Raw genomic sequence first — 54,411 nt, forward strand, 5'->3', positions numbered from 1 at the left:
CTGCCCCAGCACCGACGTGGCCCGCAAGTCCACGGGGCTGGACGTACCAGCCGCCATCGCCGAAGCCGAGAAGCTGCTGGCGGACTGGCCGGCAGCGCCCACGGCCGCGCAGCGCAGGCACGTCGCCTCGCGCCTGCTGGCGGCCAACGACCGCGCTTCGGCCTACGCCCAGTGGTTGCAGCTGCCCGAGGCCGAACGCAAGGCCGGCGACGGCCTGGACACGGCACTGGTGGGGTTGCTGACGACGATCGCCACGCGCCGCAACGAGAACTACATGATTGCCTCGCGCCTGGCCGCACAGCTGGGCCTGCCACGCGTCTACGCCACCGACAACCACACCGGCGACAACGTCAGGGTCAAGGACGAAGAAGCCTTCGGCCGCGAAGTGCAGGCCGCCTGGAACGCCGGGCGCGCCGGGCTGGACGAGATCGAGAAGCAGACGGCCGTGCTCAAGCAGGCTGCCGACCTGCTGCCGCTGTACCGCCAGGTGAACGCCCCCGGCTACCAGCAGGTCATGGCGGACGTGAACGTCAAGACGACGCTGCGTGCCAAGTCCAAGGACGGCTATCCGCAGATGTGGGTGGCGGGCTGGGAGATCCGCAACCTGCGCATGGTGGCCAACATCCGCGAGACCTTTCGCGAACGCCCCGGTGTTCGCGTGCTGAGCATCGTGGGCGCTTCGCACAAGCCCTGGTTCGACCACTGGCTGGGCCAGATGCAGGGTGTGGACATCGTCGACGCGGTTGCGGCGCTGAAATGAAAGGCCCGTGCTAGCGGCAGCAGACGTACAAGGCCTGCACCAGCACCGCCGCATTCGGCCCGCCGACGACGCCGGGCGCCATGCGATTCATCATGTAGGCCAGGCACAGGCGCCGCTGCACGTCCACCAGCACCAGCGAGCCACCCCAGCCGCCCCAGAAGCAGATGCGCTGTTCGGGGATGAAGGGCAGCGTGGCCGGCTCCGGCAGGCCATAGCCCAGGCCCATGCACAGCGGCACGCCCAGCACGAGGTCGATGCCGCGCGCCTGCACATCAAAGATGCGCGCCACCGTGTCGGGCCACAGCCAGCGCCGGCCGGCCAGCTGCCCTTCGCAGGCAATGATGGACTGCAGCCGCGCCACCGAGCGCGCATTGCCGTGGCCGTTGGCGGCGCCGATGTCGGCCCGGCACCAGTCGTCGCGGTGGCTGTAGGTCGCGTCGGGCGCGGGGTTGGCCAGCGTGCGCAGCATGGGGCTGTCGGGCGGGATGGCGGAGAAGTCGACCGGTGCCGGCGGCGGCGGCACCACACGGGCGACGCGCGCGCGCGCCTCGCCCGGCAGGCCGATGTGGAAGTCGGCGCCCAACGGGCCAGCCAGCTCCTCGGCGAGGAAGGCGCCCGTCTTCAGCCCCGTGATGCGCCGGATCACCTCGCCGACCAGGTGGCCGTAGTTCAGCGCGTGATACCCCGAGGCGCTGCCCGGTGCCCACCAGGGCGACTGAGCGGCCAGCAGCGCGGTGCTGCGCTCCCAGTCGCACAGGTCACCCATCGCCATCGGCTGCTCCCAGCCGCTGACGCCGGACGTGTGGCCCAGCAGGTGGCGTACCAGGATCTCGCCCTTGCCGTTGGCCGCGAACTCGGGCCAGTAGCGCGAGACGGGCGCGTCGAGCTCCAGCTCGCCGCGGTCGGCCAACAGCAGCGCGCACAGCGAGGTCATCGTCTTCGTCGTCGACCAGACATGGGTCAGCGTGTCGCGCTCCCAGGGTTGGGTGCGCGCCTCGTCGCGGTGGCCGCCCCAGACGTCGACGACGCACTCGCCCTCGACGGTCAACGCCAGCGACGCGCCGAGGTCGTTGCCGCTGACGAACAGCGCGTCAAAGGCCTGGACGAGCGGCTCCCAGCCGGGCTGGTGGATGCCCTGCACATGCTTCATGGGGTTCTCCTGCGGTTCAGAAGTCGTGGCTCGCACCGACGGCGAACTGCCGCGGCGGCGTGTAGGTGACCTGGCGGGCGGCGCCGAGCACGGGCGAGGCGATGCTCATGCTGGTGAAGGCCGCCCTGTCGCCGACGTTGCGGACATGGGCCCAGAGCTTCCAGCGGCCCTCGGCGGGTCGCAGCGTGGCGCTCAGGTTCACGAGGCCGTAGGCGCCCTGCATCGCATCCGGCGTGTTGAACTCGGTGAAGTAGCAGCGGCCGCGCCAGTTGTAGTCGGCTCGCAGCGTGGCGCGCAGGTCGGCCACGCGGCCGGCCCATTCGGCGCCGAGGGTGACTTGCTGCTTGGACGCCTGTGCCAGCTGGCGGCCGCGGACATTGACCGCCACCGTCGGCGCGTTGCGCAGGTCGACGTTTGTGAAGTCCGTGTACTTGGGGTCCATCAGGCCCAGGCCGGCGGACAGCGTCAGCGCCGGCAGCGGGCGCAGCGCGGCCTCGATCTCCAGGCCGGTGATGCGCGCGGCCGACGCGTTGGCGAGCAGCGTCGTCGCCTGGCCGACCTGGGACACCTGCATGTCCTTGTAGCGGCTGCTGAAGACGGCGGCGCTGAGCACGCCGCGGCGCGCCAGGAACTCGGTCTTCACGCCCAGCTCGACGCTGCTGACCTTCTCCGGCTTGACGAGCGTGGGCTGTAGCGCGCCGAGGTTGACCGCGCCGGACTTGAAGCCGTGCGAGAGCCGCGCATAGGCCAGCGTGCCGGCGGCGGGCTTGTACTCGACGCCCAAGCTGCCGGGCGTGCTGGTCCAGCCATCGCTGGGGCTGCTGGTGCCGGCCAGGCCGAAGGCGGCGATGTTCTGGTACTCGTCGGCGCGCTTGCTGTCGTGGTTGACGCGCAGGCCAGCCAGCAGCGACCACTGCGGGTTCAGCGCATAGCGCAGGTCGGCATACGCGGCGCTGGAGCGCGTGTGCACCACGCCGCCCAGCAGGAAGCCGACGCCGCCCGGGAAGGGCACGGTCACCGGCTGGCCCGGCACGATGAAACCCAGCGGCACCTGGGCGCTGATGGCGATGTCCTGGCGCTGGTCGAAGTCCAGCGCGGTGACGCCCAGCAGCCACTGCAGCGCGCCGGCCTCGTCGGAGGCCAGGTGCACGTCCAGGCTCTTGTCGGTGCTGCCGGTCGAGAAGCCCGATGTCGCGACCGGCGCCCCGGTCGCGTCGCTGTCCCACAGCCGGTCGACCCTGCTGCGCCGCCAGCTGAGGGACGCGCTCAGCGTGTTCGGGCCCAAGGGCATCTCCAGCAACGCCTGTGCCGTGTTGACCTCGACGCGGTTGCTGGACCCCTGGCTCTTGACGACGCGCGGGTCGCTGCTTTGCGTGGCACCGTACAGCAGCTGGGGGATGGAGACCGGGTCGGCCAGCACCGGCACGCTCATGCCGGCGTCGCGTTCGCGGTAGTGACCGGCAACGAAGCGCAGCGTGCCGTTGCCGCCCAGCGCCGTCTGCAGCTGGGCGCGCAGCGCGCGGCTGGACTGGTCATCCAGGCGCCGCGGGCCTTCGGGCAGCGGGTTGCGCGTGTAGCCGTCGGCTGCCTTGACCTGGTAGGACAGCCGCCCCTGCACGCCGCCATCGGCGCCCAGCGGGCCGGAGATGAAGCCCTCGCTCTCGCGCCGGTTGTCGCTGCCCAGCAGCAAGCCCACGCGCGCCTGGAAGCTGGGCGTCGGCAGCGCCGAGATGATGTTGACCGCGCCGCCGGTGGCGTTGCGGCCGTACAGCGCGCCCTGCGGCCCGCGCAGGATCTCGACGCGCTGGGTATCGAACAGCGCCGTGTTGGAGCTGGTCTGGTCGGAGACGTAGGCGCCGTCGGCGTACAGCGCCACGCCGGGGTCACCGCCGGCCAGGATGAAGACATTGCCGATGCCGCGCACGAACAGCTGCGTGGCACCCTGGCCGTTCGTGAACGAGGTGTTGGGGCTGAGCATGACCAGGTCGGCCAGGCCCGTGTCGCCACGCTCGGCCAGCCGCGCGCCGTTCAGCGCGGTGATGGCGGCGGGCGTCGTGTCCAGCACCGTCACGCGGCGCTCGGCGGTGATGACGACGCGCTCGATCTGCGCGGTCTCCGTGGCCTGGGCCTGGGCCAATGCAGGCGCGAGCGCGAGCGCGGCGGCCAGCGCGGTGGGCTTGAGTTTCATGGGCTGTCTCCGGGTCACCGCGTCTGGGTGGCGGCGTGGAGACATGCTCGCGAGCCAGCGGCGGGCCGGCTATGGCGCATCGGCAGCGCGATGTGCCGAATCGGAACTTCTCAGGTCTTCAAGGTCTGGCTGGGCGACTCGCCGAAGCGCTCCCGGTAGCGCGCCGCGAAGCTGCCGAGCTGCCAGAAGCCCCACTGCGCGGCGACCGAGGTCACCGTGGTGCCTGTGGCGGCACTGCGCAGCTGCTCACGCGCGCGGTCGAGCCGGTACTGCTGCAGATAGCGCTGCGGCGACACGCCGAAGTGGCGCTCGAAGCCGCGCGCCAGCGCCCGCACGCCCACGCCGGCGGCGTGCGCGATGTCGGCCACCGAGGGCACGTCGGCCGCATGGGCGTGGATGTAGTCGCGCGCCCGCCGCGTCGACGGCGGCATCGCCACCGGCGCGCCAAGGCTGCGCGTGTAGCTGTTGGGCCAGGCCAGCAGCAGCTCGAACAAGGCCGCGTCGCGCAGGCTGGCCTCCAGGCGCTGCGCCGCCGCATGCGGATAGGCCGGCGTGGCGGCCAGGTAGCCCAGCACGCGCAGCAGCGCGGCCACCGGCGCACCGCCCGCGCCGCAGTGGTCGTCGAAACGCAGCGAGTGGGCCAGGTCAGAGCCCAGCAGCGAGCGGCAGGCGCTGCCCATGTCGGCTTCGGCCACGCGCAGGTTCAGCAACTCCATGTCGCCCGACATCTCCAGGCCTTGCACCTCGTCGGGCGCGATGACGCCGGCATCGCCGGCGCTGTAGAGCGCGTGGTCGCCGCTGCGCCACACCTCGCCCTGGCGCAGATAGGAGAACACCCAGTGGCCATGGGCACGCGGCATGGCCATGCGCGCCGCCGCGCCGTAGCGCACCTCGCCCAGGTGCAGGTGCGCGAACTCGGCGCTGCGCAGCTTCAGCGCCAGGCCCTGCTCGCTCACGCGCAGTGCATGCGGCCCGTAGACGCCGCAGAGCACGGCCTGGGCTTCGTCGGGGTTGCTGGTCTCGCAGATGGAGACGAGGCGGGAGTTGCTCAGCGCGGCCTGAACCTCGGCGCCCTGCAGGGCGTGTTCGGCATGGACGGCAGCGGAAGGCGGCATGGCCCCGTTGTAGGCCAAATCGCGGGGTGCCGCCATCCGTGAGCGTGCGGGGATGCGACAGTCGCCGAAGGGACAGCGTCACCGCGGGATACCCACAGGAAAACCGAAGCGACGATCAGCCTGGGGCTGTCGACGGTGCGCCGGTGGCTCGCGACAATGCCCGGCTCACCACGGATCGCCCGCCATGCTCGAACTGCTCTCCGACCCGCAGACCTGGATCGCCCTCGCGACGCTGACCGCGCTGGAGCTGGTGCTGGGCATAGACAACATCATCTTCATCAGCATCCTGGTGGACAAGCTGCCCAAGGCGCAGCAGGAGAAGGCGCGCCGACTGGGCCTGTTCATGGCCATGTTCATGCGCATCGGCCTGCTGATGATGCTGGCCTGGATCGTCGGCATGGTGGAGCCCTTGTTCACGCTGCCCGTGTTCGACAAACCCATCTCGGGCCGGGACCTCATCCTCATCGGCGGCGGTCTGTTCCTGATCTGGAAGAGCACCGGCGAAATCCACGGTTCGCTGGAAGGCGAAGACGAGAGCCACGGCGCCGGCGGTGCGGCCAAGGCCGCGTTCACCTCGGTCATCCTGCAGATCATGGTCATTGACCTGGTCTTCTCGCTGGACTCCATCATCACCGCCGTCGGCATGGTCGACGACGTCCGGGTCATGATCGCCGCCGTGGTCTGCTCGGTCGGCCTGATGATGCTGTTCGCCGGGCCCATCGGCCGCTTCGTGTCCGACCACCCGACCATCAAGATGCTGGCGCTGAGCTTCCTCGTCGTCGTCGGCGTGGTGCTGGTGGCCGAAGGCTTCGGCCACCACGTGCCCAAGGGCTACATCTACTTCGCGATGGCCTTCTCGCTGGGCGTCGAGATGATGAACATCAAGATGCGCAAGAAGTCCGCGACCAAGGTCAAGCTGCGCCAGCAGATCCCCGGCAGCGAGGGCGACTGACGCGGCCTCCCCTGCCCGCACGCGGGCAGGGGCCTCGGCGATGATTCGCGGCCATGGAAAAGCTGATGCGTTTCCCCACCGCGGTCCCGCGCGACGCCGCCATCCAGGCCTGGCTGCAGGCCCATGCGGGCCCTCTGGGCGACATCGCGCAGCGCTGGTTCGGTGTCATGCGCGGCTGCGGCGATGACGTGCGCGAGCTGCTGCACGACGGCCACCCCACCGCCTGCGTGGGCGACGCCGCGTTCGGCTACGTGAACGCCTTCACGTCCCACGTCAACGTCGGCTTCTTCTAGGGCGCGGCGCTGGCCGACCCGGCCGGCTTGCTGCAAGGCACGGGCAAGGCCATGCGCCATGTGAAGCTCAGGCCCGGCGAGCCGGTGGACGAAGCGGCGCTGCAAGCGCTGATCGCGCAGGCCTGCGCCGACATGCGCCGGCGGGCATAGACAGCGCTCAGCGCTTGCCTGCCCCCACCAGCACGAGCACGCCACCGATGATGCCGGCGACGCCCAGCCAGACGGGGATGTTGACGGACTTGCGCTCCTTGACATTCAGCTCCAGCGGGCCGATCTTGGCCGCGGTCTCTTCCTTCGTGTACGAGAACCCGCCGTATGCGAGCGCAAGCACGCCGCCGACGATCAGAGCCAATGCAATTGCACGCAAGCCGTTCATACAAACCTCCAGAGATTTTTGGGTTACGGGCGGTCCCTGCCACCCTGGCTGGAGTACATCGCCTGCGCCACCGGCCGTTTGTAGGACGCTGTGCAGCGCCCACGTCGGCGCGCGTCGCTTGATGCTCAGGTCGCCCAGATGCGCGGGTCGCTGCTGGGCAGCGCCCACAACCGCTCGCGCCACAGCGCCCTCACCCGCCGCAGCGCCAGCGTGACATCCTCGACTTCGTCGCCAATAACGCGGGCCAGCAGCAGCGCACCGCGTGGGCCGGCCAGATGCGTGATGCCCGAGCGCGGCACGTCGACGAGCAGCGCGCGACTGTCGGTCAGCAGCGCCTCGGCGTCGGCCAGCGCGCCGGTCTGCGCATAGACCAGTGTGCCCAGCACGCGCTGGCCCGCCAGGCCGCAGGGGCCGTCAAGCAGCGCCTTGTCGGCGGCATCCAGCCAGCCACGGTCCAGCCATTGGCCAGTGATCTCCAGGTGCTGCAGCAGCCGGCCGGTGTCGAACGCCTGGCCGGCCGCGGGCAGGCCCAGCCCCAGCACCTCGGTGGCGAACAGGCTGGCGCCGGGCGCGAGGCTGAGCTTCACCTCGTTGCGCGCGATGCAGGCGGGATAGGCCAGCGTCTCCTGCGGCAGCCACTCCAACCGCCCGCCCTGGGCCACGGTGGCCTGCACGACCTGCGCGGCCTCGCCGGCGTTGGAGCGGTAGAAGCGCGTCGCGGCCGGCGTCGTCACCAGCAGGTGGGCGCCGGCCTGTACCTCCAGCGTGACGTCCAGCCGGTCACCGCCCACCAGACCGCCGGGAGGATGCACCAGCACCGCGTGCGCGATGCCGGCACCCTCCGGGTACAGCGTCTTCAGCAGCCGCAGCGGGCCGTCGTGGCGGGCATGCACGCGGGTCGCGTTGGCGCCATCGCGGGCGGCCGTCAGCGTCAAGCGCGCCGGCCAGCGGATGGCGTCAGACGACAAGCAGGCCCTTCTTCTCAATGAAGGCAACGACGTCGGCCAGCCCGTCGCGCGTCTTGAGGTTGGTCATGACCCAGGGCTTCACCGGCCGCATGCGCGCGGTGTCGCTGCGCATCACGCCAAGGTCCGCGCCCACGTGCGGCGCGAGATCGGTCTTGTTGATGACGAAGAGGTCGCTCTTCGTGATGCCGGGGCCGCCCTTGCGCGGGATCTTCTCGCCGGCGGCCACGTCGATGACGTAGATGGTCAGGTCGGAGAGTTCCGGGCTGAACGTGGCCGCCAGGTTGTCGCCGCCGCTCTCGACGAAGACGATGTCGGCGTCCGGGAACTTGTCCAGCATGCGGTCCACCGCCTCGAGATTGATGGAGCAGTCCTCGCGGATGGCCGTGTGCGGGCAGCCGCCGGTCTCCACACCCATGATGCGTTCGGGCGCCAGCGCGCCGGCCACGGTCAGCAGGCGCTGGTCTTCCTTGGTGTAGATGTCGTTGGTGACGACCACCAGGTCCCAGCGGTCGCGCATGGTCTTGCAGAGCATCTCGACCAGCGTCGTCTTGCCCGAGCCGACGGGGCCGCCGACGCCCACGCGCAGCGGCGGCAGCTTCTTCGTGCGGTTGGGGATGGCGTGCAGTGGTGCATGGGTCATGAGCGGAACAGTCTCGAATATTGCGTTTCGTGGCGGGCGCCGTGGATGCCCAGCAGCGGCGCGAAGGCCATGGGCTCGGGCGCTGCCATCGCGGTCTGCACGGCTTGCGGAATGGCTTGCACGAGGCGTGCCAACAGGCGCTGGCCCGAGGTCTGGCCCAGCGGCACGCAGCGCACGGCGGCCTGCATCAGGTTCTCGGCCCAGCCGAAGGCGATGGCCTGCAGCGCGGGGGCCAGCGCCGCGCCGCGCGAAGCCGCAACGGCGCCCATGACGACGGGCCAGGTCGGCGCAGGCTTGAGCTTTTGCAGCAACGGCAGCACCGGGGCATCGAGCACCAGGCCTTGCATCCACACCAGCAGGCTGCGGCCCATCTGCTGGGCCTGCTGCAGGCTCTCGCTGGTCTCGCGCGTCTGCAGCACCCAGGCATTGAGTTCGGCCAGACGCGCGCCGTCCAGGGCGAGCGTGGCGGCATGCGCGGCAGCAGCCACCGGCAGCTCGGCGCGGGCCTGCACAAGCTCCAGCTGGTTCAGCAGCCAGTCGCCGGCGCTGGTCTCGTCATGGACGATGCCGGCATCGACGGCAGCCTCCAGCCCCTCGGAATAGCTGAAGCCCCCGACCGGCAGCGCGGGGCTGGCCAGCCAGAGCAGGTGCAGCAGCGAGGAGGCGGCGTCGGCGGAGTGAGGGGGTTCCAGTGCCATGCGGCGATTCTCACCGCGCGGCGCCGGTCCTCGACCGCAGCGTTGCCATCAGAAGTTGAAGGCGATGCAGGCGCCGGGCGTACGCACGGTGACGGTCTGCTTGGCGCCGCCGGCCGTTTCGCGCAAGTCGGCGCGCGTCCAGTTGGCGTTGATGCCGGTGCTCCAGTGGCGCGCGAACTGGCACGAGAGCCCTAAACCCGCGTAATGCTTCACCGACGAGGTCGAGATGGTGCCGGGGTTCTTTCCCTAGCAGGCCAACCGCCGGTTGCAGCTTCGAAGCGCGCGCATGCCAACGGCGCAACGAGGTGCCTTCAGGGAGAAGCGGCCCTGCGGTGGGGGTGAGGATTCCCCGCCGCTTCAAGGACCGAACACGTCGATCAATGCTTGTGATCGTGGCCGCAGCCGGGTCCATGCACATGGCCAGCCTCGCCATGCGCGGCGCCGTGGTCATGCGAGTGGTCGTGGTTGCAGTCCGGGCCATGCACATGGCCAGCGTCATGCGCCTTCACGGGAATGGCCAGCGGCTTGCGCGCCGACGCGGGTGCGGCGGCATGCTCATGCGCATGGCCGTGATCGTGGCCATGGTCGTGGTGGTCATGCCCGCCGTGATGGTGATGGCCATGACCTGCCCCCTCGCCGTAGGCGCCACCCTCCGGCTCGAACGCGGCCTGCGCCTCGTTCACGATGAGATGCTGGCGGCGCAGCATGTCGGCCAGCACGGGGTCGGGCTCGAACTGCAGCAGGTCGGGCTGCAGCTCCAGCGGCACATGGCGGTTGCCCAGGTGGTAGGCGGCGCGCAGCAGGTCGAAGGGGCTGCCGTGCTCGGTGCAGTGACGCACTTGCAGCACGGGTTGGGCGGCAGCGATGACGCGCACCATCGAGCCGTCCTCGGCGATCAGCACATCGCCGCCGCGCAGCGTGGTGCCGCGCGGCAGCAACACGCCGATCTCGCGGCCGGTGGAGTCGGCGGCGGAAAACCGGCTCTTGCTGCGCGTATCCCAGTCGAGTTCGAGCGTGGCTGCGCGCTTGAGGAGCACAGCGGCGAGGCCGGCACCGCCGGCAATGCGTTTGGTGGCGTGGATCATGGGTGCAAGTATCGGCGCTGGCTCGATGGCGACAGCGCCCATGTGGGTTTGCGGGGCATCATGGAGACTTCGATCCAGCGGCCAAGCCTCCCCATGCAACTCGAAACCCTCACGCTCTCCATCCAGGACCACATCGCCACCGTCCGCCTGAACCGCCCCGACAAGGCCAACGCGATGAACGCGGTGATGTGGCAGGACATCCGCCGCGCGTTCGACTGGATCGATGCGCAGCCCGAGGCGCGGGTGGCCGTGCTGGAGGGCGAAGGCAAGCACTTCACCGCAGGCATCGACCTGCAGATGATGTTGGGCATCGCCCCGCAGATCCAAGACCCCTGCGACGGCCGCACGCGTGAGAGCCTGCGCCGCGTCATCCTCGACATGCAGGACACGCTGACCAGCCTGGAGCGCTGCCGCAAGCCCGTGCTCGCGGCCATCCACGGCGCCTGCGTGGGCGGCGGCATCGACCTGATCTGCAGCGCCGACATGCGCTACTGCAGCGCCGACGCCTACTTCTCCATCAAGGAGATCGACATCGGCATGGTGGCCGACGTCGGCACGCTGCAGCGCCTGCCCAAGCTGATCGGTGGCCAGGGCCTGGTGCGCGAGCTGGCCTACACGGGCCGGCGCGTGGAGGCCACCGAGGCGCGCGAGATCGGCCTCGTCAACCGCGTGTTCGACAGCCGCGAGGCGCTGCAGGCCGGCGTGCGTGACATCGCCGCGACGATCGCATCCAAGTCGCCGCTGTCCATCCGTGGCACCAAGGAGCAGCTGAACTACGCGCGCGACCACTCGGTGGCCGACGGTCTCAACTACATCGCCACGTGGAACGCCGCGATGCTGATGAGCGAAGACCTGACGAAGGCCATGATGGCCGGCAAAGGCACGCCGAGCTTCAGGGATTGATGCCGGCCTTGCCATGAACCGCCGGGAGCTCTGCCGCCTGGGCCTGCTGCCACTCATGGCTGGCGCCGGCGCGTGCGGGGCGGCCGACGCAACAGGCTCACCGCTGCGCATGGGCGGCGGCGAGATCGTGCTGGTGCTCTCGGGCGACTTCCCCGCCGCCACGCGCAAGGAGATCCAGGCCTGGATCACGCGCGGCGCCGACGCGCTGGTGCGCTATTTCGGCCGCCTGCCGGCACCGCGATTCGAGCTGCGCCTGACGGCCGTGCCGGGCCATGGCGTCAGAGGCGGCGTGACCGATCGTGACCCCGCCCTCTTCGTGGGTGCGCGCGTCGGCCGCGAGACCAGCGCGGCTGAGTTTCTGGACGACTGGGTGCTGGTGCACGAGATGGTCCACGTCGCCGTGCCGAGGCTGCCGCGCGCACAGAACTGGCTGCACGAAGGCCTGGCCACCTACGTCGAAACAGTGGCGCGCGCCCGAGCCGGCATCACCTCGGCCGGGCAGCTCTGGGGCGAACTCGCGCACGGCATGCCCCAGGGCCTGCCCCAGCCTGGCGACCGCGGCCTGGACCGCACGCCCACCTGGGGCCGCACCTACTGGGGCGGCGCGATCTTCTGCCTGCTCGCCGACCTCAGGATCCGCCGCGCCAGCAGCGGCCAACTGGGGCTGCAACAAGCGCTGCAAGGCGTGCTCGCCGCGGGCGGCCACTACGGCGAGGACTGGAGCACCGCCAGGTTCCTCGGCGTGGCCGATGCCGCCGTGGGCCAGGCCAGCCTGAGCGACCTGTACAACGAGATGAAGGACCGGCCGATGCCCGTCGACCTGGATGCGCTGTGGCGAGAGCTGGGCGTGCTGCGGCGGCCGGGCGGCGGGGCTGCGCAGTTCGATGACACCGCGCCGGGGGCGTGGCTGAGGCGGAGGATTGAGGGCTGAGGCCGGTTCAGACCAACGGCCGCGAAACCAGGAACCGCGCCGCGAATCCGCTACGCGCCGCAACGGCCCCCGGGCCCGAGGGGCTTGCTGGCACCACCGGCGCGCCGGGCCGCCGTCGCTCAGAATGCCGAGCCATGAAGACCCTCCTGGCCTGCCTGCTCTGCCTGCCGCTGGCCCCGGCCTGGTCGTTCGAGCTGCGCGATGGCGACGTCGTGATCTACCGCCATGCGCTGGCGCCCGGCGGCGGCGACCCGCCGGGATTGAAGCTGGGCGACTGCAGCACGCAGCGCAACCTCAGCGACGCCGGGCGGGAGCAGGCCCGCCGCATCGGTGCGGTGCTGCGCGACCGTCTCGGCACGGTGCGCGTGACCGCGCTCTGGGCCTCGCCCTGGTGCCGCACGCTGGAAACCGCGCAGCTGGAGTATCCCGGCCTGCCGGTTCAGCAGCAGCCCGCCTTCGGCTCCTTCTTCGGACAGCCGGCACGCGAAGCACAGATGCTGGACGAGGCCAGGACGCTGTTGGCCGGCTGGCGCGGGCCGGGGGTGCTGGTGGTGGTCACGCACCAGGTGACGATCACGGGCTTGAGCGACGTCTACCCCGCTTCCGGGGAAGGCGTGGCGATGCGCTGGACGGCGGGGCGCGGGGCCGTGCTGGGGCGGCTGGACGCCCCGCCGCCATGACCGCGCGCGCCTCGGGCGCCCTCAGAACTGCAGGAAGCTGAACCCCGCGCCGACGCTCGTCTGGCGGAAGTTGTAGTCCGTCAAGGTCTCGCCGTAGCCGCGGAATAGCTGCACATACCAGCGCAGGCCGTTGGGCTGCTGGCTGAACACCGGATAGGTCCACTCGAACTGCAGCGCGCCGTACTTCGCGTCCCGCAGCGTCGTGCGGTAGAGCAGCTGCGCCGTGTGCTTCTCGTGCGCCCAATTCAGCTGGAACTCGCCGCGCCCGCGGTAGCCGACCAGGTCGGGGTTGTTGTCCGTTGCCGAACTTTCATTGAGGCGTTTCAGGAAGCGAGCCACCACCGACCAGTCGCCCCGCTCGAAACCCGCCACCAGATTGACGCGGTTCCAGCTGCGCGACAGCGGGTCGGACTGGCCGTTGGACTGGTGCGCCAGGCCCAGTTGCGTGTAGCGCCACTTCCAGTCGAACGGCAGGTCACGCCAGCGCTCGGGCGTCGGCACCACGTAGATCAGCTCAGGCTCGTAGTCGCTGTTGCGAAAGGGCTTGGAGTCCTTGCCGTTCCAGATCTGCCACATCGCCTGCTGCGTGAACGCTGCCCACAGGTCACCGCCGGGCAGCAGCACATCCTGCGCGAGCTTGGTGCGCAGCGACAGCTGGAACTTGGCCTCCTCGCGCTTGTAGTTCGGCTGCTCCACGGGGGGCTGGTTGGGCGATTGCGGCGCGCGGTTGATGCGGCTGGTGCGGTGCAAAGGCAGCACGTAGTTGGCCCGGTAGCCCACGAAGTTGAAGACGCCGCGCTTGTCCTTGGGCTCCAGCTCCCAGAACCTGGACATCAGGCTGGACGCCTCCAGGCCATCGGCGGCCACCGTCGCGGCGGCATCCTTGGGCACCAGCAGCGACGTCGAGGCGGGCGCCGGTGCGCCCCCTGCGGGGTTCTCGACATAGGCCGGCGGCGCGGTCGGCGCAGGCGCGCGGCCCATGGCCTTGTCATAACAGGCCAGCCGGTCGGCTGCCGCGCCGATCTCGACGCACTTGTCCAGCGCGGCAGGGTCAGCGGGCGCCGGTGCGGGCGTCTGGGCGGCCAGCGGTGGCGCCTGCCCGGCCAGCAGCATCCCCGCGACGGCCGGGCCCAAGAGTTGTCGAACAGACGGCACGCGCATGGTCCTCCTTGTGTTCATCGATCGTTTCGTCAGGCACTGACCCGAAACACCGGGGGCGAGTCTAGGGACGAGACCTGCCAGGGCCTACCAGCGCAGATGAACTGACCCTGTAGGCGCCGATGAAGTTTGCCGCGACAGCACCCATGCGCCCGGATGCCCGCCCAGCGCCGCCGACTGAAGCGCTTCGACCGCGTGACGCTTTGGGTGCGGCCCAGCGGCGACGTTCGTCGACCACCGTCGGTGCCGCGGATGCGGGGGGTGGGCTAGCTGAATTGCGCATGCACGCTGGCCGGGGGATTGCCAAAGGCGTCATCCGCTCGCGAGCATCCCCGGGTGGCTGACCTTCGAAAGGCTCGTATGCGCCGCAACCGACTTGTTCGCTGGATGGCCGTCTCGGCGCTGTGTCTGTCGGCAGGTGCGGTGGCGGCCGCGCCGGTCGTGTTCACCCAGGGCGGCACGGTGGTCAACATCGGCAGCCAGACGGTGACCTTCACGTTCTTCTATTCCCAACCGTTCGCGGGCCTGGGCGACTACGACCTGAAGCTCAGCATGGCGGGCAGCTTTGCCGACGGCGCCCGTGATGGCGCCACGGTGGCGCCGCTGGCGCTGTCCGGCAAGCTCACGGAGTTCAGCTTCATCACCGGTCAGGGCACCCAGGCCTTGGCTGGCGTTGGCAATGCGGCCAGCTTTGCCGGCGCCGGCGGCGCGGTCGGGGAGGTTCGCCTGGCGGGCCTGCCGTTCAAGGATTTCGGCGCCCCGACACCGTTTTCCATCACCGTCAATTCCCCTGCGGTCAACGTCGGCCGCGTCCTGTCCCACGGTGCTGTGGCGGGCGCGAGCGCGGACTCTGGCACCGACGGCGTGGCCATCGGCCCACCGGCCGGTGGCGCGCTGGCAAGGTTCGGCTTCACCCGCAACGACGGCACGCAGGACCTGTTCGACGTGGACGCCAGCAACGCCAGCGCCGGCCCGCACGGCAGCGTGCTGGCCAGCGGCACCGAGTTCTTCGACTGCGCAACGGCACCAGCCTGCAACGGCCAGCAATCGCAGCTCAACCTGTTGATGTCGGGCGGCGACGATGTCGCGGCCTTCCTGTTGCGCAACGAGTTCGGCGGCGACGCGATCGCCGACACCGACACCGTCATCGACCTGATCGACCAAGACATCGCCCTGACCACCTTCTCCTGTGCGGCCGCGGGCGGCTGCTCCGAACTGATGGGCGTGCTGTCCTTCTCCGTCTCGCCCGGCGATGCCATGGCCTTCGTGATCCGGGCGGAGATCAACGAGGCCACCGGCACCGTGCCCGTGTCGGAGCCGGCCGGGCTTGCCGCGCTGCTGATGGCGTCAGCCGCAGCCGGCCTGGCGCGGCGGCGGCAGGGGCGGCGCTGAAGCGCAACGGCCGCGCCTCAGCCGGCGATGCGGCGCTCCCGCCGCAGCCCGATCGGCTTGGCCGACAGCCCCGGCTCCCTCAACACGCCAGGGGCGGCGCGTACCGCAGCATGACGATGTCCGAGCCGGCGAGCCGGTGCTGCTCCATCAGCGCCAGCGGTGCGGGCAGCGTGGCCTCGAAGGTGCGCACGCCCTCCCCCAGCACGACGTTGCCCACCAGCACGCGCAGCTCGTCCACCAGGCCGTGGGCCAGCAGGTCGTTCATCAACACGTGGCTGCCATAGGCCAGCAGGTCGCCGCCGGTGCCTTGCTTCACCGCCCGGATGCGCGCGTGCGCCTGCGCGCGGCGCACCACCTCGGCGTCGCCCCACGGGTCGCCCAGCGGCAACGGCAGCGTGTCGCTCACCACCAGCTTGGGCATGGGGCCGACGAGCGCCGCGATTTCGGCCTGCACGGGCTCGGCGCCGGGGTCCTGCTGCACCGCGGGCCAGTAGTCATGGAACATGCCGAACGTGATGCGGCCGAACAGCAGCGTGCCCGCCGAGCGCAGCAGTTCGAGGTTGTGGTCGTCAAACGCCGCGCCCATGGGCATGCGGCTGAGGTCGCCGCCGGGGCCGGCGCAGAAGCCGTCGAGCGAGACGAGTTGGCTGAAGATGAGTTGGGCCATGGGTGGTCACCTGGGTCTGGGTTGCGAAACGCCAGGCCCGGCAAATCCGGACCCGACATCGCTTGGAGACAAGGCGACGCCCAAACTCATCGGTCGGGCGCAGGGATCAGGCCAGTTCCGACGGCAGCCCGAAGCGGCGATGGACAGCGGGGTCCAGAAAGCTGTGCAGCCCCTGGATGCGCCCGTCGCGCAGGCTGAGCAGCGTGACCGCACCGAGGATGAAGCGATCCGCCCCTTCAGGCCGCATGTAGCAGGCAAACCCCGGCTGGCCGTTGGCCTGCAGCGGCCGCAGCCGCCACGGCGTGGCAAAGACCCGCTCGGCGATGAACCGCTCCACCATCGCGAGGCCGTCGAACCAGGACGGCAGCGGCGGCATGGTGAAGCGCGCGTCTTCGGTGAACAGGCGCACCAGGCCCTGGATGTCGCGGCTCTCCCAGGCGTTGACGAAGTCGCCCAGCAGCCGCTGCAGGCCGGCCTCGCCCAGCCGCTCCAGCTCGGCGGCCTGCGACACGTCAGGCATTCGCTCGCGCACGGTCTGCTGCGCACGTTGCAGCGCGCTGTTCACCGAGGCCACCGAGGTCGACAGCATCTCGGCGGCCTCCGCGGCCGAGTAGCCCAGCACCTCGCGCATCAGCAGCGCCGCGCGTTGCGTGCCGGGCAGGTGCTGCAGCGCGGCCACGAAGGCGAGCGCGACGCTCTCGCGCCGGGCAAGTGCGTCGGCCGGGTCCTCGTGAACGCCACCGGCCGGCGGCGCCTCGTCCTGCACGGGCTCCACCCACACCGGCCCGGGCACCATCTCACCCAGGTCGGCCGTGGCCAGGAAGGCCGGGCCGCGGTCCGGCGACGTCATGCGGCGCGGCCGTTGCGAGATCAGGCGCAGGCAGGCGTGGGTGGCGATGCGGTAGAGCCAGGTGCCGAGCGCGCTGCGCCCCTCGAACGACGCCAGGCCACGCCAGGCGGCCAGCAGCGTTTCCTGCAGGGCGTCGTCGGCGTCCTGCGGCGAGGCCAGCATGCGGTAGCAGTGGCTGTGCAGCGCCCGGCGATGGGGCGCGACGAGGCGGTCGAAGGCGGCCGCATCGCCGGTGCGGGCGCGGGCAAGCAATTCGGGTTCGGCGGCATCGGTTGGGGCTGGCACGGTGGGATTCTGCGGTGATCCGCCCCAGAGAACGCGAGCCCTGCCCCGCGGAACCGGTGCAGGGCACCGAGGCCACCATGTCGCTGGCAAAGCAACAGCATGCTGGCAACGCCCCGCGTCGCCATTGACGCATGACGCCAGCCGCAGGCAGACTTGCGGCCTTCATCAACCCAGCCCGCAAAGGAGAAGACCATGGAACAAGCAGATCGTGTCGCCCTCCTCGTGCCGGCTGCCTGAGCGCCAAGCGCCACTGAGTTCGAACTCGCGTTCGGGCTGACCCCGCGTCCCCGCGGGTCCATTGATCGCCGCGACACCCGCGGCCGGCTCCTCCTCCCTTAGCCCCTTGCGCGCCACCGCGCGCGGGACGGGTCCGCGCACGCGCGGAACGAACGCCTTCAATGGACTCCCATGATCGACAACATCGATTTCGAGACGCTGCACGCCCTCGGGCTCACTCACGCCATCGCGAGCCGTGCGGCACAACGCCTTCAACCGCCCGGCTCACCCGAGCCCGGCCTGCGCCTGGCGCGCGTGACCGAAGTACAGCGCGACTGCTTCACGCTGCATGACGGCCGCACCGAGCTCTTTGCCCGCGTGCTGCCCCGGCTGGTGCAGCAACTGCAGGCCGAGGGTCAGCCACTGACCATCGGCGACTGGGTCGGCATGCACGTCGACGAACACGGCCAGGCCTGGGTCGCCGACCGGGTCGAGCCCGTCACGCAGATCGCGCGCCGTGCCAACGACGGGCGCCGCCAGCCACTGGCGAGCAACGTCGACGCGGCGCTGCTGGTGATGGGCCTCGACGCCGACTTCAACGCCCGCCGCATGGAGCGCTACATCGCGATGGTGCGCGCCTGCGGCGTGGCGCCGGTCGTCGTGCTCACCAAGCTCGACATTGCACCGCACGCGCAGGCACGCATCGCCGAGATGTATGCCCGCCTGCCCGCCACCGTGCCGGTGCTGCCCGTCAATGCGCTGACGCGCCAGGCCAGCACCGCCATCGGCCCGTGGCTGCACGCGGGCCAGACCCTTGTGCTGCTCGGCTCGTCGGGGGCGGGCAAATCCACGCTCATCAACACGCTGGCCAATGCCGATCAGTCCACGGGCGGCGTGCGCAAGGGCGACGGCCGCGGCCGCCACACGACGACGGCGCGCTCGCTGCATCGCTGCGCACTGGGCGGCTGCATCATCGACACCCCGGGCCTGCGCACCTTCCGGCCCGATGCGGATGCCAGCACGCTCGCCACCGCCTTCGAGGACGTGCAGGCGCTGGCACTGCAGTGCCGCTTTCGCGATTGCTGCCATGAGGGCGAGCCGGGATGCGCGGTCCGCGCCCACGTCGACGCGGACCGGCTCGACAACTACAAGAAGCTGATGCGCGACGCCCAGCGCGGCGAGCTGACGGCGCTGGAGCGCATCGAGCAGCGCAGCAAGTGGAAGAAGATCGGCAAGGCGGGCAGCCAGCGGACGCGGGAGAAGCGAGCTTGAATGCCGACCGGCGGCCAGCCCCCTGGCTGGCTGGCAGGTCAGGCCACGTGGGCCCACACCACCGCCTGCGGCTTCACCGAAGCGCAGATCGGGCCGCCATCGGCCATGGTGCCCAGCACGCGCGCTTCGATGAATCCCTCACCGGAAGCCAGCACGGCCGCCACGACCTCCGGGGGAATGGCGGCCAGCTTCAACTTGGCGCGGCGCGTCCAGGCGGAGCCTGGCTGTCCCGCCAGGGTGCCGGCGTTGAGGTAGACGAAACGATCCGTGGGTGTGCCCTGTGCAAACTCGCCCAGGAAGTTGATCGACCCGTCCGCGAGCGGTGCGCCCAGGCGAAGCGACAACTCGAACTGAACCGTCTCGCCCTGCCCGGCCAACGGCGCCAACAGTTCCGACTTGCCGCGCTGCACGGCGAAGCTGACACCAGGCGGCGGATCGACCACGACGATCCGCATGCCAACTGCGGCTGCGGCCTGGCGCTCACTCACGAGCGATCCCACCCCAGCCGCACCACCCCGCAGTGCCGGCACGCGAACTTGTAGAAAGCGTTGTCGCCTGCGGGCTCGTAGTCCGCGGTCGCGCGGGCCCAGTCCTTCTCGCTCAAGCCGTAGTGCTGCCGCCAGTCCGCCTTCGTGGCCTCGCTGGCGCGGTCCACGTCCTGCACCGACGCGTCGCCGCGGAACTCGCACGCGTCGTTGCAATGCGCCAGCCACACTTCCTGCTGCCAGGACGAAAAACCTGGTGTCCTCAGGCTCACCTCGTCCACGATCTCCTGCGCCAGCCCCGCCTGCGCGAGCGGATGCGCGTCCGAGAAACTCGCGCCCAGCTTGCCCGCCGCCGAGCCATCCGCGATGCACCAGGGGCACAGCTTCTCATCGAGATCACTGGTCGCATAGACCGGCTGCACATAGACAAAGCCACGCACCTGGCCACAGCAGGCGCATTGGACCTGTCGCGCCTCGATGGCGCCGGTGGCCAGCGGGTCGGGGTGGTAGCGGAAAAGGGGAAGGTCGTTGCTCATCGGCACTCCGGGTGACGCTCGATTCTGGCTCGCCTGCAAGGCGCGCAAGCACCGTCTCGTCGTCCTGCGCCAGTTGAACCGCCCTTCCACATGCGGCCGGGCCTGATCGCCGCGGCCTTCTGGACCGACGACCCGCTGGGGCTGACCGGCTGCGACGCGGGCGGATGCAGAACCTGCCGCACGACAACAACAAGGTCAGCCACGAACTCGAGCCCAGCCTGCCCAGCCGGTGCCGACCGACATGCCCGCGTCACGCGCCAAACGAAGCGCCGGCAACCTGCCCGACGGCACGGCGTTCACGGTCAACAACCCCAGCGGGGACAAGCAGCGCCTGCCGCTGGCCATCACGCCGAACGATGACGGGCGCCTCTTCTCCCGCGCCTTCCTGCTGCGCGGCGCGGACGAACTGCCGCAAGCGCGTCGGCTGCCACGACCCGAAGAGCCTGGTGTGGCAAGGGCATCTGCATGTCGGCTACGGCACGCACAAGAAGATCAAGGACGTCACGCGTGCGCCGCTCGACAGCTCGAAGAGATAGGCCGGGGCGCCGTTACCGGGCGCATGGGCGACCTCATGTAGCCTCCGCTCCCATGTCCCGCCGCCTCGCCCTGGTCGCCGCTGCGCTCATCGCCAGCGTGGCCCTCGCCACCTGCGCCGTCGTCAGCCGCCTGCACGCCGGCCACCTCGACATCGAGCAGCCCGAGTTGCAGGCGCGCATCGCGCCGCGCTTCCCCACCCACCACTGCAAACTGCTCATCGCCTGCCTGGACCTGTCCAACCCCGTCGTGGTGCTGACCGAGGGCGACGACCGCATCGGCCTGACGGCCGACGCGAAGGTGACGCTGGGCACGCGCGAGCGCACCGGCCGCGTCGGCCTGTCGGCGCGGCCGCACTACGTGCCGGCCGAGGGCCAGCTCTTCCTGGAAGACCTGCAGGTCACGACGCTGGAGCTGAGTGGCCTGCCCGCCGAGTACGCCGAGGTGGTGAAGCTCTACGCCCCGCAACTCGCCAAGGACGCGCTGCAGCGCCGCCCCGTCTACACCGTGGACACGAGCACCGCCAAGGGCATGCTGGCCCGGCTGGCGGTGAAAGACGTGAAGGTGGTGGGCGGGAAGCTGCGGGTCAGCTTCAGCGAGGCGAACAGCCGCTGAGCCGCCGGCCACCGCGAGAGGTGGCCGGCCTGGTGCGATGTCCGGTGGCTCGTCGGCCGGACCGCCCGAATCAGGTGGCGGCCTGGCCGACCACGAAGACGCGCTGGCCCCTGATCTCCAACTGTCGTCCATGGCGGCACAGGCGGCGATCGGCTTCTGAATCCGGCTTTCGGCTCTTTTGGCCGGCGCGTTGGTCGACCGTCAGCCTTGCTCCTTACAGGACCACCCCCATCCGAGTGGCCACCGTCAAGCTAGGGAGTAATGGCTGCGGCCCGGCAGCGACTGCAGCACGCAGGGTGTTGCCCTGCGTGCCAATCCACAGGAGATCTCTCGATGAACACCGACCAATCCACCGCCCCTTCCGCACGCCCGACAGCCCTCGTGCCTCATCGGCTCACCGCCCTGGGGGTGACGCTCGCGGCAGCCCTCTCGCTGCCTCAACTGGCCGCTGCACAAGCGCCGGCTTACGAAATCACGTTCAAGAACCTCACGAGTGATGCCGTGGCCACCGGCCCCGCGACGGCGCAGACCGGCCAGCGGCTCTCGCCGCCGGTGTTCATCACGCACAGCGACGCCTACACGGCTTTCACCGTCGGCCAGGCCGCACCTGAGACGATCTGGCGCATTGCAGAAGGTGGCGACCGCAGCTTCCTGCTCAACGAGGTGAACGCCCTCGTCGGCGCGAGCGTGCGAAGCGTTGCGGCGCCGCTGTCGGCGCCCCTGCCTCAACAGGACTCCGTGAAGGTGACGGTGCAAGCCGATGCTTCCCACCACCTGCTGTCGTTCGCCACCATGCTGGGCTGGACGAATGACGGCTTTGTCGGCGTCAGCGGCCTGGACCTGTCGACCATCACCGGCACCGTCACGATCAACCTGTACGGCTACGACGCCGGCTCGGAGAAGAACAGCGAGGCCAACGGCTTCCTCGGCGCGCTGGGCCTGGGCAACGCGCGCGATCCCGAAGGCGGCGTGATCACCACCCACCTGGGCATCCGCGGCGACGCAAACGCGCCAGCAGCCTGGAACTGGCTGCCCGGCCCCGCTGCCAGCTTGACCATCAGCGCCGTCCCCGAGCCGAGCAGTTGGGCCCTGCTGCTGGCGGGCGGGCTGCCGCTGCTCCACCTGCTGCGCAAGCGTGCAGGTGCCGGGGCCGCGCACAAGGTCTGAGAACGGCCTGCGCAGGGCTGCCAGGCCCTGCCTCCTCAGCAGCCCGTCAACCCGCCGACGTGTATTGACGGCGGCGAGCCCGCCGCGCCAGCAGCGGCAGCCCGGTCAGCAGCAGCCACGCCGAGGCCGGCTCGGGCACTGCTGAGGTGGCATAGGTGAAGCCGTTGCTGTTTTGCAGCGTGACACCCAGCGACGGGTCCAGGCCGCCCATGTAGAGATGCACGGAGTTGCCGTAGTTGGAACTGTTGTTGCGCCCATTGAGCACGTTGGCAGGCCCCCAGGCGGTCGAGAACATTCGCGCATAGGCCGCCAGCCCGTAGACGACCTGGAACCTGTCACCTACCTTGGTGTTGTAGGTCGTCTCGTAGTCCTCCAACGAGTCGCCGCCCACCGGGAAGTCGTTCGACACCCCCACCCGCTGAACGAACGCGTTGACGCCGAAGTTCATCCAGCCACCGCCGGTCCCGCTCACGTCCATCGTCATCTTGACCGTCACGGGGCTGCCAACAGGCAACACGGACGATTGCACGGTCACGAAATCGGTCAACTGCACGAAGGAGCGCGCACCGATGGTGACGTTGTTGCCGCCGGCGCCCTGGATCTGAACGAAGTTGGAGGCGTGAAGCTGGCCGAAATCCGCAAACGCCCGTGCAGTGCCGTTCATCACGAAGTTCGGCACCTGTGAGACGTTGCCGTTGTCGAACGTTGAACGGATGTGGGTCACCGTCCCGGTGTCCAGCGTCGGCGAGCCCAGGCTGATGGTCCGCGAGAAGGACACGCACTCCGTCGTCAGGGTGCTGCCCGGCGTGCAGATGGTGGGATTGGTGACGACGTTGTCCGCGCTCGTGCTGCGGAGGAACGCCTCCACCTGGACGGTGGCCGCCATGGCTGAAAGCGACATCGTCAGCCACGACGCGGCCACAATTCCTCGAAGGCATCTGGTAGGCATGGCGTCTCCTTGTGCGGTGACCCAACGCTACGCGCCCGCCCGACGGCCGTCAGCCCCTAAAACCGGCTGATCCATGGCGGGCTCGGAATACGTCTGTACGACGAAGGCGTCGCATGGAGGCGCCGACCGAGCGGGCGCCCTTCACCGGCACCCCATGTCGCGCTCGGTTTCGTTCACTCGATCAGGTCGATCGCCCAATCGAACGATGGCTTGCCGACGTCGTTGTGCGCGACGTTGAAGTCCTTGCGATCGATTCGCAGGCCCATAAAGGCCCGGGCCTTGTAGCGCGCCTCGTAGTCGATCACGTCGCGCACATTGCCAGGTGCATTCGCACTCGTCAGGATCAGGTGAACGGCCAAGCGGCTGCTGGCCGCGAAGCGAGCGTCCTCGTCCTGGATGTTCTTGGCCGTCAGCGCCCAGAAGGAACCGTCGAACAGCAGGTAGTTGCTGAAGAACGGCTTGGCCACGTCTTCGGTACTCAGCATCACAGAGCCCAGCAACGCGCCATAGGAAGTGCCGGTGTAGGTGCGAACCTCCGTCGTGCGGTAGCTGGCCTCGATCAGAGGCACCAGTTCCTCCCGCAGAAAGCGGGCATAGGCCGGCGCGCCGTTCACGCTGTAGTCGACAGCCCGGCGGTCAGGCTCGGGGCCACCCTGCTCGATGCTCACCAGAATCATGGCCTTGCGGTGTTGGTCCAGCATTCTGGAGAACGCCCGAAAGCTCCATTGGCCGTCGGTCGCGTACATCACCGGGTAGCTCTTGCCCGAGGTCGCGTAGTTTTCGGGCAGGTAGACGTGATACGGGTAGGTGATGCCGGTGATTTTGGATGCGATGGACTTATCGCGCGCCAGCGTACCGGCGTAGACATAGGCGGGCGCCGACGCGGCCGAAGCGGGCGACTGACTGGCGACGACCGGCGTCAGGCCGATCATCCCGCCGCTGCTGCCGCCGGCGCAGGCGGACACGAGGCAAGCGAGGCTCAGGAGCAGCGACATCAACGCGGGCATGACATTTCTAAAGGCTCGCTATGGTTGAGATATCTCCGCGCCCTCTCAGCGGCGCGGCATTGTCAGCCCGACCAGCCGCGACACCACCGCTGCCATGTAGCCCATGACGACGACCATCCGGGCTGGTCAAGGCGCGGGCGACGATGAGACCACACCAACCAACCGGGCTCTCGAATTGGCTTGTCGGGGTAGGTGGCCGCTGTGGCTCCCGAGGACTTGGGGAGGAGGTTGAAACATGAGGCGTGACCCCGGCTTTCACGAGCAAGAGGCTTTGCGTCAAATTCCTTACTCGCATACCATGTAAGGCATCAACAGCAAGGAGTTGCCATGCTCGCCACTCTCACCAGCAAGGGGCAGGTCACTTTGCCCAAGGAAATCCGTGATCGGCTCGGCCTGGATGCCGGGTCGACGTTGGACTTTGAACTGATGGCGGACGACACCATCACCGTGCGCGCCATCAAGCCCAATGCGCTGCGCCTGCGTGGGCTGTTGAAGTCGCCTCACTCTGCGTCGCTGTCGGTGGAAGACATGGACGCCGGCATTGCCGCACAGCTGCGAGGCAAGCACACGAAGGCCAAGCGGTGATCGGGCTCGACACGAATGTGCTGTTGCGCCTGTGGCTGAACGACGACCCGGTACAGGCGCCACGCGTCGAAGCCCTGCTGAGTGAACACGGCCAAGGCATGGGCTCATTGCTCGTGACCGACGTGGTGTTGGCAGAGGCGCTGTGGGTGCTGGCGTCGGCCTATGAGCAGGACAAGGCCGCCCAGCTTGCGGCCGTGCACAGCCTGTTGGACGAGCCCGCGTTTTGCTTCGAGCACCGCGATGCGGTCGCGGTGGCGGCCAACCTGTTCGCGAAAGCGTCGTGCGGGTTCTCGGACTGTCTGATTGCGGCCAAGCACCAGCAGCTGGGCTGCGAGTTCACGGCCACGTTCGACCGGCGGATGGCGAAGTTGCCGGGGGTGCGAGTCATTTGAAGCGGCTGGCGTCGAACCAACGCCAGGTCATGCACTCTTGAATTGGCGTTGTAGGTGCAGATGGTCGCGGTGGTTGCCGAAGACTTGGGGAGCGGGTTGAAATTTGAGACCTGCCCCCGGCCTCTGCGGCACGTCGTGAGCAGGTGCAGGAGCGGGCAGATGCTTAGCCACGGGGTGCCTCGCGTAACGGAGACTTGGCACTGGCAAATTCGCGCCCCGCAGACGCTGATGCACCGTCGAGTGATTCGGCGTGGGTCGTACAAATTTAGAGAAAGGCGAATGATGAGACAAGAATTTCTAGAAGCTTTTGAGACATATGGAAATGACTATCTCAATGTGGCCAAGCAAATCTGCCGAATCACCTTAGGCGAAATTGACCACGAGCAGCCCGGCTTTACCGACGAAAATATCGAAACAATGATCGAAGCGGACACCGTTTTAGACACCATATTCACCAATTGGGACGCCGCTCCGGTCAATTATGTTAAGACCTCATCTCCCAACAGCAAAATGGCGGCCATTTACAACGCCATTCAAAAGCTTACGTCAGATATTGAAAAAATCGAAGCCAAGGAACAGCAGTCCATAGTCGCATCACAGGTGCTGATGGCAATGGGAAAGCAGTTCCACTACGAGTTTTCCCAAGGCGATATTGAGCGAGTGCAGCAGCTTGTGAACGAGTTGCGCAACTGGCTTGTCCAATGCGGCGACATCACTGAAGAGCACCGCCAGAGAATCCTAAGGAGACTTGAGCGCTTGCAAGCCGAGATACACAAGAAGACTTCAGACTTAGACCGGCTTTGGGGCCTTATTGGCGATGCCGGTGTAGCGCTTGGAAAATTCGGGAAGGAGGCAAAACCTTTTGTGGATCGCATCCGAGAATTAACTCAAATCGCTTGGCGCACCCAAAGTCGCGCGGAAGAGCTTCCGTCAAGCAGCGAACCGCCGCAGATTGGTTGGGATCAGGGCGCCGAAGGCTAAATTAAAGCTGTTTAAAACAAGAAATACCTCTGCGCCATCGGCAGCTCCTTCGCCGGTTCGCAGGTCAGCAGCACGCCGTCCGCCCTCACTTCATAGGTCTGCGCGTCGATCTCCATCACCGGCAGGTAGTTGTTGAGCAGCATGTCGGCCTTCTTGACCGAGCGGCAGCCCTTCACCGGTACCAGCGTCTTGGCAAGGCCCAGCTTCTCGACGTTGACCTGGCCGGCCTGGCTGACAAACGTCAGCGAGCCCTGCTGCAGGGCCGCGCCGAAGCTGCCGAACATCGGCCGGTAGTGCACCGGCTGCGGCGTCGGAATGGAAGCATTCGCGTCGCCCATCGCGGCGGCGGCGATGAAGCCGCCTTTCAGGATGAGCGACGGCTTCACGCCGAAGAAGGCGGGCTTCCACAGCACGAGGTCGGCCCACTTGCCGACTTCAATCGAACCGACCTCGTGGCTGATGCCGTGGGCCAGCGCGGGGTTGATGGCGAGCTTGGCGAGGTAGCGCTTCACGCGGGCGTTGTCGTTGCCGGCGCCGTCTCCTGGCAAGGCGCCGCGCTGCACCTTCATCTTGTGCGCCGTCTGCCAGCAACGCAGGGAAACCTCGCCCACACGGCCCATGGCCTGGGAGTCGGACGAGAACATGCTGATGGCGCCGAGGTCGTGCAGGATGTCTTCGGCGGCGATGGTCTCGCGGCGGATACGGCTTTCGGCAAAGGCCAGGTCTTCGGCGATGCCGGCGTCCAGGTGGTGGCAGACCATCAGCATGTCGAGGTGCTCGTCCAGCGTGTTGACGGTGAACGGCCGCGTCGGGTTGGTGGAGCTGGGCAGCACGTTGGCCTCGCCCACCACGCGCATGATGTCCGGCGCATGGCCTCCGCCCGCGCCTTCGGTGTGGAAGCTGTGGATGGTGCGGCCCTTGAAGGCGGCAATCGTGTCCTCGACGAAGCCGCTTTCGTTGAGCGTGTCGGTGTGGATGGCGACTTGCGTGTCGGTCAGCTCGGCCACGTTCAGGCAGTTGTCGATGGCCGCGGGCGTGGTGCCCCAGTCCTCGTGCAGCTTCAGGCCGATGGCGCCGGCGTCGATCTGCTGCATCAGGCCTTCGGGTCGCGACGCATTGCCCTTGCCCATGAATCCGAGGTTCATCGGGAAGGCCTCGGCCGCCTTCAGCATCGTGGCGATGTGGTGGGGCCCGGGCGTGCAGGTGGTGGCCAGCGTGCCGGTGGCGGGGCCGGTGCCGCCGCCGATCATGGTGGTCACGCCGCTCATCAGCGCTTCTTCGATCTGCTGCGGGCAGATGAAGTGGATGTGGGTGTCGATGGCGCCGGGCGTGACGATGAAGCCCTCGCCCGCAATGATCTCGGTACCTGGGCCGATGACGATGTCCACGCCGGGCTGCATGTCGGGGTTGCCGGCCTTGCCGATGGCCGCGATGCGGCAGCCGCGCAAGCCGATGTCGGCCTTGACGATGCCCCAGTGGTCGAGGATGACGACGTTGGTGATGACGGTGTCCACCGCATCGCCGGGGCCGCGACCGTTGATGCGCTGGGACTGGCCCATGCCGTCGCGCACGGTCTTGCCGCCGCCGAATTTCACTTCCTCGCCGTAGCCGCCGGCACGCAGCGTCAGGTCTTGTTCGATCTCGATGACGAGGGCGGTGTCGGCCAGGCGCAGCTTGTCGCCGACGGTGGGGCCGAGCATCTCGGCGTAGGCACGGCGGCTGATCTTCATAGCTTGCCTTGCACGAGGCCGCGGAAGCCCCAGACGGCGCGGTCGCCGCCCAGGTCGACGAGTTCGACGGTGCGCGTCTGCCCGGGCTCGAAGCGCACCGCCGTGCCGCTGCAGATGTTGAGGCGCATGCCGCGCGCGGCCTCGCGGTCGAAGCCCAGCGCCGCGTTGGTCTCGGCGAAGTGGTAGTGCGAGCCGACCTGGATGGGCCGCGTGCCGGTGTTGGCGACCTTCAGCGTCAGCGTGCGCCGGCCGGGGTTGAGTTCGTGCTCGCCCTCTGCAGTGATCAGCTCGCCCGGGATCATCACTTGCGGCCCTTGGTCAGCCACCAGATCGCGACCGCCGCCGCGGCGACGAGCGCTAGCGTGCCGGTGCCATCCCAGCCGTGCAGGTGCGGGCCGGCGGGGCCGTGGCCGTCGTGGGCAAGGGCCGGGGTGGCGATCAGGAGCAGTGCAAGTGCGCGCATGGTCAGGCAATCGGTTGGTGGACGGTGACCAGCTTGGTGCCGTCGGGAAAGGTGGCTTCGACCTGGATCTCGGGAATCATCTCGGCGATGCCGTCCATGACGTCGGCCCGGGTCAGGATCTCGCGGCCCTCGCTCATCAGCTGCGCGACGGTCTTGCCGTCGCGGGCGCCTTCGAGGATGGCGGCGCTGATGAAGGCGACGGCCTCCGGGTAGTTCAGCTTCAAGCCACGCGCACGGCGCCGCTCGGCAAGCAATGCAGCCGTGAACAGCAGCAGCTTGTCTTTCTCTCTAGGTGTGAGTTCCATAAGCGAACTGTCACTTGCAAGGCGGGTGCCAGTCGATCAGCACCTGCCCGGGGTCGGGCTTGCGGGCGAGGCCGGTCGGTGTGCGCACCGGTGTGCCCAGTGCGATCCAGCCCACCAGCGTCTCGCCGGGCTCGCAAAACGCCGCCGCGATGGCCGGGTTGCGCACCTTGGCGCCGCTGAGCATCTTGCCGCCGAAGCCCAGCAGATGCGCGGCCATCAGGAAGTTGCTGATCGCGCCGCCGACGGCCGCCCATTGCTCGTGGGCCGGCACCTGCGGGTGGCCCAGATCGATGCGGGCGACGACGGCGACCGTCATCGGTGGCCGCAGCGCCCGCTCGGCGTCCAGCGCCGCACCGTCGTCGCCCTTGCCGGCGGCGCGGGCCGCGTCGGCAAACAGGGCAGCCATGCCCTCTTTGGCGGCGTCACGCACCAGCTTGAATCGGTAAGGCACCAGTTCGGCGTGGTCGGGGGCGCGCAAGGCAGCCTGCGTCATCAGCGCGAGCTGCTCGTCACTCGGTCCCGGCTCGACGAGGTGCTTGGGGCCGACCGAATAACGCGTCAGCAACGCGTCCAGGCCGGCCGGCAGCACACTCACTTCAGCAACCCGGCGTTCTCGGCAGCGGCCTTGATGCCGTTGTAGTTGTCCGGCTTGCTCGGGATGAACCTGGTGGCGCGCTGCAGGCCCAGGATTTCCTTGCCCTGCGGCGTGGCCGGGTCCAGCGCCAGGAAGGCGGCCTTGATCTTCTCGCGCAGCGCCTCGGGCATGTCGGCGTGCACCGACCAGTTGTAGTCGAAGTAAGGCGGCGTCGTGTAGAACACCTTGACGGCGGCCGGGTCCACCTTCTTCTCGGTGACGAACTTCTCCCAGACCGAGATGTTCAGCGCGCCGGCATCCACCTTGCCGCTGGCAACGGCGGCGATGGTGGCGTCGTGCGCGCCGCTGAAGGCCACGCGCTTGAGGTCCACGTCGGGGTTGATCTTGGCCGCCAGCAGGAAGCTGCGCGGCATCAGGTGGCCGGAGGTGCTGCTGGCCGAGCCGAAGGACAGCGTCTTGCCCTTCAGGTCTTCCAGCTTGTTGATGCTGCTCTTGGCGTCGGTGATGAAGACGGAGCGGAACTTCTCGTCCTCCTCGCGCTGCACCAGCGGCAGGATCTTGCCGCCCGAGCGCACGTTGGCCTGCACGTAGGTGAAGCCGCCGAACCAGGCCAGGTCGATCTTCTTGTTGACGACCGTTTCCACGGCAGCGGCGTAGTCCGTCACAGGCGTCCACTCGACCTTCATGCCCAGCTTGCTCTCCAGGTAGGCGCCCAGCGGCGCGAACTTGCGCGCCAGCTCCGTGGGCGACTCGTCGGGGATGGCGGTGACGCGCAGCACTGCTTGAGCCTGGGCCGCCGCGGCCACGAGCGACAGCGACAACACCACACCGCGCGCCAGACCGGCGACGACACGAGAGAGAGCCATGTGATTTCTCCTGAGGAGGTTGATTGAGGGGGTCAGAACACCAGCGTGGCCCACGCCGAATGCGCGGCGCGGGAGGCGTATTGAACCGCACCGCCGTGACGGCGGCCGGCCGGGATCAGATCGTCATGCGTCAGCCCCTGGGCCGCCAGCGCATCGGAGCAGGCGAAGAAGCGTGCACCGTGTGCCAGCGCATCCTGCATCCAGTCGGCGATGGACTTGTCGAAGCGGTCGGACGCGCGCAGCGCTTCGGCGACGCCGGGCTTGAGCAGCAGCACGGCGCGCGCCGAGAAATAGACCTCGACCTGCATCTCCAGCGCCGCCGCCGCGGCCGCATGGGCAAAGGGCGTGGCCAGCCGCACCGGGTCGTCGGGGTCGGCTGCCCAGAGCAGGATGGCCAGGCCGGTTCGCTTCATGAGCCGGCATCCAGCTTGTTGAGCCAGGCCCAGCGCGTCAGCGCCTCGCGGATGGCCGCCTCACCGATGGCCAGCGCGGCCTTCTCGGCGTCCAGCCGCGACGGCGCCAGTTCGACCAGCCAGCCCTGCTCATAGGGTGACCGATGGACCAGTTCGGGCTGTTCCTCCAGCGCCTCGTTGACCCGCGTGACGACGCCGGACAGCGGCGACTTGACCGCCACGATGGACTTGGCCAGCTCCACCACGCCCAGCGAGCGCCCCTGCTCGATCTCGCTGCCCACGGATTTGGGGCGGCACATGTAGATGTCGCCCGAAGCCTTCAGGCCGAGGGCCGTGATGCCGATGCGGACATGGCCGCCGGCCAAGGGCTGGGCCCAGGTCTGGTCGTCGGGCCAGAGCCAGAAGTCAGGCGGCATCGCGCTCGAAGCCATGTTCACCATGCCAGCCCTACTGCGCAGCCCACGAGCGTGGGATCGCCGTCGCGAGCGGGCTCAGGTCGGTTCGAGCACCGCAGCCGTACTCTCGTACGGCAAGGAGCGCAGGGCCGAGATGTGCCCGCGCAGCAGGCGAGCCCATGCTCGTGGCGGAGGGGCGAGGGAGTCGAACCCTCCCAGCGGCGCGTGGCGCCACCCACCGGGTTTGAAGCCCGGCCGACACACCGGTGTCGTTGCCCCTCCATGTTCATGCCGCCGCCTCTGCAAACAGCGCGCTGTCCGCCCGCAGCCGGTGCTCGTCACCGACCCGCCGCAGCAGGCCCACGCGGTCGAAATGTTCCAGATGCTGGATGGCCCGCTTGCGGCCCATGCCGGTGGCGTCCCGGAAGGCGGCCGCGGTGACCTTGCCTTGCTCGGCACCCAGGCGCCGCGCGATGGTCGCGAGTGTCGTCATCGTGGCGGTGTCGCAGTACAGATCCTTCACCACCTGGTGCAGGTCCCCTTGCCGCGCCAGGCGTGCCAGCGTGGCGCGCATCAGCGGCTCGGGCTCGGCGCAGTCCTTGGCCAGGTCTCGCGCCCACGCGCCATCGGCACCCGCCAGCGCGAGGCGCGGTGCGACCTTCTGCGCGATGCGCTGCTCCACGGCCGACAGCTGCACGCCGTGCTCGGGCAGATGCACAAACGCGCCACGCAGCGCGACGCGGTCGCCGGTGCGCAGCTGATCCAGCAGCTGGCGCCACAGCGGTTCGGCCATGCGTGGTGCGACGAGGCGACGCAACCGGGCGGCATCGGGCCCGAGTTCGTCGGGGAACTGGGCGTGAAAGGCCGCCAGCTTGGCCAGCAACTGGCCCGTCAGCGCTGCACAGGCGCTGTCGCCCAGCGCCCAGCCCTGCCCGGGCTCGGCCAAGCCCTCGGCCTGCGCCCAGCGGGCCAGGTCCAGGCCCAACGGGGCCAGGGCCAGCAGGCGCTCGCGGCGCTGCGCCAGCGTGGGCAGCTCGCGGGCGGACAGCTCGGCCAGGCGCTCGGGCGTGCGGCGGTAGCGCGCCGGCGCGAAGGGGTCGAGCACGACGCCGCCGGCCAGCGTGCGGCTGGCACCGGCGTCGCGCAGCACGAAGCGGTCGCCGCGCCAGGCGCCGACGGGGGCATGGGCCAGCAGCTGCACCAGCGCCGAGCCGCCGGGCGCGATGGCCTCGCCGTCCAGCACGGCGACGCTGGCCATGACGGCCTGGGCGCCCAGGTGCAGGTGCACGCGCATGCCGGAACGCAGCGGCTTGGCTTCGCCGGGCCACAGCGTCAGGCGGGCGTCGAAGCGCTCCGTGGCCAGCGCCACGGCCGGCGCGGTGAGCCACTGGCCGCGCGGCGCCTGCTCGCGGGCCAGGCCGGCGAGGGCCACGGCGCAGCGCTGGCCGGCGCGCGCGCGCTCGACGGCGCGGTTCTGCGCATGCAGGCTCTTCACACGGGCCCGGTGGCCCTGGATGACCAGTTCGTCGCCGACCGCGATCTTGCCGCTGTGCAGCGTGCCGGTGACGACGGTGCCCACGCCGTCCAGGCTGAAGGCGCGGTCCACCGCCAGCCGCGCGGCCAGGTCCTGGCTGCTGCGCGGCGGCAGCGCACGGGCGGCGGCAAAGAGCAGTTCGCGCAGCGCATCCAGCCCCTGGCCGGTGGCTGCGGACACGGTGAGCACGGGCGCGTCGGCCAGGCCGGTGTTTTCCAGCAACGACCTCGCCTCCTCGGCCAGCGCGGCCAGGCGGTCAGCGTCGGCGCGGTCGGCCTTGGTGATGACGACGGCACCGCGGTGCAGGCCCAGCAGGCTCAGCACGGCCAGGTGCTCGCGCGTCTGCGGCATGACGCCATCGTCGGCGGCGATCAGCAGCAGCGCAAAGTCGATGCCGCTGGCGCCGGCCAGCATGGTGTGCACGAGCTTCTCGTGGCCGGGCGCGTCGATGAAGCCGATGCGATGCAGCCCCCGGCCGGAGGTACCGTCCGCCCCCCGAGGGGGCAGCGCCCCGGCTTCGGGCGGCCGGGCGCCGGGTCGCTCGTCCAGCATGGGCACATCGAGGTAGGCATAGCCCAGCTCGATGCTGATGCCGCGCGCCTTCTCTTCGGGCAGCCGGTCGGTGTCGACGCCGGTCAGCGCACGCACGAGCGTGGTCTTGCCGTGGTCGATGTGGCCGGCGGTGCCGACGATCACGTCAGCGACTCCTTGAGCACGGGCAACTGCGAGGTCAGCAGCACGGGCTCGTCGAGACAACGCATGTCCAGCACCAGGCGTTGCTCCTGCACGCGGCCAATGACCGGTCGCGGCAGCGCGCGCAGCGCCGTCGCCAGGGCTTCGAGCGTGCGGCCACGGCCATCGACCGCGGTGATCGCGAGGCCGGCGGACGGCAGGCGTTCGACGGGCAGCGAGCCGGAGCCGATCTGGCTTTGCAGCGCAACGGCTTCGACCGTGAAGCGCGGCGCGACGGCGGCCGCCATCTGGGGCAGCAGGCGCTGCGCCAGATCGGCGATCTGCGCCTGAGGTCGAGTCAGGTGCCGCAGCGTCGGCAGGTCCTGCGCCAACCGCTCCGGCCGCAGGTACAGCCGCAGCGTGGCCTCCAGCGCCGCCAGCGGCAGCTTGGACAGGCGCAGCGCACGCTTCATCGGGAACTTGCGGATGCGGTCCACGGCCGCGCGGCTGCCGACGATGAGGCCGGCCTGCGGGCCGCCCAGCAGCTTGTCGCCGCTGAAGGTCACTACATCGCAGCCGGCCTTGAGCATCTGCTGCGGCATGGGCTCGGCCGGCAGGCCGTAGGCGCTCATGTCGACCAGCGCGCCGCTGCCCAGGTCGGTCATCAGCGGCAGGCCGGCGGCGTGCGCGATGGGCGCCAGCTCGGCCTCGGACACGGCCGACGTGAAGCCCTGCACCTGGTAGTTGCTGGTGTGCACCTTGACGATGAGGCCGGTGCGCGGCGTGATGGCCTGCTCGTAGTCGCGCGGGTGGGTGCGGTTGGTGGTGCCCACCTCCACCAGCGTCGCACCGGCGGCGGTCATCACATCTGGCATGCGGAAGGCACCGCCGATCTCGACCAGCTCGCCGCGCGACACGATGGCCTCGCGACCGCCGGCCAGCGCGGCGATGCCCAGCAGCACGGCCGCGGCGTTGTTGTTGACGACCGTGGCGGCCTCGGCACCGGTGAGCTCGCACAGCAGCGCTTCGACCAGCGAGTCGCGCTCGCCGCGGCCGCCGGCTGCGAGGTCGAACTCCAGGTTGTTGGGCGAGGTCATCAGCGCCAGCACCTGCGCCAGCGCCGCGTCGGCCAGCAGCGCGCGCCCGAGGTTGGTGTGGATGACGGTGCCGGTCAGGTTGAGCACGGCGCGCATGGCTGGCCGCAGGCGGGCCTCGACGCGGGCGGCGAGCGAGCGCGGCAGCGCGTCGAGTTCGAGGCGAGAGAGCTGGCCCGCGACGGCGCGCACCCGCAAGCCGTCCAGCAGCGCCCTGGCCTCGTTGGCGACCAGCGTGTGGCCGTGCTCGGCCACCAGCGGTGCGCAGTCGCGCAGCAGCTTGTCCAGCGCCGGCAGGTCTTTCGGGACTGCCTTGGAACCGTGGACCACGGATTCGTAGGGCGTCGCCATCAGTGGCCTCGTCCAGGGGGCGAAGGTTCGTCCGGCTCGCCGAACAGCAGCAGCAGGTTCAGGCCGTGGCGCTGCAGGCCGGCCTCACCCACCAGCAGGTCCAGCGTCAGTGTGGCCAGGTCGTCGGCGACCGGCTCGATGCCATTGTCGCGCGCCGGGTGCATCAGTTTCAGGTAATGGCCGCACTCGCTGCAGCACTCGGCCTGCACGGCCGGCTGGGTCTCGGCGCCGCTGCCATCGGCGGCCGCCAGGCTCTGCAGCGAGATGCCCTTGGTGCTCTGGCAATGCGTGCACTTGATGCGCACGTAATGCCACTGCGTGGCGCACAGGCCGCAGGCGAGGTAGCGCGCGCCCTCGGAGCCCAGGCGCTCGACGGCGGCGACCGGCGGCGAGCCGCAGCAGGGGCATTGCGTCGGGTCATCGACGCGGCCGAACGGCGCCACCGGCGCGTCTGCACAGGCCGCGGCGGTCTGCCGCACCAGGCGCACCCAGTGCAGCTGCAGCCCCGCGGCGATCAGCGGCGCGGCGGCCAGGTCCAGGCCCAGCATGACGCCGGTCAACAGCCTTGCGGCCTGCAGGTCCAGGTGTTCGTCGCTGGCTTCGGCCAGCTGCAGCGCGGCCGCGCGGGCGGGGCCGGCGGCGACGTGGCGGGCCAGGTCAGCCAGCAGCGCGCGCAGCGAGTCACGCCAGACGGCCGCGCGCGGCCAGGTTTCGGCGGGCAGCAGCGGCTGGCCGGCGCGCGCGGCGGCGTCGATCTGCTGCGGCGTCGGCAACGGCACGGCCACGGACGCGGACAGGGCGCGGTGCTGCACATCGGCCAGCTCGGCGACGAAGCGCAGGAAGTCGCCCATCGCATGCCCTTCGGCCAGCGCGCGCAGCCGCAGCGCACGTTCGGCGAACACGCCGGGCTCGGGCAGGTGCAGGAAGGTCTGCTGCTCGCCGGCGCGGACGGCGATTTCTTCGGGGCTGAGGATCTTGCGGGAACTGGCGGTCATTCGGCCTGCTTCATGCCTTCGGTCATCTCGCGATGCCACAGCGGGTGATTCTGACGCGCCCAGCCCTCGGTGACGGTGCCGCGCGTCATCGCACGCACGGTGCCCTTGACCCAGATGGCGGCATAGATGTGCACGATGACGCCGATGACCAGCAGCGTGGCCGACAGCGCATGCAGCACGACGGCGATGCGGCGCGCCACGATGGGGAAGCTCTCGGCGAACCACGGCTGCCAGAAGATGAAGCCGGTGAGGACCAGCACGCCCAGGCACACCGTCATCAGCCAGAACAGTTGCTTCTGCCCGGCGTTGTAGCGGCCCACGGGCGGCATGCGGCTCTTGTCGCCGCGCAGCATCTCGCCACTGTGCTGGAGCCAGGCCCTGTCCAAGTCGTTCATCACGTTGTGGCGCCACAGCTTGACGAACAGCACGACGAAGCACAGCGCCATCGCCAGCCCCATGAAGGGGTGCAGGATGCGCGCCCAGGTGCCGCCGCCGAACAGGTTGACGAGGAAGTACAGGCTGGGGTGGAAGAACGCCAGCCCCGACAGCGCCGCGCCGAAGAAGAGCAGCACGATCAGCCAGTGGTTGGTGCGGTCGCCGGCGCTGTAGCGCTGCAGAAAGCGAGTGGCCATGATGCGCTCCCGTCAGGCGGTGGGGTGGTTCGCATCGTCGCGGGCGACGTTGCGGTCGGCTTCAGGGTCGTCCGGGTCCTCGATGGGGCCCACGCGCGTGTAGTGGAAGAAGCCCGCCACCGCCGCACCGATCATGGCCGCCACGGCCAGCGGCTTGGCCGCGCCCTTCCACAACGACACCAGCGGGCTGATCTTCGGGTCCTTGGGCAGGCCGTGGTACAGCTCGGGCTTGTCGGCATGCTGCAGCACGTAGACAACATGGGTGCCGCCCACGCCCGGCGGGTCGTACACACCCGCGTTGGCATAGCCGCGCTCCTTCAGGTCGACGACACGCTCGGCGCCGTAGTCCAGCATGTCGTCCTTGGTGCCGAAACGGATCGCGCCGGTCGGGCAGGCCTTGGCGCAGGCCGGCTCCAGGCCCACGCCGACGCGGTCGGAGCACAGGCTGCACTTGTAGGCCTTGGAGTCGGCTTTGCTGATGCGCGGCACGTCGAAGGGGCAGCCGGTCACGCAATTGCCGCAGCCGATGCAGTGCTCGGAGATGAAGTCAACGATGCCGTTGGTGTACTTGACGATGGCGCCGGGCGCCGGGCAGCTCTTCAGGCAGCCCGGGTCCTCGCAGTGCATGCAGCCGTCCTTGCGTATCAGCCACTCGAGCTTGTCCTTCTCGACCTCCACTTCCGAGAAGCGCATCACCGTCCAGCTCTGCGGCGTCAGGTCACGCGGGTTGTCGTAGGTGCCGATGTTGTCGCCCACGTCGTCGCGCAGGTCGTTCCACTGCATGCAGGCGACCTGGCAGGCCTTGCAGCCGATGCAGGAGGACACGTCGATGAGCTTGGCGACCTCGGCGACGTGCTTGCGGGCCTGGGTGGACGGGGTCGTCGTGGCCGAGCGCTTGGCGATGTCGAGAGATTGGAGTGATGACATGGCGCGCTCCCTCAGGCTTTTTCGATGTTGACGGTGAAGCTCTTGAACTCCGGCGTCTGCGTGTTCGCGTCGCCCACGAAGGGGGTCAGCGTGTTGACGAGATAGCCGGGTTTGGCGACGCCGACGAAGCCCCAGTGGTTGGGCAGGCCCACGGTGTGCACGCGCTTGCCGTCCACGTCCAGCGACGCGATGCGCTTGGTGACGACCGCCACGGCCTTGATGAAGCCGCGGTTGCTGCTGACCTTGACCCAGCCGCCGTTGTCGATGCCTTTCTCCTTGGCCAGCTCCTCGCCGATCTCGACGAACTGCTGGGGCTGGATGACGGCCGAGGTGGTGACGTTCTTGGTCCAGTAGTGGAAGTGCTCGGTCAGCCGGTAGCTGGTGGCCACGTACGGGAAGTCCTTGGGCGTGCCGAAGGCCTCCAGGTCACCCTTGAACACGCGCGCGGCCGGGTTGGACTTGGCCTTGGCGTTGCCCGGGTGCATGGGATTGGCCGCCAGCGGCGTCTCGAAGGGCTCGTAGTGCTCGGGCAGCGGGCCGTCCACCATGCCGCTGGGCGCGAACAGCCGCGCCACGCCCTCGGCCGTCATGATGAAGGGCCGCACGGCGTCTTCATCGGTCGGGTTGGCGTCGGGGCGGATGTCGGGCACGTCGGAGCCGCCCCAGCGCTCGCCGTTCCAGGCGACGAGGCGGCGCTTGCCGTTCCAGGGCTTGCCGGTCGGGTCGCAGGAGGCCGCGTTGTAGAGCACGCGCCGGTTGGCCGGCCAGGCCCAGGCCCAGTTCAGCGTCTGGCCGATGCCGTAGGGGTCGGCGTTGTCGCGCCGGGCCATCTGGTTGCCGGCCTGGGTCCAGGCGCCGGCGTAGATCCAGCAGCCCGACGACGTGCTGCCGTCGTCGCGCAGCAGACCGAAGCCGCTGAGCTGCTCGCCGGCCTTGGCCAGCACCTTGGTCGGGTCCTTGGGATCGGTGACGTCGGCCAGCGCCTTGCCGTTGTACTCCTTGGCCAGTTCCTCGGCCGAGGGGTTGGTGGGCTGCAGATAGGGCCAGGTCAGGTTGACGATGGCGTCGGGGAAGGCGCCGCCCTCCTTCACGTAGGCCGCCTTCATGCGCGTGAACAGCTCGGCAATGATCTCCGGATCGCCCTTGGCCTCGCCGGGGGGCTCGGCGCCCTTCCAGTGCCATTGCAGCCAGCGGCCGGAGTTGGTGAGCGAGCCGTCCTCCTCGGCAAAGCAGGTGCTGGGGAAGCGGAACACCGTCGTCTGGATCTCCTCGCTCTTCACGTCGTGGTGCTCGCCGTGGTTCTTCCAGAACTCGGCGGTCTCGGTGTTGAGCGGGTCGATGATGACGAGGAACTTCAGCTTGGACAGGCCGGCGACGATCTTCTTCTTGTTGGGGAAGCTGCCCACCGGGTTGAAGCCCTGGCAGATGTAGCCGTTGAGCTTGCCCTGGGCCATCAGCTCGAAGGTCTGCAGCACGTCGTACGCCTTGTCCCACTTGGGCAGGTAGTGGAAGGCCCATTGGTTGTCGACGGTCGCGGCCTTGCCCCACCAGGCCTTTTGCTGGCTGACGAAGAACTTGGGGTAGTTCTGCCAGAAGCTCATCTGGCCGGGGCGCAGCGCCTTGATCGCACGCGGCTTGTAGTAGGTCTCCAGGTCCTGCTCGCTGTCGCGCGCCAGGCTCATGTAGCCCGTGAGGGACGTGGACAGCAGGCCCAGGTCGGTCAGGCCCTGGATGTTGGAATGACCGCGCAGCGCGTTCATGCCGCCACCGGGCAGACCGATGTTGCCCAGCAGCAGCTGCATGATGGCGCCGGTGCGGATCATCTGCGAGCCCTGGCTGTGCTGCGTCCATCCCAGCGCGTACATGATGGTCATGACCTTGTCGGGCTTGGACGTCTCCGCGATCATTTCGCAGACCTTCAGGAACTTGTCCTTGGGCGTGCCGGTGATCTTGCTGACCTGCTCGGGCGTGTAGCGCGCGTAATGCGCCTTCATCACGTTGAGCACGCAGCGCGGGTGTTCCAGCGTCGGGTCGACCTTGGCGAAGCCCTTGTCATCCAGCTCGTAGCCCCAGCTCTTGTTGTCGTAGCGGCGCTTGGTCTCGTCGTAGCCGCTGAAGATGCCGGCGTCGAACTTGTAGTCCTCGCCGACGATGAAGCTGGCGTTGGTGTAGTGCTTGACGTACTCGGTCTGGATCTTGTTGTTGGCGAGCAGGTAATTGATGACGCCGCCCAGGAAGGCGATGTCAGCGCCCGCGCGGATGGGCGCGTAGTAGTCGCTCATCGCGGCCGAGCGCGTGAAGCGCGGGTCCACGACGATGAGCTTGGCCTTGTTGTGGTGCTTGGCCTCGATGACCCATTTGAAGCCGCACGGGTGGGCCTCGGCGGCATTGCCGCCCATGATGAGCACGAGGTCGGCGTTCTTGATGTCCACCCAGTGGTTGGTCATCGCACCGCGCCCAAACGTCGGGGCCAGACTGGCCACCGTCGGGGCGTGTCAAACGCGCGCCTGGTTGTCGAAGACCAGCATCCCCATCGAGCGCATCGCCTTGTGGGTGATGTAGCCCGATTCATTGGAGGACGCGGAGGCGCAGAGCATGCCGGTGGTCAGCCAGCGGTTCACTGTCTTGCCGTCGGCGTTGGTCGCCTGGAAGTTGGCGTCGCGGTCGGCCTTCATCAGCTTGACCAGGCGGCCCATCGCGTCGTCCCAGCTGACGCGCTTCCACTCGGCGCTGCCGGGCTCGCGGACCTCCGGGAACTTCAGCCGGTTGGGGCTGTGCACGAAGTCCAGCAGGCCGGCGCCCTTGGGGCACAGCGTGCCGCGGTTGACCGGGTGGTCAGGGTCGCCCTCGATGTGGATGATGGACGATGTGACGTTCTTCGCCTTGTCGCCCAACGAATACATGATGACGCCGCAGCCCACCGAGCAGTAGGGGCAGGTGTTGCGGGTCTCGGTCGCCCGGGCGAGTTTGAAGTTGCGCGCTTCGGCGAGAGCCGCCGTCGGCGAAAACCCCAAGGCCACGAGGCTGGATGCTGCCAGCCCCGCACCGCTCACCCGGAAGAACTGCCTCCGGTTCATGTCCATTCGGCTGTCTCCTGCGGGCTCAGCGCCCGCTCTTGTGCAGGAACGAAACAAGTGGCCGCCAATGGCCACCGCGTCTCGATTTCTTCACAAAGGAGAGCCCTTGTCCAGGGAGGGCATTCCAGGGGGACTGGCGCGCTCGGACATTCGCGCGCCGTCAGCGCGGCGTCAGGTGACGCCTCAGGTCGACTTGGAGATGGCGATGCTCGGGAACTTGGCCGAGTAGTCCTTGGACTGCGCCGCGATCTTGGACGCGACCTTGCGCGCCAGCGCCTTGTAAAGCGCGGCGACTTCGCCGTCCGGCTCGGCCGCGACCGTGGGCGTGCCGGAGTCGGCCTGGGCGCGGATGCTCATGGCCAACGGCAGCGAGGCCAGCAGCTCGGTGCCGTACTGCTCGGCCATCTTCTGGCCACCCTCGGCGCCGAAGATGTGCTCCGCGTGGCCGCAGTGGCTGCAGATGTGCACGGCCATGTTCTCGACGATGCCCAGGATGGGGATGCCCACCTTCTCGAACATCTTCAGGCCCTTCTTGGCGTCGATCAGGGCGATGTCCTGCGGCGTCGTGACGATGACGGAACCGGTCACCGGCACACGCTGCGACAGCGTGAGCTGGATGTCGCCGGTGCCGGGCGGCATGTCGACGATGAGGTAGTCCAGGTCCTGCCAGCGGGTCTGGCGCAGCAGCTGCTCCAGCGCCTGCGTGGCCATGGGGCCGCGCCAGATCATGGCCTGGTCGTCGTCGACGAGGAAGCCGATGGAATTGACCTGCAGGCCGTGGGCGATGTGCGGCTCCATGTTCTGGCCGTCCAGCGTCTCGGGGCGGCCGCTGGCGCCCAGCATCAGCGGCTGGCTGGGGCCGTAGACGTCGGCGTCCAGCACACCCACCTTCGCACCCTCGGCCGCCAGCGCCAGCGCCAGGTTGGCCGCCGTCGTGCTCTTGCCGACACCGCCCTTGCCCGAGGCGACGGCAATGATGTTCTTGACGCCCGGCAGCAGCTGCACGCCGCGCTGCACCGCGTGGGCGACGACCTTGGTCGAGATGGCCACGCTGACATTGCCGACGCCAGGCAGCTGCCTGGCCGCGGCAATCAGCGCCGCGCGCAGCGCCGCATGCTGGCTGGCTGCCGGATAGCCCAGCTCGACATCGATGACGACGTCGCCGCCGTCGACCTTGACCGACTTGATCGCCTTGGCCTCGCCCAATGCGCGGCTGCTGCCGGGGTCGACAACGGCTTGCAGCAGGGGTTGCAGCAGGGCTTCGGAAATCACGGTCATGGGCGGCAAGAGTTCACTGAAACAGGCCTTGCAGTCTAGCCCGCGCCCCGTTTGCATCCAGCCGGCGGGCTTTGTGCGTAGAGTCCAACGGCCTTCCCCACACGCCGGAGATTCCCATGCGCCGCCCCGCCCTTTCGCTCGCCACCGGGCTCGCAGCCACCTTGCTCGGCGCTCAGGCCGTGGCCCAGTCGGGCGGCGGCAAGCTGCTGTTGACGGGTGGCGTGTCCAGCATCGATGGTGCCGCCGGCGGTGGCCTGACGCCCTGGGCCGTGACCGGCAGCTACGCGACCCAGGGCGAGATCGGCGGCACCGCCTTCGTCACCCGCGCCAAGACCGGCAACTACGGGCTGTGGACCTACGGCGCGGCGCTGTCGCTGTACGACCGCGTCGAACTGACGCTGGCCAAGCAGGACTTCGACACCGAAAGCAACCTCAGCGCCCTGGGCCTTGACGGCCTGCACCTGAAGCAGGACATCCTGGGCGCCAAGGTCCGCATTGCCGGCGACGCGGTGCTGGACAGCGACACGCTGATGCCGCAGATCGCCATCGGCCTGGAGCACAAGAAAGCCCACGTCGGCAACCTCGGCCCGACGCTGTTCGGCCCGCTGGGCGCCAAGGACTCGGGCACGGACTTCTATGTCAGCGCCACCAAGCTGTTCCTGGCCGAGGGCGTGCTCGTCAACCTGACGCTGCGTGCCACCAAGGCCAACCAGAACGGGCTGCTGGGCTTTGGCGGCGCGCAGAGCAGCAGCGTCAAGATCCAGCCGGAGTTCTCCATCGCCAAGCTGCTGGCCAAGAACCTGGCCATCGGCGTCGAGTTCCGCGCCAAGCCGGACAACCTGAACCAGTCCATCCTCGGCGCGGGTGCGCTGAAGGAGGACGACTGGAAGGACGTCTTCATCGCCTGGGCCCCCAGCAAGCATGTGTCGCTGACGGCCGCCTGGGTGGATCTGGGCCGCATCGCGCCCGCGGTGCAGCCCAAGCGCCAGACGGGCGGCTACCTGTCCGCGCAATTCGCCTTCTAGGAGCCCCTATGCGTTTCACCGCCCTTGCCGGCCTGCTGCTCGCCGGCGCCGCCGCCTTCGCCCAGACGCCGCCGGCCAACGACAGCATCTACCAGGCCTGGGGCGGCAAGGCCGGCATCCGCGCCGTCATGGATGACTTCGTGCCGCGCCTGTTTGCCGACCCGCGCACGGCGCCGTTCTTCAAGAACGCCAACCGCGACAACCTGGTGACCCAGCTGACCGAGCAGCTCTGCCAGGAAGCCGGTGGCCCCTGCCGCTACAGCGGCGCGCCGATGAAGCTGGTGCACCAGGACCTGGACATCGCCCGGCGCGACTTCAACGCACTGGTGGAGATCCTGCAGCAGTCCATGGACGCCAAGGGCATCGCCTTCAGCGCGCAGAACGGCATGCTGGCGCGGCTGGCGCCCATGCACCGCGAAGTGGTCACGAAACTGAGCGAATAGCAGCAGCGCCTGTAAAGAAAGCTTTCGTTCACCACCCCGCCACAAGCCCGCACAGGCCTTCTGGCAAGCTGCCGGCCATGCGACTTCTCCGAATTCCCGCGGTCGCCGCGCTGGTGGCCTGCGCTGGCGTGCCCGCCGCTTTTTCCCAGACTGCCCCCACACCGCCAGCCGAGGCGGCTTCCGTGCCGGCCGCCAAATCAGCCGCCAAACCGGGTGAACAGCTCAAGCGCGTCGAGGTCACCGGCACGGCCAGCGACGAGTCCATCCGCAGGGCCTCCACGGCCAGCAAGATCGTCATCACGCGCGAGGAGATCGAGAAGTTCGGTGATTCCACGGTGGGCGAGGTGCTCAAGCGCCTGCCCGGCGTGACGACCGGCGGCCGCCCGGGCCGCGGCGGCGACGTGCGCATGCGCGGCATGGGCGGCGGCTACACGCAGATCCTCGTCAACGGCGAGCGCATGCCGCCCGGTTTCTCGCTGGACCAGCTGCCCCCCGAGCAGGTCGAGCGCATCGAGGTGCTGCGCGCGCCCACCGCCGAGTACGGCGCGCGCGCGATGGCCGGCACCATCAACGTGGTGCTGCGCGAGGCGCTGAAGAAGACTCTCAACGAGTTCCGCGCCGGCTTCGGTGTGGAGCGCGGCAAGCTCAGCCCTGGCATCAGCTGGAGCCGCAACGACACCTTCGGCGAGGGGCATGCGTACAACATCAGCGTGAATGCGCTGCGCGGCGAGCGTGTCGACGACACCATCAGCGACACCGTGACGCGCACGCTGGCCACCGGCAACGAGTTGCTGCAGACCACCCGCGGCCGCACCGAAGACACGCGCCAGGGCATCAACCTCACGGGCCGCGTGCAGCTCAAGCTCAGTGGCACGGACAGCCTGGCCCTGCAGCCCTTCATCGTCACGAACAAGTCCGAAGGCCACGCGTCCATCCTGCGCACCAATGACAGCTACGACCGCGCCGACACGGCCAGCGACAACCGGTTCACGATGGCGCGGCTGAACGCGCAGTGGCAGAGCCGCCCGAGCAGCCAGACACGCATCGAGCTGCGCGGCGGCGTGGGCCGCGTCTCGGGCGACAGCCACAGCCTGCGCCAGGAAACCGGCACCATCAACCGCACGCAGGAAGACAGCACCGACAGCAGCGGCCGCAACTGGAACCTGGTCGGCAAGCTGTCGCGCAGCCTGGAGAACGACCACAGCCTCGTGTTCGGCGTCGAGGGCGAGGGCAACACGCAGCACCAGAACCGCATGACGCTCGTCAACGGCGCGCCGCAGGCCGGCCTGGGCGACTTCGGTGACGACCTGGATGCGTCGACAACCCGCTTCGCCGCCTATGCGCAGGACGAATGGACCATCGGCAAGCAATGGGACTTCTATGCCGGCCTGCGCTGGGAGGGTATCGAGACCACCAGCAGCGCCGCCAACTATGACGTCAGCAACCGCTCCAGCGTCTTCACGCCGCTGGCGCATGCGCGCTACAAGCTCGACCCGAATGGCAAGGAAGCCATCCGCGCCAGCCTGACGCGCAGCTACCGCAGCCCGCAAGTGCAGGACCTGATCGCGCGGCCCAGCATCAACAGCTCGGTGCCTCACCAGGCCAACACGCCCGACCGCGCCGGCAACCCCGACCTCAAGCCGGAACTGGCCACCGGTTTCGAGATCGGCTACGAGAAGTACCTCAGCAAGGGTGGACTGCTGAGCGCGAACCTCTTCGCGCGACGTATCACCAACCTGATGCGCAACGTCACCAGCATCACACCGGAGACGGTGCCCTGGAGCCCGACGCCGCGCTACGTCTCGCGGCCGCGCAACATCGGCGACGCCACCACGACCGGGCTGGAGCTGGAGGCCAAGTTCCGGCTTGACGAGTACTTCGCGGACGCACTGCCTGTCAACGTTCGCACAAACGTCAGCTTCTTCAGATCCAAGGTCCAGGACATCCCGGGGCCCAACAACCGGTTGGACGCACAGCCCAAGGGCACGGCGAATCTGGGCTTCGACTACCGGCTGCGTTCAGTGCCGCTGTCCATCGGCGCGTCGCTGAACTGGACGCCGGTGACCGTCATCCAGCAGTCGCTGACGACCGAGGTGACGACCAGCCGCAAGGCCGTGACCGATGCCTTTGCGCTGTGGAACTTCACGCCGGAGCAGTCTGTGCGGCTGTCAGCCAGCAACATGACGCCGCTGGACTACTTCACGGGCAGCGTCATCAACACGGGCGACCAGCTCATCACAACCAACGGCGGTGGGCCCAGCTATACGCAGTGGCAGTTGAGGTGGGAAATGAAGATCTGACTGGCACGACCAGCCGAACATCGATACCGCCGTTGCAGCAAGTCGACGCTCGAGGTCACAGAATGAAACGGTAACCGTACTGATGCGGCCGCCAACCAAGAATGCGTCGCGCCGCAAGGCGCCTGCAAAGACTTGGATACGGGCAACCCCATCGTGATGGACTTCGACTTCGACGCGTGGCTCGCGTCCACCCGCAACCGCCGCCAATGGATGCAACTGACGCTGCTGGGCAGCAGTGCCGCGCTGGGACTGGCCGGATGCGGTTCCAGCAGTTCCAGCGGCAGCGCCGAGACGACCGCGGCGGGAGACAACGGCAGCGCCGCCACCAGTGGCGGTAGCACCGCGGCCACAACCGCAACGCCCCCTCCCGCGCGAGTCTTCAAGCACCCGGGTTTGCTGCACACGGAGGCCGATTTCACCCGCATGCGCACTCAGCTCGCGGCTGACCGCGAGCCCTGGGTCGGTGGCTACCGGGCGCTGATGTCCAGCAGCCGCGCGCAACTGGGCCGCGACCCGCAGCCGCTGGCGACGGTGGTGCGCGGCGGCGACGGCGAGAACTTCCGCGCCATGGTCGAAGACGTCCAGCGCGCCTACCAGCTGGCGCTGCGCTGGAAGGTTTCCGGCGACAAGGCCTATGCCGACCAGGCGGTGCGCTATGTGAACGCCTGGGTCACGACGATGACGACGCTGACGGGCAACGCCGATCGCTTCCTGGCCGCCGGCATCTACGGCTACCAATGGGCCAACGCCGCGGAGATCCTGCGCACCTACCCCGGCTGGCAAGCCAGCGACGTCGCCGCCTGCCAGCAGTGGCTGTTGACGCACTTCTACCCGTTGACCAGCAGCTTCCTGAAGGATCACAGCGGCGCCAACATCACCAACTACTGGGCCAACTGGGACCTCGTCAGCCTTGTCGGCCTGCTGTCCATCGGCGTCTTCAGCGACCGCGTCGACATCTACCAGGAGGCACTCGACTATTTCAGCAACGGCCGTGGCAACGGCGCGTCCCAGCACATGGTCTACGCACGCCATGCGGGTCATCTCGGGCAATGGCAGGAAAGCGGCCGTGACCAGGGGCACGCGACGCTGAGCCTGGGCATGGCGGGCTACCTGTGCGAGATGGCCTGGAACCAGGGCGACGACCTGTACGGCCTGGACGACAACCGGCTGCTCGCCGGTGCCGAGTACGTCGCCAAGTCCAACTTGCGCGACACCGGGGGCGGCTTCTACACGCTGCCTTTCTACGCCTACAGCAACCGACAAGGCACGTTCACGGCGGTGTCCGATGGCGGGCGACCGAACTTGCGCCCCTGCTGGGAGACGATCTACAACCACTACGTCAAGCGCAAGGGCCTGGCCGCGCCCTGGATCAGCGCGTTGGCCGCGCAGATCCGGCCCGAGGGCAATACCTGGGGTGGCGACGACCTCAGCTTCGGCACGCTGACGTATTCGCGGGACGCCGATGTGTCGCGCTCGCCCCCGGCGAGCCTGCAGGCCATCGTGCGCGGCGGTGCAGCGCAGCTGTCGTGGTGGGGCAGTGCGGACGCCGCGGCCCACGCCGTCATGCGCGCCGCCGCCGGCTCCAACGACTTCACCGAGCTGGGTCGCATCAAGGCGGGCGAGCTGAATACCTGGACGGACGCGTCGGCATCCCAAGGTCGGTGGCAGTATCAGGTCCGTGCGCTCGACGCCACCGGCGGGGTGCTGGCGACTTCGGTCGCCACGACCGTCGACCTGGACGCGCCGCTGCTGCTGAGCCTGCCGCTCGACGACGGTCAGGGCCTGGTGGCCCGCGACGCGAGCGGCCGCGGCCTGCAAGGCGAGCTCAAGGGCGCGGCATCCTGGGGCGCGGGTCGCCGCACCGGCACGCAGGCGCTGACGCTTGATGGCGCCTCCGGCCACCTGGCGCTGCCGGCGGGCATGCTGGTCGGCGTTGGCGACGTCACGCTGTCATCCTGGGTGTGGTGGAACGGCGTGAACAAGGGCAATGCTCGCGTCTTCGACTTCGGCTCGACCGACATCACCTACCTGGCCCTGCTGGTGAGTGCCGACGCGATGCGGGTGAGCATCACCAACACCAGCTATTTCGGCGAGCAGACAGTCTCGACCGGTCCGCTGGCCCAGGCGCGCTGGGTGCATCTGGCCGTCACGCTGCGAGACCGGACCTGCACGCTCTACCTGGACGGCGCGGCGACGGCCACGATCGACACCATGGACCTGGCGCCCTACCAGCTCGGCCGCACGGGGCAGAACTGGCTTGGCCGCGCGCAGTACGGGCAGGATCCTTACTTCAACGGCCGGCTGCAGGACTTCCGCATCTACGGCGGCGCGCTGAATGCCACGCAGGTCCGAGCGCTGACCCTGGCCTGAGCGTCGCGAGCCGGCTTGATTTCAGCCGGCGCGCAGGCTCGCCGTCACCCACGGCCCCGTGAGGCCATCGAGCTCGCAGTCCCACAGCGCCTGCGCGTCCATCGCGTCGATGACGCCCTCGCCATAGACCTTCAGCGCCAGGCTGCGCAGCATGATGACCATGCCGCGCACAAAGGCCGCACGGCCCGCCTCGCCGGCCACGCCCAGCAGCACGGAGGCGTCCAGCTTCACGTAGTCCAGCCCGGCCTGGTAGAGCTTTTCCACCTGCGCCAGGCCCGCGCCGGCATGTTCCAGCCCGAGCTTGACGCCCAGCGGCCGCAGTTGCCGGCCCAGCTCCAGCAGGCGCTCGAAATGTTCGGTCGCCGCCGCCTCGGCCAAGTCCAGCAGCAGCGCACGCGCCGCCTGCGGCGACTGGCCCAGCAGCTCGCGCAGCTGCGGCAGGAAGCTGGCGTCCGCCAGCGAGGCCGGCGCCACGTTGATGCAGCGCGCCTGGCCGTCGGCCGCGATGGCCTGCAAGGCCAGCGACACGGCGAACAAGTCCACCACCGCCGTCATGCGCGCCCGCGCGGCCAGGGGCAGCCAGGTCGACGCGGGCAGATGCTCGGTATCCAGGCGCAGCTGCAGTGGGCATTCCAGGTGCAGCACACGCCCCGCGCGGTCGCGAACGGGGAACTCGACGAGGCGCCCTTGCTTGTCGTTGACGGCCTGCTCCAGCTGGGTGCGCCACTGGCCTTCGCCCTGCTCGCGGCCCACGCCGGGGTCGGCGACGATCTCGACGACGAAGCCGCCACGGGCTTCGGACTGATGCTCGGCGCGAGCCAGCGCCGCGTCGGCCTCGCCCAGCCAGACGCCGCTGTGCCGCTCGCGCGGCAGCTCGACGGCACCCAGCGCGACCTGCACGCCCGGGCCGAAGGCCGGCAGGCTGGCACGCAGCGCGTCGGCCAGCGCATGGGCCGTCTCGGCGGCCACGCCCTCGACCGGCAGCCACAGGGCGAAGTCACCGCCGTTGAGGCGGCCGACACGGCAGCCCGACACCGACTCGGGATAGGCCTGCAGCGCGGTCACGACGGTCAGCAGCACGTCGTCGACGGCGGCGCGGCCGAGGCGCGCATTCAGCCCGGGCAGGTCGCGCAGGCGCACCAGCACCAGGCCGGCGATGGCCGGGCCGTCGTCGCGCTGCAGCGCCGCGTCCAGCTCGGCGAGGAAATGCTTGCGCGTGGACACGCCGGTGAGCGGGTCGTGGTGCACCTGCTCGCGCAGCACCAGCAACTGGCCGGCCTGGGCCTCGAACAGCTCGCGCACGCGCTGCACCATCGCATTCATCGCCCGCGTCAGCCGCTGCAGCTCGGGCACGCGCGGCTCGCTCACCTGGCCGTAACTGCCGGCCAGCACGCCCTCGGCCTGGGCCACGGCGGCGTCCAGCGGGCGGCGGATGCGGCGCAGGCCCGCCCAGGCCAGCACGGCGGCGACGATGCCCACCATCAGCAGCCAGGCCAGCAGCCGGCGCGAGGCCAGCCACAGCGCGTCATGGGCGTAGCTGGAATGGCTCTTCAGCTCTACCGAACCGATCGCGTTCCAGCCGTTGGACACCTGGGCCACGCCGGCCGGCACGTCCATGGGCACGAGCGCGCGGAACCAGGCCGGCGCCTGCCCCGGCCGCGGTGCGCCGGCGCGTTCGAACAGCGCCTCGCCGCCGGTGCCGCGCCAGCGCACGAATTCATAGGCACCGGTGTCGAACTGGGCTGACACCAGCAGCTTGATCAGCTCCTGGTCGCCCTGCTGCTGCGACAGCGCCAGCGCCAGCGCCTGCGCGTTGTCGGCGTTCTTCAGTTCGAGCTGCGTGCGCATCAGCTGCTGCGCCGACAGCGTCGACAGGCCGACCGCGCCGACCAGCGCCGCCAGCACCACGCCCAGCACCAGCCAGGCGATCTGCCGCATCAACGACATGTCTCTCCCCTCATAAGAATCCTTCCGCTCGCACCTTGGCCACCAGCTCGCGCCACAGCGACAGGCGCGCCATCGGGTCGCCCGACGTCACCTGGCCCACTCCCTGCCACAGGCCTTCGGTGTTGAAGCTGAACACCGGCGTCAGATCGGTGCGCTGCGACGCCGGCAGCACGTCGGGGCGCAGGTTGTCCAGGATCAGCGGCTCGGCACCGGGCTGGGCATAGTAGGCCAGCACCATGTGCGCCAGCGACTGGCCCTGCATGCGCGCCCGCACGTAGACCATGCGCAAGCGGGCCGTCGGCACGCCCGCCGCGGCGAGGCTGAAGTATTTGGCGATCGCGTAGTCCTCGCAGTCGCCGGCACGCCGCTCCAGGCTTTCCAGCGGCGAAGCCCAGTAGTCGGGCAGGCCCCATGTGACGGCATCGTCCTTGAAGGCCAGGCGCCGGTTGAAGAAGTCGTTGATCTCCCTGAGCCGCTGCACCTCGTCCTGCGTGCCGCTGTGCTCGATCTGCTGTACCAGCGCCTGGGCCTGCTCGGTCACGCGCGGGCCGCGCGCAGCGGCGGCCTCCATGACCCGCGCCGCGTCATAGGCCGCGGCGGCGAGCCAGGGCAGCGCGACCAACGCCACCAGCCACCAGCGCACGGGCCGGGTTGCGAAGGCGAAACAGGTGAAGGAAGTCGGCAAGATTGACGGCGGCAGCGGTTCAATTCACTGTACCCGCCCACACCCCACCTCCAGGGCCTCTAAGATTTTTGGATGACGCAGAACCCGGCACCTTCCCACGGCAACGGCCGTCGCGCGCAGCAGATCCGCGACGACCTGGATCAGTCGCGCCGGCGGGGGCCGCTGCAACAGATCCAGATCCCGCCCTGCCCCGAGTTGCTGGCCCAGCTGCAGCTGGCCATGAACCAGCCGGAGCCCGACCTCAACCTGGTCACCCGCATCGCCTCCAGCGACGTGGCCATGGCCGCGACGCTGCTGCGCATCGCCAACGGCCCGCTCTTCAAGCCCGTGGGCCTGCCCTGCACCACCGTGGGCCAGGCGATGACGCGCATCGGTCTGCGCGAGAGCGTGGCCGTCATGACGGGCTTCCTGGTGCAGCACGCCATACCCGTCAACGCGCCGCAGCTGGCGCGCTTCTGGCAGCGCAGCACCAAGCGCGCCATCGCGATGGCCACCATCGCCCGCGAGCTGCCGGGGCTGTCGCCCGACCTGGCGCACAGCTTCGGCCTGTTCCTACACGTGGGCATGCCGGTGCTGCTGCAGAGCGTGCGCGGCTATGCCGCGACCATGGTGGAAGCCGGCGCGCGCATCGACCGGCCTTACATCGCCACCGAGAACGCCAACCACAAGACCGACCATGCCGTTGTGGGCGCCCTCGTCACCCGCGTGTGGAACCTGCCGCCCACGCTGATGGCCGCCATCCGGCTGCACCATGACTTCGCGGCGCTCGGCCACGCCGACATCGAGCCCGAGATCCACACGCTGATGGCCGCCGGCCTCATCGCCGAACACCTGATGCGCCGCCATGAAGACCTGCCCGAGGACGCCGACTGGGCCCAGCACCATGCCGCCGCGATGCAATGGCTGCACATCGGCTGGGACGAGCTGGCGCAATGGGAAGAGGCCGTGACGGCGCAGTTCGATGCTGCCTGACGCGTGGCCTGGCGCGTGAAGCTGCCCCGACTGCGCATCCTGGTGCTGATCGCCATGGTCGTGGCGACGCTGGCCACCGTCGGCTGGTGGGTCTTCGGCCCGCCTGGCGTCGCCGTCGAGCTGACCAGGCGCGGCTGGCGCATGGAGATCGTCATCGAGCGGCTGCGCGCCGAGTCCGGCTCGGACTGGTGCGACGAGCTACCCGAAGGCGCCTTCGACATCAGCCGCCGCATGACGGCCGACCCGACCGGCCGGCGCGCCGAGCCCGGCGAGCACTGCCGCTACACGCTGTTGGCCTGGCGCCGCCAGTGGATCGCCAAGACCGAGGGCGGGCCTGAAAGCCGCCCGGACTGGCCGCGCCCGCCGCTGCGCGTGGCCCCGCCGGGCCAGCCAGGGAGCGAGCGCCTGGGCAAGCGCGAGGCCTATTACGAGATCGAGCTTCGCGACCGCGAAGACCGCACCTGGACCTGTCGCGTGGACCTGGCACGCTGGCAGCAGCTGCGCGTGGGCGAGCGCTTTCGCGTGCCGGTGGACCGCTTCGGCACGGCGGACTGCCCGCACATGTACCCATCCCGGCTGTAGCGCCGCCTCAGTGCATCAGCTGCCACGCGCCCACGATGACGTGGCCCCACAACGTCAGGTTGAAGAACAGCAGCGTGAAGACGCGCAGGAAGTTCCAGAACTTGCGCGCGCGCTCCAGGGCCTCGTCCGCGCCCGTGAAGACGTAGATGCCCATGTAGAGCGCCGACGGGAGTAGCGTGGCGACCATCACGAACGCCATGAACCAGTAGAAAAACGTCATGCCCGCATTGTCGCGAGGCCCCGGACGTGCGAGACCCGGCGTTAGCCCGCAGACGCCGCGCGAACTTCAGCCCGCCTTGGTGGCCTTCCAGCGCTTCAGGATCTCGGTCTCCTGCTCGGGCGTGAAGGCCATCTTCGTGCGGCCCTTCTCCTCCTTCAGCTGGCCCTGATACCAGGCCAGCGTGTCGGCCGCCGTCTGTTCAATGGACCGAAAACGCAGCCCGGCCTTGACGGCCCGCTGGTTCTGCCAGGTGTGGAAGCCTTTGGTGTCGCCCACATAGGGCGCCCAGATCGGGAAGTCGATGCCGTCCTGCTTGGCGACGAACTCGCCCGGCACCCAGGTCACCGTGCTGGCCGTGGGCGTGGCCTTCTGGCAGGCGGCGATGACGCGGCCCCAGGTCATGGGCTTGTCCGGGCCCAGCGCATTGAACTTGCCGATGCTGCGGTTCTCGACCAGCAGCACCAGCCATTCGGCCAGGTCGCGCACGTCGATGAGCTGCAGCGGGTCCGTGGGCGCGCCGGGCACGGCGACCTCGCCACCCTTGTCGAAGCGCGCGGGCCAGTAGGTGAAGCGGCCGGTCGGGTCGTCCGGGCCGACGATGAAGCCGGGGCGCACGATGGTCGCGCGGCCGGGCAGCGCGGCTTCGGCCGCGGCCTCGCAGGCGGCCTTGAGACCGCCGTAGTTCTCGAAGTTCTTGCCCATCTCCTCGACCTTCGGGTCGGCGAGCGTCGCCAGCGGCACGTCCTCGTCGCCGCCAATGGGGCTGGGCTCCTTGTAGGCGCTGATGCTGGAGATGTAGATGTAGTGCCTGACGCGCGGCGCCAGCAACTGCGCTGACGCGCCGACCATGCGCGGGTAGAAGCCGGAATCGTCAATGACCGCGTCCCACTCGCCGGTCTCCAGCGATTTCAGGCCCTCGCCCTTCAGGGGGTCGCGGTCGCCCTGGCGCTTCTCGATGTGCGGGAACAGGCCCGGCCTCGTTTTGCCACGGTTGAAGAGCGTCAGCGTGTGGCCGCGCGCCTCGGCCGCGGCGACGATGGCCGGGCCGAGGAAGCCCGTGCCACCGAGGATGAGGATGCGCTTGGGCGCGGGTGCCGCCAACGCGGTGGCGGGAAGCAGGCTGGCACTCATCTGCAACACCTGTCGACGTGAAAAGCCATGGCTCATGGAGAGTCTCCTTCGGACTGGAGGCGGGACGCAACCACGCGCAGCTTTGGGCGCGCGGACGGGGGTTCTGAGGTGTGGCGGCGCTTCACGAGACGGCCCAGCCACGCGGCCAGCGCGACCCAGCTGCCGGAACACGCCAACGCGGCGACCGTGACGGGCAAGGCCAGCACACTGAGCACGGTCGGCGCCCAGACGCCGAGGAAATCGCCGCCGCGGAACACGAAGGTGTCGATGAAGGCCTTGGACTTGTAGCGCTCCTCCGGCCCGAGCGGGATGTAGAGGATCTCGCGCGCCGGTCGGTCCACGGCGTAGTGCAGGCCACGGCGCAGCACCTGCACGAGGGCCAGCGCCGCAAAGCTGGGCCACAGCGCCAGCGCACCGAAGCCCAGCGTCGTCAGCAGCGGCAGCACCAGCAGCACACCCGACACGCCGATGCCGCGCAGCAGACGGCTGGTCAGCAGCAGTTGCACGGTCAGCGTCAGCACATTGGTCCAGAAGTCCAACCGGGCGAACGCAGCCGTGCGCTCCGCGGCGCTCGCGAAGCTCTTGGCCACGATGTCGCCCTGCATCAGGTACAAGAAGGTGGACGTGATGGTGAACAGCAGCATGTAGCCGCAGATCAGCTGCAGGTAGCGCGAGGCGGCAATGGCGCGCAGGCCGGCCTTGAAGTCCGGCCCGGGCTCGCGGGCCTGCTGGCCGTCGCCCGACGACAGCTTGAAATGCGTCGCCAGGCGCAGCATGCACAGCACGGCCAGCTCCAGGCCCAGCAGGGCCAGCAACATCAGGCCGGCCGGCGGCAGCGTGAAACCCCAGCTGCCGCTGCTGGCGCCCTGTGTCACCGCCGCGCCGACGACAGCACCCAGCGTGCCGCCCATGGAGATCATGCCGAACAGCCGCTTGCCCTGGTCCTCGCTGAACACGTCGGCCATCAGGCTCCAGAACACCGACACGACGAACAGGTTGAACACGCTCAGCCAGACGTAGAACGCATAGCCCAGCAGGCTGCCGCCGTGCCCCGGCAGGCCGTGGAAGAGCGCGGCGAAGAGCAGCAGGTTGGCCGCGAAGAAGTGCGCGACCAGCGGGATGAAGCGGCGGCGGCGCAGGCGCGACACGAGCGCGGCATAGATCGGGTTGGCGATCAGCATGACGACCAGCGTGGTCGTCATCAGCCAGGGCAGCCAGTCCGCGCCGCGGGCGATGCCCATGGCCTCGCGCACCGGGCGCAGCAGGTACAGGCTCAGCAGCAGGAAGAAGAAGTAGCCGGCCGCCCACAGTAACGCCCGGCCCTCACCGGGGCGCAGCAGCACCAGTCGTTGCAGTCCCGAGGTCAACGGCGTCATGCCGCGGATTGGCGCACCGGCGGTTCCGGCGGCGATTCGTCACGGTGGGAAAACCCGTCCGTGACGCACGACATGGGTCAGCGCTTGGCGGCTTGCGGGCTGCGCCCCTCGATCAGCGGCAGCAGCGCCCGCGTGCCCTCGTACAGGTGCTCGAACAGCTGCCTGACGCGGGGCACCTGGCGCAGTTCCACGCGGGTCAGCAG

58 protein-coding genes and 1 tRNA gene (2 of these 59 only partly in view) are annotated in these 54,411 nt (G+C 69.2%); 21 read left to right on the top strand and 38 right to left on the bottom strand.

What is annotated here, in order from left to right; translation table 11 throughout:
- On the top strand, positions 1–760 hold the 3' portion of the coding sequence (locus AC1D29_RS00770) for a DUF5694 domain-containing protein (protein WP_477893779.1). Its footprint begins 269 nt before the window's first position; 760 of the gene's 1,029 nt are visible here — the last part of the coding sequence; its start codon lies off the left edge, out of view; it ends in the stop codon at positions 758–760.
- A gap of 10 nt (positions 761–770) precedes the next feature.
- Here AC1D29_RS00770 and AC1D29_RS00775 read toward each other — a convergent pair whose 3' ends face one another.
- The 3 genes from AC1D29_RS00775 to AC1D29_RS00785 form a co-directional block, all read right to left on the bottom strand.
- Positions 771–1,910, bottom strand: coding sequence for a serine hydrolase domain-containing protein (locus AC1D29_RS00775; protein WP_477893781.1), 1,140 nt, complete (start codon positions 1,908–1,910; stop codon positions 771–773).
- 16 nt (positions 1,911–1,926) lie between these two features.
- Positions 1,927–4,098: a TonB-dependent receptor gene (locus AC1D29_RS00780; RefSeq protein ID WP_477893783.1), complete on the bottom strand. Its 2,172-nt coding sequence runs from the start codon at positions 4,096–4,098 to the stop codon at positions 1,927–1,929.
- Between the two features lie 110 nt (positions 4,099–4,208).
- Positions 4,209–5,213 carry an AraC family transcriptional regulator gene (locus AC1D29_RS00785; RefSeq protein WP_477893785.1) on the bottom strand — a complete coding sequence of 335 codons (1,005 nt, stop codon included), beginning with the start codon at positions 5,211–5,213 and terminating at the stop codon, positions 4,209–4,211.
- Positions 5,214–5,397: 184 nt separating this feature from the next.
- Between AC1D29_RS00785 and AC1D29_RS00790 the strand changes: the two genes are divergently transcribed.
- The 3 genes from AC1D29_RS00790 (at position 5,398) to AC1D29_RS00800 (ending at position 6,608) form a co-directional block, all read left to right on the top strand.
- Positions 5,398–6,165, top strand: a complete 768-nt coding sequence (locus AC1D29_RS00790; RefSeq protein WP_477893787.1) for a TerC family protein — start codon at positions 5,398–5,400, stop codon at positions 6,163–6,165.
- A 65-nt stretch (positions 6,166–6,230) separates the two neighbouring features.
- Positions 6,231–6,458, top strand: a complete 228-nt coding sequence (locus AC1D29_RS00795; protein WP_477893789.1) for a hypothetical protein — start codon at positions 6,231–6,233, stop codon at positions 6,456–6,458.
- A gap of 9 nt (positions 6,459–6,467) precedes the next feature.
- On the top strand, positions 6,468–6,608 hold the full coding sequence (locus tag AC1D29_RS00800; RefSeq protein ID WP_477894403.1) for a hypothetical protein: 141 nt from the start codon (positions 6,468–6,470) through the stop codon (positions 6,606–6,608).
- Between the two features lie 7 nt (positions 6,609–6,615).
- On the opposite strand, the gene AC1D29_RS00805 is transcribed toward AC1D29_RS00800, so the two are convergent.
- The 6 genes from AC1D29_RS00805 to ureE form a co-directional block, all read right to left on the bottom strand.
- A complete protein-coding gene (locus AC1D29_RS00805) occupies positions 6,616–6,834 on the bottom strand; it encodes a hypothetical protein (protein WP_477893791.1) in 219 nt (72 codons plus the stop codon).
- A 125-nt stretch (positions 6,835–6,959) separates the two neighbouring features.
- On the bottom strand, positions 6,960–7,802 hold the full coding sequence (locus tag AC1D29_RS00810) for an urease accessory protein UreD (protein WP_477893793.1): 843 nt from the start codon (positions 7,800–7,802) through the stop codon (positions 6,960–6,962).
- Positions 7,792–8,442: an urease accessory protein UreG gene (gene ureG / locus AC1D29_RS00815; protein ID WP_477893795.1), complete on the bottom strand. Its 651-nt coding sequence runs from the start codon at positions 8,440–8,442 to the stop codon at positions 7,792–7,794. The genes AC1D29_RS00810 and ureG overlap by 11 nt, the downstream gene beginning before the upstream one ends.
- Complete coding sequence (locus AC1D29_RS00820; RefSeq protein ID WP_477893797.1) at positions 8,439–9,140, bottom strand: urease accessory protein UreF; 702 nt, start codon at positions 9,138–9,140, stop codon at positions 8,439–8,441. Before AC1D29_RS00820 ends, ureG begins: the two co-directional genes overlap by 4 nt.
- Before the next feature lie 48 nt (positions 9,141–9,188).
- Entirely contained in the window at positions 9,189–9,353 is a 165-nt protein-coding gene (locus AC1D29_RS00825) for a hypothetical protein (RefSeq protein WP_477893799.1), read from the bottom strand.
- Between the two features lie 164 nt (positions 9,354–9,517).
- Entirely contained in the window at positions 9,518–10,225 is a 708-nt protein-coding gene (gene ureE / locus AC1D29_RS00830; protein WP_477893801.1) for an urease accessory protein UreE, read from the bottom strand.
- 93 nt (positions 10,226–10,318) lie between these two features.
- Between ureE and AC1D29_RS00835 the strand changes: the two genes are divergently transcribed.
- The 3 genes from AC1D29_RS00835 (at position 10,319) to AC1D29_RS00845 (ending at position 12,739) form a co-directional block, all read left to right on the top strand.
- Entirely contained in the window at positions 10,319–11,128 is an 810-nt protein-coding gene (locus tag AC1D29_RS00835; protein WP_477893803.1) for a crotonase/enoyl-CoA hydratase family protein, read from the top strand.
- 13 nt (positions 11,129–11,141) lie between these two features.
- Positions 11,142–12,059 carry a hypothetical protein gene (locus AC1D29_RS00840; RefSeq protein ID WP_477893805.1) on the top strand — a complete coding sequence of 306 codons (918 nt, stop codon included), beginning with the start codon at positions 11,142–11,144 and terminating at the stop codon, positions 12,057–12,059.
- Between the two features lie 134 nt (positions 12,060–12,193).
- Positions 12,194–12,739: a histidine phosphatase family protein gene (locus tag AC1D29_RS00845; protein WP_477893807.1), complete on the top strand. Its 546-nt coding sequence runs from the start codon at positions 12,194–12,196 to the stop codon at positions 12,737–12,739.
- Positions 12,740–12,760: 21 nt separating this feature from the next.
- Here AC1D29_RS00845 and AC1D29_RS00850 read toward each other — a convergent pair whose 3' ends face one another.
- On the bottom strand, positions 12,761–13,900 hold the full coding sequence (locus AC1D29_RS00850) for a phospholipase A (RefSeq protein WP_477893809.1): 1,140 nt from the start codon (positions 13,898–13,900) through the stop codon (positions 12,761–12,763).
- Positions 13,901–14,257: 357 nt separating this feature from the next.
- Here AC1D29_RS00850 and AC1D29_RS00855 point away from each other — a divergent pair, with 357 nt between their 5' ends.
- A complete protein-coding gene (locus AC1D29_RS00855; RefSeq protein ID WP_477893811.1) occupies positions 14,258–15,289 on the top strand; it encodes a hypothetical protein in 1,032 nt (343 codons plus the stop codon).
- A gap of 79 nt (positions 15,290–15,368) precedes the next feature.
- On the opposite strand, the gene AC1D29_RS00860 is transcribed toward AC1D29_RS00855, so the two are convergent.
- Both AC1D29_RS00860 and AC1D29_RS00865 read right to left on the bottom strand, forming a co-directional pair.
- The gene (locus AC1D29_RS00860; RefSeq protein WP_477893813.1) at positions 15,369–15,956 is read right to left on the bottom strand and encodes a dihydrofolate reductase family protein; all 588 of its coding nucleotides are present in this window, start codon (positions 15,954–15,956) and stop codon (positions 15,369–15,371) included.
- Between the two features lie 106 nt (positions 15,957–16,062).
- Positions 16,063–17,091, bottom strand: coding sequence for an RNA polymerase subunit sigma-70 (locus AC1D29_RS00865; RefSeq protein ID WP_477893815.1), 1,029 nt, complete (start codon positions 17,089–17,091; stop codon positions 16,063–16,065).
- 408 nt (positions 17,092–17,499) lie between these two features.
- Between AC1D29_RS00865 and rsgA the strand changes: the two genes are divergently transcribed.
- Positions 17,500–18,579 carry a ribosome small subunit-dependent GTPase A gene (gene rsgA, locus AC1D29_RS00870; RefSeq protein WP_477893817.1) on the top strand — a complete coding sequence of 360 codons (1,080 nt, stop codon included), beginning with the start codon at positions 17,500–17,502 and terminating at the stop codon, positions 18,577–18,579.
- Positions 18,580–18,617: 38 nt separating this feature from the next.
- Here rsgA and AC1D29_RS00875 read toward each other — a convergent pair whose 3' ends face one another.
- Together AC1D29_RS00875 and AC1D29_RS00880 are read right to left on the bottom strand one after the other, a co-directional pair.
- Entirely contained in the window at positions 18,618–19,034 is a 417-nt protein-coding gene (locus AC1D29_RS00875) for a DUF5990 family protein (protein ID WP_477893819.1), read from the bottom strand.
- Between the two features lie 29 nt (positions 19,035–19,063).
- The gene (locus AC1D29_RS00880) at positions 19,064–19,600 is read right to left on the bottom strand and encodes a CbrC family protein (protein ID WP_477893821.1); all 537 of its coding nucleotides are present in this window, start codon (positions 19,598–19,600) and stop codon (positions 19,064–19,066) included.
- 241 nt (positions 19,601–19,841) lie between these two features.
- Between AC1D29_RS00880 and AC1D29_RS00885 the strand changes: the two genes are divergently transcribed.
- From AC1D29_RS00885 to AC1D29_RS00895, 3 genes are all read left to right on the top strand, one after another.
- Positions 19,842–20,177 (top strand): hypothetical protein, encoded by a 336-nt coding sequence (locus tag AC1D29_RS00885; RefSeq protein ID WP_477893823.1) that lies wholly within the window; start codon positions 19,842–19,844, stop codon positions 20,175–20,177.
- 11 nt (positions 20,178–20,188) lie between these two features.
- The gene (locus AC1D29_RS00890; protein ID WP_477893825.1) at positions 20,189–20,749 is read left to right on the top strand and encodes a DUF1439 domain-containing protein; all 561 of its coding nucleotides are present in this window, start codon (positions 20,189–20,191) and stop codon (positions 20,747–20,749) included.
- A 333-nt stretch (positions 20,750–21,082) separates the two neighbouring features.
- Positions 21,083–21,916 (top strand): spondin domain-containing protein, encoded by an 834-nt coding sequence (locus AC1D29_RS00895; RefSeq protein WP_477893827.1) that lies wholly within the window; start codon positions 21,083–21,085, stop codon positions 21,914–21,916.
- 46 nt (positions 21,917–21,962) lie between these two features.
- Here AC1D29_RS00895 and AC1D29_RS00900 read toward each other — a convergent pair whose 3' ends face one another.
- Entirely contained in the window at positions 21,963–22,865 is a 903-nt protein-coding gene (locus AC1D29_RS00900; RefSeq protein ID WP_477893829.1) for a PEP-CTERM sorting domain-containing protein, read from the bottom strand.
- A 173-nt stretch (positions 22,866–23,038) separates the two neighbouring features.
- Positions 23,039–23,860, bottom strand: coding sequence for an alpha/beta hydrolase (locus tag AC1D29_RS00905; RefSeq protein WP_477893831.1), 822 nt, complete (start codon positions 23,858–23,860; stop codon positions 23,039–23,041).
- 339 nt (positions 23,861–24,199) lie between these two features.
- Between AC1D29_RS00905 and AC1D29_RS00910 the strand changes: the two genes are divergently transcribed.
- The 3 genes from AC1D29_RS00910 (at position 24,200) to AC1D29_RS00920 (ending at position 25,830) form a co-directional block, all read left to right on the top strand.
- Positions 24,200–24,457, top strand: coding sequence for an AbrB/MazE/SpoVT family DNA-binding domain-containing protein (locus AC1D29_RS00910; protein ID WP_477893833.1), 258 nt, complete (start codon positions 24,200–24,202; stop codon positions 24,455–24,457).
- The gene (locus AC1D29_RS00915; protein ID WP_477893835.1) at positions 24,454–24,849 is read left to right on the top strand and encodes a PIN domain-containing protein; all 396 of its coding nucleotides are present in this window, start codon (positions 24,454–24,456) and stop codon (positions 24,847–24,849) included. Before AC1D29_RS00910 ends, AC1D29_RS00915 begins: the two co-directional genes overlap by 4 nt.
- A 279-nt stretch (positions 24,850–25,128) precedes the next feature.
- Positions 25,129–25,830 carry a hypothetical protein gene (locus AC1D29_RS00920; RefSeq protein ID WP_477893837.1) on the top strand — a complete coding sequence of 234 codons (702 nt, stop codon included), beginning with the start codon at positions 25,129–25,131 and terminating at the stop codon, positions 25,828–25,830.
- A gap of 11 nt (positions 25,831–25,841) precedes the next feature.
- Here AC1D29_RS00920 and ureC read toward each other — a convergent pair whose 3' ends face one another.
- The 16 genes from ureC to apbC form a co-directional block, all read right to left on the bottom strand.
- Positions 25,842–27,560, bottom strand: coding sequence for an urease subunit alpha (ureC, locus tag AC1D29_RS00925; RefSeq protein WP_477893839.1), 1,719 nt, complete (start codon positions 27,558–27,560; stop codon positions 25,842–25,844).
- Positions 27,557–27,862, bottom strand: coding sequence for an urease subunit beta (locus AC1D29_RS00930; protein WP_310325508.1), 306 nt, complete (start codon positions 27,860–27,862; stop codon positions 27,557–27,559). The genes ureC and AC1D29_RS00930 overlap by 4 nt, the downstream gene beginning before the upstream one ends.
- Complete coding sequence (locus AC1D29_RS00935) at positions 27,862–28,023, bottom strand: hypothetical protein (protein WP_477893841.1); 162 nt, start codon at positions 28,021–28,023, stop codon at positions 27,862–27,864. Before AC1D29_RS00935 ends, AC1D29_RS00930 begins: the two co-directional genes overlap by 1 nt.
- 2 nt (positions 28,024–28,025) lie before the next feature.
- Positions 28,026–28,328, bottom strand: a complete 303-nt coding sequence (locus tag AC1D29_RS00940; RefSeq protein ID WP_056195107.1) for an urease subunit gamma — start codon at positions 28,326–28,328, stop codon at positions 28,026–28,028.
- A 10-nt stretch (positions 28,329–28,338) separates the two neighbouring features.
- A complete protein-coding gene (locus tag AC1D29_RS00945) occupies positions 28,339–28,923 on the bottom strand; it encodes a nitroreductase family protein (protein WP_477893843.1) in 585 nt (194 codons plus the stop codon).
- The gene (locus AC1D29_RS00950) at positions 28,920–29,789 is read right to left on the bottom strand and encodes a putative selenate ABC transporter substrate-binding protein (protein ID WP_477893845.1); all 870 of its coding nucleotides are present in this window, start codon (positions 29,787–29,789) and stop codon (positions 28,920–28,922) included. Before AC1D29_RS00950 ends, AC1D29_RS00945 begins: the two co-directional genes overlap by 4 nt.
- Positions 29,790–29,821: 32 nt before the next feature.
- Positions 29,822–30,202: a DsrE family protein gene (locus AC1D29_RS00955; protein WP_477893847.1), complete on the bottom strand. Its 381-nt coding sequence runs from the start codon at positions 30,200–30,202 to the stop codon at positions 29,822–29,824.
- The gene (locus AC1D29_RS00960) at positions 30,199–30,633 is read right to left on the bottom strand and encodes a glycine cleavage system protein H (protein ID WP_477894404.1); all 435 of its coding nucleotides are present in this window, start codon (positions 30,631–30,633) and stop codon (positions 30,199–30,201) included. Before AC1D29_RS00960 ends, AC1D29_RS00955 begins: the two co-directional genes overlap by 4 nt.
- 150 nt (positions 30,634–30,783) lie before the next feature.
- A tRNA-Sec gene (locus AC1D29_RS00965) sits at positions 30,784–30,879 on the bottom strand.
- A 4-nt stretch (positions 30,880–30,883) separates the two neighbouring features.
- Positions 30,884–32,827: a selenocysteine-specific translation elongation factor gene (gene selB, locus AC1D29_RS00970; protein WP_477893849.1), complete on the bottom strand. Its 1,944-nt coding sequence runs from the start codon at positions 32,825–32,827 to the stop codon at positions 30,884–30,886.
- Positions 32,824–34,248, bottom strand: coding sequence for an L-seryl-tRNA(Sec) selenium transferase (gene selA / locus AC1D29_RS00975; RefSeq protein ID WP_477893851.1), 1,425 nt, complete (start codon positions 34,246–34,248; stop codon positions 32,824–32,826). Before selA ends, selB begins: the two co-directional genes overlap by 4 nt.
- Positions 34,248–35,243: a formate dehydrogenase accessory protein FdhE gene (fdhE, locus tag AC1D29_RS00980; RefSeq protein ID WP_477893853.1), complete on the bottom strand. Its 996-nt coding sequence runs from the start codon at positions 35,241–35,243 to the stop codon at positions 34,248–34,250. Before fdhE ends, selA begins: the two co-directional genes overlap by 1 nt.
- The gene (locus AC1D29_RS00985; RefSeq protein ID WP_477893855.1) at positions 35,240–35,875 is read right to left on the bottom strand and encodes a formate dehydrogenase subunit gamma; all 636 of its coding nucleotides are present in this window, start codon (positions 35,873–35,875) and stop codon (positions 35,240–35,242) included. Before AC1D29_RS00985 ends, fdhE begins: the two co-directional genes overlap by 4 nt.
- A 12-nt stretch (positions 35,876–35,887) precedes the next feature.
- Positions 35,888–36,802: a formate dehydrogenase subunit beta gene (fdxH, locus tag AC1D29_RS00990; RefSeq protein WP_477893857.1), complete on the bottom strand. Its 915-nt coding sequence runs from the start codon at positions 36,800–36,802 to the stop codon at positions 35,888–35,890.
- Positions 36,803–36,813: 11 nt separating this feature from the next.
- Positions 36,814–39,885, bottom strand: a complete 3,072-nt coding sequence (gene fdnG / locus AC1D29_RS00995) for a formate dehydrogenase-N subunit alpha (RefSeq protein WP_477893859.1) — start codon at positions 39,883–39,885, stop codon at positions 36,814–36,816.
- Positions 39,886–40,062: 177 nt separating this feature from the next.
- The gene (gene apbC, locus AC1D29_RS01000; RefSeq protein WP_477893861.1) at positions 40,063–41,157 is read right to left on the bottom strand and encodes an iron-sulfur cluster carrier protein ApbC; all 1,095 of its coding nucleotides are present in this window, start codon (positions 41,155–41,157) and stop codon (positions 40,063–40,065) included.
- Between the two features lie 116 nt (positions 41,158–41,273).
- Here apbC and AC1D29_RS01005 point away from each other — a divergent pair, with 116 nt between their 5' ends.
- The 4 genes from AC1D29_RS01005 to AC1D29_RS01020 all read left to right on the top strand — a co-directional run bounded on the left by AC1D29_RS01005 (position 41,274) and on the right by AC1D29_RS01020 (position 47,295).
- Positions 41,274–42,182, top strand: coding sequence for a DUF3034 family protein (locus AC1D29_RS01005; protein WP_477893863.1), 909 nt, complete (start codon positions 41,274–41,276; stop codon positions 42,180–42,182).
- A gap of 8 nt (positions 42,183–42,190) precedes the next feature.
- Positions 42,191–42,625, top strand: a complete 435-nt coding sequence (locus AC1D29_RS01010; RefSeq protein WP_477893865.1) for a group I truncated hemoglobin — start codon at positions 42,191–42,193, stop codon at positions 42,623–42,625.
- Positions 42,626–42,702: 77 nt separating this feature from the next.
- Positions 42,703–44,925 carry a TonB-dependent receptor plug domain-containing protein gene (locus AC1D29_RS01015; RefSeq protein ID WP_477893867.1) on the top strand — a complete coding sequence of 741 codons (2,223 nt, stop codon included), beginning with the start codon at positions 42,703–42,705 and terminating at the stop codon, positions 44,923–44,925.
- Positions 44,926–45,057: 132 nt separating this feature from the next.
- Complete coding sequence (locus AC1D29_RS01020) at positions 45,058–47,295, top strand: LamG-like jellyroll fold domain-containing protein (protein WP_477893869.1); 2,238 nt, start codon at positions 45,058–45,060, stop codon at positions 47,293–47,295.
- Positions 47,296–47,316: 21 nt separating this feature from the next.
- On the opposite strand, the gene AC1D29_RS01025 is transcribed toward AC1D29_RS01020, so the two are convergent.
- Together AC1D29_RS01025 and AC1D29_RS01030 are read right to left on the bottom strand one after the other, a co-directional pair.
- Positions 47,317–49,242: a bifunctional diguanylate cyclase/phosphodiesterase gene (locus AC1D29_RS01025; RefSeq protein ID WP_477893871.1), complete on the bottom strand. Its 1,926-nt coding sequence runs from the start codon at positions 49,240–49,242 to the stop codon at positions 47,317–47,319.
- 10 nt (positions 49,243–49,252) lie between these two features.
- On the bottom strand, positions 49,253–49,927 hold the full coding sequence (locus AC1D29_RS01030) for a transglutaminase-like cysteine peptidase (RefSeq protein WP_477893874.1): 675 nt from the start codon (positions 49,925–49,927) through the stop codon (positions 49,253–49,255).
- Between the two features lie 72 nt (positions 49,928–49,999).
- Between AC1D29_RS01030 and AC1D29_RS01035 the strand changes: the two genes are divergently transcribed.
- Together AC1D29_RS01035 and AC1D29_RS01040 are read left to right on the top strand one after the other, a co-directional pair.
- On the top strand, positions 50,000–50,899 hold the full coding sequence (locus AC1D29_RS01035; protein WP_477893876.1) for an HDOD domain-containing protein: 900 nt from the start codon (positions 50,000–50,002) through the stop codon (positions 50,897–50,899).
- Between the two features lie 15 nt (positions 50,900–50,914).
- The gene (locus AC1D29_RS01040) at positions 50,915–51,481 is read left to right on the top strand and encodes a hypothetical protein (RefSeq protein WP_477893878.1); all 567 of its coding nucleotides are present in this window, start codon (positions 50,915–50,917) and stop codon (positions 51,479–51,481) included.
- Positions 51,482–51,488: 7 nt separating this feature from the next.
- Here AC1D29_RS01040 and AC1D29_RS01045 read toward each other — a convergent pair whose 3' ends face one another.
- The 4 genes from AC1D29_RS01045 to AC1D29_RS01060 all read right to left on the bottom strand — a co-directional run.
- Positions 51,489–51,701, bottom strand: a complete 213-nt coding sequence (locus AC1D29_RS01045) for a hypothetical protein (protein WP_477893880.1) — start codon at positions 51,699–51,701, stop codon at positions 51,489–51,491.
- A 66-nt stretch (positions 51,702–51,767) separates the two neighbouring features.
- Entirely contained in the window at positions 51,768–52,832 is a 1,065-nt protein-coding gene (locus AC1D29_RS01050; RefSeq protein WP_477893881.1) for an NAD-dependent epimerase/dehydratase family protein, read from the bottom strand.
- A gap of 32 nt (positions 52,833–52,864) precedes the next feature.
- On the bottom strand, positions 52,865–54,208 hold the full coding sequence (locus AC1D29_RS01055) for an NTP/NDP exchange transporter (protein WP_477893883.1): 1,344 nt from the start codon (positions 54,206–54,208) through the stop codon (positions 52,865–52,867).
- Between the two features lie 77 nt (positions 54,209–54,285).
- Positions 54,286–54,411, bottom strand: partial view of a LysR family transcriptional regulator gene (locus tag AC1D29_RS01060; protein ID WP_477893885.1) — the 3' end only. The gene runs 792 nt beyond the window's last position; only the last 126 of its 918 coding nucleotides appear in the window; its start codon lies beyond the right edge, outside the window; its stop codon occupies positions 54,286–54,288.

Source organism: Roseateles sp. P1_C6, from assembly GCF_056406315.1.

What these genes read in the sequence shown, in the direction of transcription:
- AC1D29_RS00905 (WP_477893831.1), bottom strand. Translation starts at nt 23,860, where the DNA reads ATGTCGCTGCTCCTGAGCCTCGCTTGCCTCGTGTCCGCCTGCGCCGGC.
- AC1D29_RS00845 (WP_477893807.1), top strand. Translation starts at nt 12,194, where the DNA reads ATGAAGACCCTCCTGGCCTGCCTGCTCTGCCTGCCGCTGGCCCCGGCC.
- AC1D29_RS00885 (WP_477893823.1), top strand. Translation starts at nt 19,842, where the DNA reads ATGCCCGCGTCACGCGCCAAACGAAGCGCCGGCAACCTGCCCGACGGC.
- AC1D29_RS01025 (WP_477893871.1), bottom strand. Translation starts at nt 49,242, where the DNA reads ATGTCGTTGATGCGGCAGATCGCCTGGCTGGTGCTGGGCGTGGTGCTG.
- AC1D29_RS00820 (WP_477893797.1), bottom strand. Translation starts at nt 9,140, where the DNA reads ATGGCACTGGAACCCCCTCACTCCGCCGACGCCGCCTCCTCGCTGCTG.
- AC1D29_RS00950 (WP_477893845.1), bottom strand. Translation starts at nt 29,789, where the DNA reads ATGGCTCTCTCTCGTGTCGTCGCCGGTCTGGCGCGCGGTGTGGTGTTG.
- AC1D29_RS00940 (WP_056195107.1), bottom strand. Translation starts at nt 28,328, where the DNA reads ATGGAACTCACACCTAGAGAGAAAGACAAGCTGCTGCTGTTCACGGCT.
- AC1D29_RS00935 (WP_477893841.1), bottom strand. Translation starts at nt 28,023, where the DNA reads ATGCGCGCACTTGCACTGCTCCTGATCGCCACCCCGGCCCTTGCCCAC.
- AC1D29_RS00930 (WP_310325508.1), bottom strand. Translation starts at nt 27,862, where the DNA reads ATGATCCCGGGCGAGCTGATCACTGCAGAGGGCGAGCACGAACTCAAC.
- AC1D29_RS00790 (WP_477893787.1), top strand. Translation starts at nt 5,398, where the DNA reads ATGCTCGAACTGCTCTCCGACCCGCAGACCTGGATCGCCCTCGCGACG.
- rsgA (WP_477893817.1), top strand. Translation starts at nt 17,500, where the DNA reads ATGATCGACAACATCGATTTCGAGACGCTGCACGCCCTCGGGCTCACT.
- AC1D29_RS00855 (WP_477893811.1), top strand. Translation starts at nt 14,258, where the DNA reads ATGCGCCGCAACCGACTTGTTCGCTGGATGGCCGTCTCGGCGCTGTGT.
- AC1D29_RS00960 (WP_477894404.1), bottom strand. Translation starts at nt 30,633, where the DNA reads ATGGCTTCGAGCGCGATGCCGCCTGACTTCTGGCTCTGGCCCGACGAC.
- AC1D29_RS00795 (WP_477893789.1), top strand. Translation starts at nt 6,231, where the DNA reads ATGCGTTTCCCCACCGCGGTCCCGCGCGACGCCGCCATCCAGGCCTGG.
- AC1D29_RS01050 (WP_477893881.1), bottom strand. Translation starts at nt 52,832, where the DNA reads ATGAGTGCCAGCCTGCTTCCCGCCACCGCGTTGGCGGCACCCGCGCCC.
- fdhE (WP_477893853.1), bottom strand. Translation starts at nt 35,243, where the DNA reads ATGACCGCCAGTTCCCGCAAGATCCTCAGCCCCGAAGAAATCGCCGTC.
- ureC (WP_477893839.1), bottom strand. Translation starts at nt 27,560, where the DNA reads ATGAAGATCAGCCGCCGTGCCTACGCCGAGATGCTCGGCCCCACCGTC.
- AC1D29_RS00880 (WP_477893821.1), bottom strand. Translation starts at nt 19,600, where the DNA reads ATGAGCAACGACCTTCCCCTTTTCCGCTACCACCCCGACCCGCTGGCC.
- AC1D29_RS00895 (WP_477893827.1), top strand. Translation starts at nt 21,083, where the DNA reads ATGAACACCGACCAATCCACCGCCCCTTCCGCACGCCCGACAGCCCTC.
- selA (WP_477893851.1), bottom strand. Translation starts at nt 34,248, where the DNA reads ATGGCGACGCCCTACGAATCCGTGGTCCACGGTTCCAAGGCAGTCCCG.
- AC1D29_RS00780 (WP_477893783.1), bottom strand. Translation starts at nt 4,098, where the DNA reads ATGAAACTCAAGCCCACCGCGCTGGCCGCCGCGCTCGCGCTCGCGCCT.
- AC1D29_RS00890 (WP_477893825.1), top strand. Translation starts at nt 20,189, where the DNA reads ATGTCCCGCCGCCTCGCCCTGGTCGCCGCTGCGCTCATCGCCAGCGTG.
- AC1D29_RS00850 (WP_477893809.1), bottom strand. Translation starts at nt 13,900, where the DNA reads ATGCGCGTGCCGTCTGTTCGACAACTCTTGGGCCCGGCCGTCGCGGGG.
- AC1D29_RS00785 (WP_477893785.1), bottom strand. Translation starts at nt 5,213, where the DNA reads ATGCCGCCTTCCGCTGCCGTCCATGCCGAACACGCCCTGCAGGGCGCC.
- fdxH (WP_477893857.1), bottom strand. Translation starts at nt 36,802, where the DNA reads ATGTCATCACTCCAATCTCTCGACATCGCCAAGCGCTCGGCCACGACG.
- AC1D29_RS01055 (WP_477893883.1), bottom strand. Translation starts at nt 54,208, where the DNA reads ATGACGCCGTTGACCTCGGGACTGCAACGACTGGTGCTGCTGCGCCCC.
- AC1D29_RS00955 (WP_477893847.1), bottom strand. Translation starts at nt 30,202, where the DNA reads ATGAAGCGAACCGGCCTGGCCATCCTGCTCTGGGCAGCCGACCCCGAC.
- AC1D29_RS01005 (WP_477893863.1), top strand. Translation starts at nt 41,274, where the DNA reads ATGCGCCGCCCCGCCCTTTCGCTCGCCACCGGGCTCGCAGCCACCTTG.
- AC1D29_RS00920 (WP_477893837.1), top strand. Translation starts at nt 25,129, where the DNA reads ATGATGAGACAAGAATTTCTAGAAGCTTTTGAGACATATGGAAATGAC.
- AC1D29_RS01035 (WP_477893876.1), top strand. Translation starts at nt 50,000, where the DNA reads ATGACGCAGAACCCGGCACCTTCCCACGGCAACGGCCGTCGCGCGCAG.
- AC1D29_RS00900 (WP_477893829.1), bottom strand. Translation starts at nt 22,865, where the DNA reads ATGCCTACCAGATGCCTTCGAGGAATTGTGGCCGCGTCGTGGCTGACG.
- AC1D29_RS00860 (WP_477893813.1), bottom strand. Translation starts at nt 15,956, where the DNA reads ATGGCCCAACTCATCTTCAGCCAACTCGTCTCGCTCGACGGCTTCTGC.
- ureE (WP_477893801.1), bottom strand. Translation starts at nt 10,225, where the DNA reads ATGATCCACGCCACCAAACGCATTGCCGGCGGTGCCGGCCTCGCCGCT.
- AC1D29_RS00840 (WP_477893805.1), top strand. Translation starts at nt 11,142, where the DNA reads ATGAACCGCCGGGAGCTCTGCCGCCTGGGCCTGCTGCCACTCATGGCT.
- AC1D29_RS00875 (WP_477893819.1), bottom strand. Translation starts at nt 19,034, where the DNA reads ATGCGGATCGTCGTGGTCGATCCGCCGCCTGGTGTCAGCTTCGCCGTG.
- AC1D29_RS00985 (WP_477893855.1), bottom strand. Translation starts at nt 35,875, where the DNA reads ATGGCCACTCGCTTTCTGCAGCGCTACAGCGCCGGCGACCGCACCAAC.
- AC1D29_RS01010 (WP_477893865.1), top strand. Translation starts at nt 42,191, where the DNA reads ATGCGTTTCACCGCCCTTGCCGGCCTGCTGCTCGCCGGCGCCGCCGCC.
- AC1D29_RS00835 (WP_477893803.1), top strand. Translation starts at nt 10,319, where the DNA reads ATGCAACTCGAAACCCTCACGCTCTCCATCCAGGACCACATCGCCACC.
- AC1D29_RS01015 (WP_477893867.1), top strand. Translation starts at nt 42,703, where the DNA reads ATGCGACTTCTCCGAATTCCCGCGGTCGCCGCGCTGGTGGCCTGCGCT.
- apbC (WP_477893861.1), bottom strand. Translation starts at nt 41,157, where the DNA reads ATGACCGTGATTTCCGAAGCCCTGCTGCAACCCCTGCTGCAAGCCGTT.
- AC1D29_RS00805 (WP_477893791.1), bottom strand. Translation starts at nt 6,834, where the DNA reads ATGAACGGCTTGCGTGCAATTGCATTGGCTCTGATCGTCGGCGGCGTG.
- AC1D29_RS00910 (WP_477893833.1), top strand. Translation starts at nt 24,200, where the DNA reads ATGCTCGCCACTCTCACCAGCAAGGGGCAGGTCACTTTGCCCAAGGAA.
- ureG (WP_477893795.1), bottom strand. Translation starts at nt 8,442, where the DNA reads ATGACCCATGCACCACTGCACGCCATCCCCAACCGCACGAAGAAGCTG.
- AC1D29_RS01045 (WP_477893880.1), bottom strand. Translation starts at nt 51,701, where the DNA reads ATGACGTTTTTCTACTGGTTCATGGCGTTCGTGATGGTCGCCACGCTA.
- AC1D29_RS00775 (WP_477893781.1), bottom strand. Translation starts at nt 1,910, where the DNA reads ATGAAGCATGTGCAGGGCATCCACCAGCCCGGCTGGGAGCCGCTCGTC.